The organism is Halorubrum gandharaense (assembly GCF_054654575.1).
On sequence record NZ_BAAIET010000002.1, the window covers coordinates 1055531 to 1111176 of the forward strand.

A 55646-nucleotide genomic window follows, 5' to 3' on the forward strand; every position below is an offset into this window, starting at 1 on the left:
CTCGATGAAGCTCTTCAGGCGACTCTCGGCGGCGTACTCCTCCAGGTAGATGGCGGCGCCGACGCCGAGGAACATCGTGAACACCGCCGTTAACGCGATCAGGATGATCGAGCCGACGAGCGCCGGGTAGATGCCGGCGCCCCGTCCGCCGGGGTAGTAGTTCTCGATGAACCGCGAAGGCGGGTAGGTGAGGAACTCGAGGGTGACCCAGCCCCACGCCTCGTAGATCACGTCGCCAAGCAGCGCCACCAGCGCGACGATGCCGACCATCGTGGAGGCGAGACAGACGCCGACGAAGACGCGACCGAGACGCTGCTTGCGCTCGATGTCGTCGCCCACGTTCGCGAACGGGTCCGCCGGCGTGTCGGCGTCGAACTCGTCGGGGCCGGCGTGGACGCCGGCGTCTGCCGAGGGGTCGGCCACAGAGGTGGGATCGTCGTCGGCCGTCGACTCGTACTCACGGGTCATCGGTACGCCTCCTGATAGCGGCTCTTGATCCACAGGCTCAGCAGGTTCATCGCCAGCGTCATGAGGAACAACAGGAGCCCGACGGCGAACAGGCTCTGGTAGCCGATGGAGCCGACCGACACGTCACTGATCCCGATCTGGACCATGTAGGCGGTCATCGTCTGGATCGGCTCGAACGCGTTCAGCGTGATGTTCGGCTGCATCCCCACCGCCAGCGTGACGGCCATCGTCTCGCCGATGGCCCGCGAGATGGCGAGGATGAACGACGCCATGATCCCGGAGAGCGCGGCGGGGACAACCACGTCGGTCGACACCTCGAACTTGGTCGCGCCGAGTCCGTACGCCGCGTTTCGGAGGTCGTCGGGCACCGCGGACATCGCGTCCTCGGAGAGCGACGACACCATTGGGATGATCATGATGCCGACGACGATGGCGCCGGAGGCGGCGTTGAACGTCCCCACGTCGGGGATCGACGGGTGGAGCGCCGAGAGTCGCTGGAGCTGCGGGGTGATAAACGAGAGCGCGAAGAAGCCGTAGACGATGGTGGGGATGCCGGCGAGCACCTCCAGCGTCGGCTTCACCACCTTTCGCACCCGTCGGTCGGCGTACTCCGAGAGGTAGATGGCGGTCGCCGTCCCCACCGGCAGGGCGATGACGGCGGAGCCCACGACGATGAGCATCGTCCCCCACAGCAGGGGGATCACGCCGTACGAGCGCGGGCGGATGATCGGCGACCAGTCAGTGCCGAAGAGGAAGTCGAACACGCCGACCTGCTGGGCGAGTCCCGCCCGAAGCGCGGTCCACGCCTCGACGGGGCCGCCGGCGAAGAAGCCGGAGAGAACCGCCGACAGCAGGCCGAACAGCGTCTCCTCACGGAAGAAGCCAAGCGCGCCGTCGACGAGAACCAACACGATGCCGAACGTCGTCATGACCGTAATGAGCGCGCACGCGAAGAAGACGGCCCGCACTGCGAGGTTCTTGCCCGCAGGAATGTCCGATCCCGCACGAGTGAGGTCGGCGGGAGCGGCGCCTGAGCCGTCGGTCGAGCCACTCATTCCCACTCACCCGGCGTTTCGCCGACGGATTCGAGTGCGACGTCGAGTCGCTCTCGGCTCTCCGCAACCGTCTCGTCGGGGATCGCGTAGAAGCCGACCATCCGGGCGGCCCACTGGGTCCACGTCAGCGTCTCGCCCTCGTCGACCACCTCGCGGTCGGCGTCGTCGTCGATCTCCTCGAAGAAGAACGACGCGTACGCCCGGAACTCCGGTCGTTGGAGCTCGGGAACTGAAATGTAGACGTACATCGGCCGTGAGAGGGGAGAGTACTCTCCACTCTCGATCGTCTCGCGCGTCGGGATAACGGGGCCGTTGCCGTCGTCGATCCCCACGAGTTTGAGGTCCTCCTCGTTTTCGTAGTAGTAGCCGGCGCCGCCGAACCCGAGAGCGTACTGGTTGCCGCGGACGCCGCGGACGATCACGTTCGTGTCGGCGCTCGCGGAGAAGTCCGACCGAATGTTGCCGTACTCGCCGTTGATCGCCTCGGTGAAGTAGTCGAACGTGCCCGATGCCGAGTCGCGCCCGTACAGGTCGATCTCCTCGTCGCCCCAGGGTTCGTCGGCCCACTCCTCGCGGAGGTCGCCCCACGTCTCGACGTCCGACCCCGACCGCCAGAGGCGGTGGAGCTCCTCGACGGTGAGGTCGTCACACCAGTGGTTGTCCGGGTGGACCCAGATGGCGATACCGTCGAGCGCCGCCTCCAACTCGAGGAAGTCGATGTCGTTGTTCCCACAGAGCGTCTCCTCCTCGGGGAGGATGGCGCGGCTCGCGTTCTGGACGGCGGTGTCGCCGGCGCAGAACCGCTGAAATCCGGCACCGGTTCCCGATCCCCGTACTGGAATACGGACCCGGTTGTTTCGCCACTGGAACTCCTCGGCGACCGCGGCGCCGTGCGGGAGCAGGGTGTTGCTCCCGTCGACGACGATGCGGCCCTCCAGTCCGCGACTATCCTCCCCCCGGACGAGACACCCTGCCAGCGACGCGAGCGTCCCGCCGGCGGCCGCCAGATACGCACGCCTGTCGAGCCCCGAACGGAGCCCGCTGGCCGTGTCGCCTTCCATCGTTCAATGGAGGGGTACTGTCACCTAAATACGCTACTATAATCTCTATTGAGCACTATATATACATACATTCTAGAGTAGATTCTATCGGCAACAAATAGCCAACGGCCCACACAGCACCCGTTTACAAGGGATAGGGCAGATATATCGATCGGCATTCGAGTATATATTTGAATAGATTTATCACTCCTGTGGCACCTGGCTCCGGTATGGAGACGCGGAAGGTGCAAGTCACCGGCGGCTCGACGTACACGGTCTCGATCCCGAAGGAGTGGGCAACCGAGAACGACGTGGGGGCCGGCAGCGAGGTGGAGTTTTACCCTGACGGCGACTCGCTGTTTCTCACGCCGCGTTCCGAGGAGGAGCGCACACGGGGGACGCTCGACGTCGCGAACCTCCACGGTCAGGAGCTCACGCGTGCCGTGACGACGATGTACGTCAGCGGATTCGACGTGATCGAGCTGACCGGCGGGCAGATCACCACCGAGCAGCGCTCGACGATCCGCGAAGCGGTCCAGAGCCTCGTCGGCCTCGAAGTGTTAGAGGAGACCCGCGACCGCGTCGTCGTCCGCGACCTGCTCGACTCCTCGGAGCTGTCGATCCACAACGCCGTCACCCGAATGCGGCTCATCGCGCTGTCGATGCTTGAGGACGCGCTCACGGCGCTCGGTGACCTCGACCACGACCTCGCGCGCGACGTGATCAGTCGGGACGACGACCTCGACCGGCTCTGGATGGTCGTCTCGCGGATCTTCCGGGCGACGCTCCGCACGCCCAAGGCCGCCGAGGAGCTGGGGATCCCCCGCGAGGAGTGTTTCGACTACCACTCCAGCGCCCGGCAGCTGGAGCGCGTCGGCGACCACGCGACGAAGATCGCCCACCTGACGCTCAACATCGAGGAGCCGCTTCCCGACGACGTGCTCGACGCCATCGACGACCTCCACGACGACGCAATCGACGTGATCGACACCGCGATGGACGCGCTGTTCGAGGACGACAGCGACGATGCGAGCCGGCAGGCGAACGACGCCCGCGAGCAGGTGCGCGCCATCGACGAGCGAGTGCGCGCCATCGATGAACTGCTCCGTGACCTCGACCCCGCCCGCGCACAGCTGCTCGGGCTGGTCGTCGACTCCGTGCTCCGCTCCGCCGACTACGGCGGCAACATCGCGGAGACGGCCCTCCAAAAGGCGGCTCCGACGCCGTAATCCGCGGCAGCGAATTATCCCCTCACGGACCGCCGGCGGAGGTGCCTTTTTGAGGGCGGCGGCGAACTCCCAGGTATGCCCGAAGTCACGCTCGGCGTTCCGAAAGGCGTCGTCGAGTCGCTGCCCGAGGAGGACGGCACCGCCGCTCAGGACATGCGCCGCGCCATCGCCGGCGTCCAGTCGCGGATCAACGAGGAGATCGGCGACGCGGAGCCCGCGGAGGCGGCCGCCGTCGTCGCGGACGCGATCGAGCACCTGGAGGAGCAGGCGAGCACCTACCACGAGTTCGTCCCGGAGCTGCGCGCGTGGGGGCAGTCGCCCATCTACGCGATCGCCTGGCGGAACTGCTACGTCGAGCTGATCGGCCAGCTGTACGACCACGACTGGCTCGCCGAGGAGCTCGACCGCGAGCGCAACTTCCGGCTGGTCGAGGACGGCATTCGACTCTCGGACCTCTGACGGGACGGCACTCGACAGCCGCCGCCATCGCCGGCGACGCCCGTTTTTAAGCCCCGCCCGCCCCAAGGTCGACTATGGAACTGGAGCTGCGCTTCTTCGCGACGTTTCGGGAGGCCGTCGGCGGCAAGACCGTCTACCGGGAGGTCGACGACGATGCCACGGTCGGCGACCTCCTTCGGGCGCTGGAGGCCGACTACGACGGGTTGGCCGGCAACCTGATCGTCGACGGCGAGCTCGCGCCCCAAATAAACGTCCTCAAGAACGGTCGGGAGGTGCTCCACCTCGACGGACTCGACACGGAGCTCGCCGACGGTGACCGCGTCTCGGTGTTCCCGCCGGTGGCGGGCGGCCATGTCTGAGGAGGCCGAGCCGCCCGACGACTCATCCGCAGATCTGCCGACTGAGCCCGGCTGGGAGCGCCAAGAGCGGGCGTTTCGCGGGATCTCCCGCCGGCTGGCCGCCCACTATCTGCGGAACCTCGGCGGCACGCTCGTCGGCACCGACGACCCGGCCGAGGCGACTCGGGTGGACGGCGACGGCTGGCGCGCGTCGCTGTCGGCCGGAACGGTGAATCCGGCCGGCGGCATCACCCTCACGGAGGTGACGGTGTCGTTCGTGGGCGACCCGGAAACGCTGGAGGAGCTCCTCCCGAAGTTCAAACAGAAGGCGATGCGTGCGGGGGGATGACCGAGGACGACGCCGACCCCGATTCGGTGGACGACACTGAAACCGCGCCGTCCCCACATCCCATCGAGGGCACCCCCTTCATGAAGGCGGCGGCGCTCGCCAGCGTGACGCCCGACCGGCTCGACACGCTGTTGACCGACGTGCAACGTGACCTCGGCCCGCGAATCGACGACTACCGGCGGCGATACGAGCGGATCGTGGCGACCACCGAGCGTGAGGCGTTTCTCGCCGAACCGGACCACTGGAACGGCGTTGCCGACCGACTGGGTCTGACCGACCGCGAGCGGGACGCCGTCGCTCGCGCACACGCCGCCGCCATCGAGCGGCTCGGAACGGAGTCGGACCGACGCGAGGAGTTCGAGACGGCCCTGGAGATCCGTGCGCCGGTGGTGGTCGGCGTGGCGGCCGCCGATGCCGGATCCGCGGATGACGATCCGCGTTCACCCGACTGAATTCGGCTTGACGGTCGGTTGTTTATAAGCCCTCGGCGCACCGAGACGGGAGTGACGATGTTCGATCTCCTCGTGAGTTTCCTGCTCGGCACGCTCGTTGGCGGGACGGCGCTCGTCGTCGCCGCCCGCTTTGCGGTGTATCGCGACCACGCCGGCGACACGACGCTTCGCCACGGCGTGGTGACCGCACTGCTCGGCGCCCTCGTCTGGGCGCTGTTGGCGTGGGTGCCGCTGGTCGGGACGCTGCTCGCGCTCGCCGGCTGGGTCGCGCTGTTGTACGTTCGCTACCCCGGCGGATGGACGCGGGCCGTCATCACCGGCGTGGGTGCGTGGGCGGTCGCCGTCGTCGTACTCGCCGCGCTCGACCTGCTCGGCCTCGGCGGCTTCTCCGCGGTGGGCGTTCCGGGCACTTAAAGGGGTCGTCGGTTCGGCTACTCCTCGTCGCCGGCGCGATTCGATCTCCGCCACATCACCAGAAACACGACGAGGCCGACCCCGCCCGCGACCCCGACGAGAGTGTCGAGCGGGAGCGACCGGCGCGCGCCGGCGGAGACGTACCGGAGCCCCGACAGCGCCAGTATCGTGTATCCGATGGCGGCGCCGCCGGCGAGCGCGGGCCGCCCCGGCTCACCGCTCGCGCTCGCGGGCGGGTTCGCCGCCGGCGGAGTCGTGGCCCGCGTGCTCCCGGTCTCGCCGTCCCTGACCGTCCCGCCGGTCGCTCGCGTCGAGTCCCGCTTCATGTTCTCGGACCGCCGCGAATCGCTGGGCGGCGTCGGCAATCGAGTCGAGCACGGCCAACACTCTGTAGATCAGGTACGCACCGGCCAACAGCGTGACTGACCAGAGGCCGACCAACAGTTGTCCGATGATCAGCATCGAGTAGACGAGTGTCAACACCGACAGCAGCAGGAGCACGACGCCGAGTGGCGTGCGCATCGCCTCACGGAGGGTAAGCGGGGAGTGAGCCATACGCGGCGCTAGCCGAGCGGGCACCTTAAAAATGGGTGACGAAAGCGACGCTCAGTCGTCCGCGGGCGCGCCGGAGTCGCCGGTGGAGACGCCGGTTCCCGGTCCGACCTCGATGTCGAGCGCGTCGAGCTTCTCGTCGGGGACGACGCCGTCGACCCAGCCGCGGTGGTCGTAGTACTCGGCTTTCATCTGGTCGAGCTCCGCGAGCTCGCCCTCGCTGGCGCCCGTACCGGGGATCGCGTCGGGGTGGCCCTTCACGAACCGGTTCGGGAGCGTGTCGTCGTCGCCGTCGAAGCCGACGAGGTTGTTGTAGTAGCGTTCGAGGTTGTAGATGCGCTCGCCGGCCTCGAACAGCTCATCCTCGGTGACGTCCAGTCCGGTCATCCCGTTGTACTGGAGCACGTACTCCTCGATCCCCTCCGCGAAGGCGTTGAACTTGCAGATGTCGAAGGAGTCCGAGATGGCGTGCAGGTCCTGGAAGGTGGCGGTGAGCTCACCCTTCCCCTCCCACTCGTACGGGTCGACCTTCTCGGGAATGCCGAGGATCTCCGCCGCCGGCGTGTAGCCGCGGAGGTGGCAGGCGCCCCGGTTGGAGGTGGCGAACGCGATCCCCATCCCCTTCATGCAGCGCGGATCGTACGCCGCGATCGACTGCCCCTTCACGGAGAGCTTGTTGCCGTGGGCGTCCTTGCGCTCGGCGACGCGCTCGGGCCCCTCCGCGAGAAGGTCGGCGAGCTCGCCGTCGCGGGTGGCGATCTCGTCGATGAGGTCGATCATGCGCTCGGAGTCGCCCCAGTCGATGCCGACGTCGAGGCTCCCCTCCTCGGTCATCTCCATCGCCATCGCCATCATGTTGCCCGTCTCGATGGTGTCGACCCCCATGTCGTTACACCGTTCCAGCATCAGTGCGATCTCGTCGCGGTCGGTGTGGCCGGAGTTGGGGCCGAGCGCCCACGCGGACTCGTACTCGTACGACTCCACGCGCACGTTCATGTCGTTGCCCTTGTGGTTGAGCTGGACCTCGACCTCCTTCTTGCAGGCGACCGGACAGGAGTGGCAGGTCGGCTCGTCGACGAGGATGTTCTCGCGCACGTTCTCGCCGGAGACGCGCTCGGCGTCCACGTCGGCGCCCTCGGCGTCGGCGAACCCTTCAGTGGACGTGTACTTGGCGTTCTTCGTCGGCAGCCCGTCCATCTCCTCGGTGGCGTTCATCAGGACGTTGGTGCCGTACATCGAGAGCCCGCCCTCGTTGGGTGCGGTCACGTCGGACTCCCGAATCACCTCCATGGCCTGCTGGTAGCCCTCCTGGAACACGTCCGGTTTCGCGGGTTTCGGCATCCGCGTGCCGGCTTTGACGACGACCGCTTTCACCTTCTTCGCCCCCATGACGGCGCCGGTGCCGCCCCGCCCGGAGGCGCGGTCGTCCTCGTTCATCACGCAGGCGTACCGCACCTGGTTCTCTCCGGCCGGGCCGATCGCCATCACGGAGAGGTTGCGGCCGACGGTTCCCTCGACTTCCTCGCCGAGCACGTCGATGGTGTCGTAGACGCCCTTCCCCCAGACGTGGGAGGCGTCGCGAACCTCCACGTCGCCGTCCTCGACGACGAGGTAGACGGGGTCGTCGCTCGCGCCGTCGAGCAGGATCCCGTCGAGCCCCGCCCACTTGAGGCGGGCGCCGGACCAGCCGCCGTGGTGAGAGTCCGTGACGGTGTTCGTCAGCGGCGACTTGGTCACCAGCGCGATTCGCCCGCTCATCACGGTTTGGGTCCCCGTGAGGGGACCGGTCATGAACGCGAGTCGGTTCTCCGGGCCGAGCGGGTCGACGTCCGGCCCCTGCTCGAAGAGGTACTTGACGCCGAGCCCGCGCGCGCCGATGTACTTGCGTGCGTCCTCGTCGTCGATCCCCCGGTAGGATACGTCTCCATCCCCGAGGTCGACCTGTGCGATACGGTCCCTGAAGCCTCCAAGTTCGGTCATGTAAAGATCGTTTATTATATTAGGGCCGAAGCGTGTTAGCTGTTCACGTTGTGGTGAAACTGAAATCAGTTACGTCCGTTCAGCAACCGGGCCGCCGATCGCGCCGCCCTCTCCGGAACCCCGACAGATAACACGTCGGCGACCGCAGTTGCACGCGTGAGCGACCCGCCGGAAGACCGAGGTCCGCGTGGAGACCGTCCGGGTGACGGGAGCCGTGCGGATGGGGACGCCATCCCGGACCGTGTCCCTCGATGGGGGCCGGCGACCGCGTTCGCCGCGCTCGTGCTCGTCGTTTCGCTCGTCCCGATTCCGGGGTCGGGCGGCTCGGGGGGCGTCGGCGGGGGCGCAGGCGGACCCGTCGTCGGGCACCTCCCCAGCTGGGTCGGGCTCACCGACCCGTTCCACTTGGTCGGCTACGCCGTGCTCGGGGCCCTGATAACGCTGGCCGCCGGCACGGACCGGCGCGGGCTCGTGGTCGCCGTGACGCTCGCGACCGGCTTCGGCTTCGGGGTTGAGCTCGCCCAGGCGACCATTCCGTGGCGCACGTTCGCGTGGTCGGACGTGGCCGTTAACGCGGTCGGAGCGGTGGCAGGCGCGAGCGTCGCCAGTCTCCTCGCCCGCCGGCGCGCTTCACGGGAGACGGGCCCGCAGGCGACCGACGACTCGCCACCCTGAGGTCAGCCCGACTTTTATGGTCAACCCGACTCCCCGTCCCCGCCCGCGTGCTCGGCCTCCCGGAGGAGTCGTTCCAGATCGTCGAAAAAGCGGATTGCCACGTGCGCGATCACCGGCGTCACTGCCGTCGGGCCGGCCGCGGCGAGGGCGCCCTCGATCTCAGCCTCTGCGGCCCAGGTGACCTCCGTGCCCGCGTCCGTCTCCGAGAGCTCGACGCCGGCGAGCGCGTCGAAGGAGGCACTCTCATCGGCGGTCTCGCCTTTGCCGTTGACGACGAGCGTGGGGTACCGTGCCTCCTCGACGCGTACCGCCGTCTCGAACGGGGCATCAACGTTCACGTCCGTACCCGTGCCGGGAGCGAGCGACAGCGCCACCGTGAGCGCGTCGCCAGGGTCGAGCGTCCGTTCCTCGACTCCTGACTCGTCGGCCTCGAACAGCGAGACGGCCGGATTGCCGCCGTCAGCCGCCGGTGTCGCCTCGTTGGCTGCAGGGTTATCTCCGTCCGGGAGGGCGGCACGTGCCGTCGCCGCGTCCGTCAGCGCCGCCCACACCGTTTCGGGCGGCGCCTCCAGTTCGTCCGACAGCTGCAGGGACACGCGTTCCGTCATGCACCCGCGTACCCGAGATTCGGTGTTAACGGTTGTTGCCGTGCGGGATGAGTGCGCCCGCAGGGCGACACGGCTTTACGCGCGCGACCGCTTTTCCCGTCAATGAGCGAACCGAGCCCCGACGCCTACGAGCAGGGGCGCGGCATGGACGCGCACAACGAGGTGATGCGCGACATCCGCGCGGAGCGAACGGAGACGTACGACCCGACGGAGCCCACCCGCGTCTGGATCGACGAGGACAACACACCCGACGGCGTGGTGAACTCCCTCACTATCATCCTCAACACCGGCGGCTGCCGGTGGGCCCGCGCCGGCGGCTGCACGATGTGCGGCTACGTCGCGGAGTCCGTCGAGGGTGGTAGCGTCGCCCACGAGGCGCTGATGAACCAGATCGAGGTGTGTCTCGCACACGAACGCGAGAACGCCGACGAGCCCGCCGAGCTGATCAAGATCTACACCTCCGGCTCGTTCCTCGACGAGCGCGAGGTCCCCGAAGAGACCCGGCAGGCGATCGCGGAGACGTTCGCGGACCGCGACCGGATCGTCGTCGAGTCGCTCCCGGACTTCGTCGACCGCGAGAAGGTCGGCGACTTCGCCGAGCACGGCATCGCGACCGACGTGGCCGTCGGACTGGAGACGGCTACCGACCGCGTGCGACACGACTGCGTGAACAAGTACTTCGACTTCGCCGACTTCGAGGCCGCCTGCGATGAGGCCGCCGCCGCGGACGCCACGTTCGACGCCGACGTGGGCGTGAAGGCGTACCTCCTGATGAAGCCGCCGTTCCTCTCGGAGCCGGAGGCCGCCGCCGACATGGTCGACTCCATCCGGCGCTGTGCCGACGTGGATGGCTGTCACACCGTCTCGATGAACCCGACCAACGTCCAGCGCTACACCATGGTCGACGAGCTGTTCTTCGAGGGCGGCTACCGGCCGCCGTGGCTCTGGTCGGTCGCGCACGTGCTCGCGGAGACCGCCGACGTGGACGCCATCGTCGTCTCGGACCCCGTCGGCCACGGCTCCGACCGCGGCGCCCACAACTGCGGCGAGTGTGACGACAGGGTCCAGACCGCCATCAAGGACTTCGACCTCCGACAGGACCCGTCCGTCTTCGAGCAGGTGTCCTGCGAGTGCGAGGCGACCTGGGACGTCGTGATGGACGAGGAGACCAGCTACAACATGCCGTTGGCGCGGTAGCGGAGAGGCCCGACCTGTTGAGGCGCTTCGTCGCTGCCGCCCGACTGCCGGGAGCGACCCCTATTTGTCCGTGCCCGCGCTACGACGCGACATGACTGTCGTAGCTGGCGTCTCGCCGGGACGGGACGAGGAGAAACTGCTGCGGGAAGCCGCACGACTGGCCGACGGCGTGGACGAGGCACTCCACGTCACCCACGTCGTCAGCGAATCGGCCTTCGAGGAGCCGACGGCGGACGCCGACGGCACACCGACCTTCGGTGCGGTCCGCGAGGAGGCCCGGCAGGTCGCCGTCGAGGCGGCCACGGAGGCGCTCGGCGACGACGCCGCCATCTCCCCCGACGGCGAGTCGTTCGAGGCCGTCGGACTCGTCGGTGAGCCGGCCGACGAGCTGATCGAGTACGCCAACCACGTGGACGCGAGCCTTCTCGCGGTGGGCGGACGCGAACGCTCGCCGGTCGGCAAGGCCGTCTTCGGCAGCGTCACACAGACCGTCCTCTTCGAGGCGGGGCGGCCCGTGGTCACCTGTTTCTGCGAGTGAGGGGACGAGCGGGGGCGGAAGAGGAGCGATAAGGTGCCGAACTACTCGGCGACCACGTCGTCGAACGTCCCGCCGATGGACACCTCCTGCCCAACGCGGTCGCCGGCGACCGCGCGCGAGGCTGACAGCGGTGAGAGACTCACCTCTCCTTCGACGGTCGCGCGGCGGTCCGACCCCGGGTCGTCCGGCACGTCGCCACGGAGGAACTCCTGCCAGAACCGGTCGCGAAGCTCCATCCCCATCTCGCCACGCGTCTCCGAGAAGCCGCCTTCAGCCGGCTGGTCGGTGCCGGGGCGGAACTCCATCACGTCGAACCCGCGAGCGGGCTCCGTGATCCGGAACGTCGGATCGGCCGCCGACTCGTCGCTAGCTGTAGGGACGTTGACGTTGAGCACGTCGCCGCCGACCGGCATCTCGCCGTCGCGCTCGAACGCGTCGACCAGGTCCGCTGCTACGCGCTCCGCGAGCCCGAAGTCCGCGCGGGTGGGAGTGGGCGAGATCGGGAGGTTCCCGCGGTCGTACAGCGAAAGCGCGATTCCCGGCGTTCCAAGGAAGGAGGCCTCCATCGCGGCGCCGACGGTCCCGGACTGGCCGAGAATGTGGGCGCCGATGTTCGGTCCGTGATTGCAGCCGGAGACCACGAGATCGGGGTCGAGCTCCAGCGCAACCTCGGCGACGGCGACGCAGTCCGCGGGCGTCCCCTCGACTGCGTAGCCGAAGTCGGTCTCCCGGTAGTCGACGGTGGTGTCCCACCACGAGCGCGCGCCGCCCACGCCCGACTGGTTGGTCGCCGGCGCGACGACGGTCACGTCGTGGTCGTCGGCGAGCGCGCCATACAGCGCCCGCAGCCCGACCGCATCGATGCCGTCGTCGTTCGTGAGGAGGATGTCGCAGGTCACGACGGTGCTACTCGGTCGGGGGCCAAAACGTCGCCGGAACGGCGCGAGCGGGAAAGAGGAACTGTCGCGCTGCGAGTCGGCGCGGGCGATGACGCGCCGCGAATCGAGGCGAACGGCGTCGGTCGGGTGGTACTCCGTGGCGGTGTGGGGGACGCCGAGAACGGGGACGGGGACGGGATAGGGTCTGCTTCGAAGGTCCGGTCGTCGCCGTGGTCAGTCGGCAGTGACCGGCGTCCGGTCGTGTGCGAGGTCGAGCACGTCGTCGAAGAAGCTCAGCGAGTCGTGCGGACCGGGGTTCGCCTCGGGGTGGTACTGGCGGGTGATCACGTCGAGCTCCTCGCTGTCGAGCCCCTCGACGGTGTCGTCGTTGACGTTGATCTGGGTGACCTCCAGCGGACCGGTGTCGTCGACCGTGTAGCCGTGGTTCTGGGTGGTCATCACGACCTTGTCCGTCCGGAGGTCACGCACCGGCTGGTTGACGCCGCGGTGGCCGAACGCCATCTTCTTCGTCGAACCGCCGAGCGCGCTGGCGATGATCTGCTGGCCGAGACAGATCCCCGCGAGGGGGACTTCCCCGGCGAACTCGTCGACGACCGTCTGTGCGGCCTCGAAGTTTTCGGGGTCGCCGGGGCCGTTCGAGACGAACAGCACGTCGGGGTCGATGTCGGCCACCTGCTCGGGGGTCGTGTCGTAGCGCAGGACGTGCACGTCCGCGCCGCGGGCGGTGAGCGCCTCGATGATCGACTTCTTGGCGCCACAGTCGACGAGCGCCACGTCGGCGGCGCCGCCGCCCTCGTGGACGGTCGTCTCGGGGACGGTGACGCCCGCGCCGATGTCGATGTGGTCGCTCATCGGCTTGCACGCCTCCATCTCCTCGATCGCGTCCTCCGGCGTCACGTCTTCGCCGGCGACGATGCCGCAGGCCATCGCCCCCTCCTCGCGGACGGTGGTGACGAGCTCGCGGGTGTCGAGGTGGTCGATGGCGGGGACGCCCTCGGCGGCCAGCCACTCGGCGACGTCCTCCGTCAGCTCGCGGGCGACGGCTGCGCGCGGCTGGACGGAGGCCGACTCGAATCGCTCGGGTCGGACGCCGTAGTTCCCGATGAGCGGGTACGAGAAGGTGAGCACTTGCTCGGCGTAGGAGGGGTCGGTGAGCGACTCCTCGTACCCCGTGTACGCGGTCGTGAACACGAGTTCACCACGAGCGCGGCCCGGTGCGCGGCCGCGTGCTTCCAGCACGCGACCGTCGGCGAGCGCGATGTAGGCGTCCGACATTACGAGAAACGTACGGACCGAGCGTAATAAGTGCGTCGTTCGTAGTGTTTCTACGATATTCGTAACGGGTAAGGTGCCGGGAGTGCAACGCCGTGTATGGACGACCTCGACCGGCGCATTCTTTCGATCCTTCGACGGGACGCCCGGACGCCCTACACGGAGATCGCCGAGCGCGTCGGCACCTCCGAGGGAACGGTGCGGAACCGCGTCGACCGCATGACGGAGGAGGGGACCATCGAACGATTCACCGTCACCACCCGGACGGGCAACGTGAAGGCGATGATCGAGATCTCCGTGGAGATGAACGTCGACACCGCCGCGGTCGGCGAGCGCATGGTCGAGTGGGAGGAGGTCGACTTCGTCTGGCAGGTGTCCGGCGAGGAGGACGTGGTGCTCGTCGTCGACGCCGTCGACACGCGCGCGGTCAACGAGCTCATCTCGCAGGCCCGCGAGATGGACGAGGTCAAATCGACGAAGACGCGGCTGATCCTCGACGAGCGCCTCGGGTAATCGGGAGATCAGGTAATTCCGGATTTGCGGCTCCGTTGAGGGCCTGTTCTTCGGATACGGGTGGCAGCAACAGCCGGTCGATGATTGCGAATGGAGTGTGAAGGGTCGTGGTACCTTGACTCGCGGAAGGGTTATCCCTCACTCGGCCCTCTGTTTGGTTGTAATGGCAAACGGTAAGGTTGACTTCTTCAACGATACGGGCGGCTACGGTTTCATTTCGACTGACGACGGCGACCTCGACGACGACGAGGACGTGTTCTTCCACATGGAGGATGTCGGTGGCGAGGATCTCACGGAGGGTACGGAGCTCGAGTTCGACATCGAGTCCTCGCCCAAGGGCCCCCGCGCAACGAACGTCGTTCGACAGTAATACTGCGACACACCTGTCGCTCACAGCGACAGACACCGATCCCGATTTTTCAGACGATAATCCGTTCGAGCGGCTGCCCTCTGCACACTCTGTGTAGCTCGCTGCCGGATCCGGATTTGGCACCTGCTCAGGGTTCCTCAGACACTGAATTCCCAAAGCGCGCTTCCGCAGGAGATTGTTGATGCAACCGCCCGTTCCAGACACCACTCAGTAGTTGGCCGTCAGAACCGCTGTGGCGCACGTTCTTGACCCGTCTCGCTCACAGCAGAATCGCCAGAGGGCTCTCCATCAACAATGTCTACACAAGCGCGTAGCTCAATTTTATGTACGAACCTCTGCCCCAGTTTTGTGGTGTAGCAACCGGGACGTGGGGTAGTGGTATCCCGCTGCCTTGGGTGGAGTGGCCCCGAGTTCGACTCTTTGCACCCCCGTCCCATCCTGTCGCTACTGTTCCACGTTACAGATAGTTACTACTCCCACAGGACGGACATGTCTTACTCTTGGCGACGACACAGTACATGATGTAGATTAATCCAGGAACAACACCGAAGATTAATAACAGAATGGCAATCAGCCAGTTGATTCTCCCCTCCGGCTCGACCTCTTTTTCACAGTTATCGCAGTAAGCCATATGCTATAGTATACCATGCATACTTAACAGCTTTTTGAATATTCAGTATCGACTACTGGCTAATGACCAGTTGTGAATGTGGACTATATCCTCTGTATCTTACACACCGTTCTGCCCAGAGTCAGATAGATCGTGACTCCCAGCGTTGCATCCTTCGCCTGTATAGACCGAATCCGGATCGGAGCTTGCCACTTTTGAGGACTTCAACAGGGACAAAATTATGGAAATTGCCATCTGTTCCGTTCCCACGTTTGTCATCCCTCAATCACCTGCCGTCTGTCGCGGGCGACGTGTTTTAGTGCGTCCGGCGAGCCGTATGCGTATCATCCATGCCACGCGAACAGTATCAGGAGAAACTGGAGTCGCTGCGCGACGACGTGCTCTACATGAGCGAGGTCGTCGCCGAGCGCCTCCGGCTGGCGCTCGACGCGCTCGAACAGCAGGACGCCGAACTCGGCGAGGAGGTCATCACGGGTGACGCGGAGATCAACGAGATGTATCTCGAACTCGAACAGGAGTGTACCGACCTGATCGCCTTACAGCAGCCGGTCGCCGGCGACCTCCGCTTCATTGCGGCGTCGTTCAAGATCATCACGGACTTGGAGCGGATTGCGGACCTCGCGACCAACCTCGGGCGGTACGCCGGCGACGCCGAAAAGGAGGTGTTCCCGGACGTTGACGTCCAGCGGATCGGCGACGAGACGCTGGAGATGCTGGACACGGCGATGGACGCCTACGCAGAGTCGGACCCCGACACCTGCTACGAGGTGGCGGCGATGGACGACGAGCTCGATGCGCTGTGTGAGGCGGCGAGCGAGCTGGTCGTGCGCGACCTGATCAAACGCGAGCAGCTAGACGAGGAGGACGACGACGTCGAGGAGACGATGCGGGACGTGTCCCGGCTGCTGCTCACGATCCGCGACCTGGAGCGCGTCGGCGACCACGCGGTGAACATCGCCGCGCGCTCGCTGTACATGATCGAGAACAACGACGAGCTGCTGTACTGAGCCGGAAAACGAGAACTCACTCGTCTGCACGGCCCGGGGCGACACCCTTAACTCCGAAACCCGTCGAACGTGGGGTAATGAGTGCCGACGCGCCGAGCGACGCGGAGTCCGCCGGCGACGACGAGTCAGCCGCGTTCGTCGCCACCTGTGAGGAGCTAGCCGCGCGTATCCTCGATGGCGAGGTGGACAGTGACAATCTGGAATCCGCAAAACTCGACGCCTGCTCGGAGTTTTCCTCCCCCAAGGTGCCGAAGAACACGGACATTCTCGATCACGCGCCCGCCGACGGCCGCGAGGACGTGAAGGAGGTCGTCCGCCGGAAGCCCGTGCGGACCGCCTCCGGCGTCTCGCCGGTGGCGATCATGACGTCGCCGAAGATGTGCCCCCACGGGAAGTGTCTCTACTGTCCCGGCGGTCCCGCCTCCGAGTTCTCCTCCGCACAGTCGTACACGGGCCACGAGCCCGCCGCCGCGCGCGGCGAGCAGAACGACTACGACCCCTACGGACAGGTGACGCTTCGGCTCGAACAACTCCGGAAGATCGGCCACCCGGTCGACAAGGTGGAGCTGATCCTGATGGGCGGAACGATGACCGCGCGCTCACACGACTATCAGGAGTGGTTCGTGAAGCGCGCGCTGCAGGCGATGAACGACTACGACCTCGACTCGCACCCCGAGCCCGCCGAGGAGGAGTCGTTCGCGCCCGACCCCGAGGAGGTCGAGTTCGAGTATCTGGAGGACGTGATCGCCGAAAACGAGACGAACGCGATCCGCAACATCGGGACGACGTTCGAGACCAAGCCGGACTGGTGTGACCCAGAGCAGATCGACCGGATGCTCGATCTGGGCGGGACCAAGGTGGAGGTCGGCGTCCAGACCACCTACGAGCGGATCAACCGCGAGATGCACCGCGGCCACGGCAACGAGGCGTCCCGCAACGCCAACCGCCGCCTCCGCGACGCCGCGTTCAAGGTGGGTTTCCACATGATGCCGGGCCAGCCGGGGATGACCGAGGAGATGTGCCTGGAGGACTTCCGGCAGATCTTCGGCAACTCCGACTGGCGACCCGACTACCTGAAGATCTACCCGACGCTCGTCGTGCGTGGCACGCGCGTGTACGACCGCTGGCACAACGACGAGTTCGACCCGCTCACCAACGAGGAGGCCGCCGACCTGATCGCCGAGGTGATGGGCGAGATCCCGAAGTACACCCGGCTCCAGCGGGTCCAGCGCGACATCCCCGCGGACTTCATCGACGGCGGCGTCTGGAAGTCGAACCTCCGCCAGCTCGCGGCCCAGCGCGCCGAGGAGCGCGGCATCGAGATCAACGACATCCGGGCGCGCGAGGTCGGCATGAACGAGGCGGACCCCGACCCGGACGCCGTCGAGCTCGACGTGACCACCTACGAGGCCGGCGGCGGGACGGAACACTTCATCGCCTTCGAGGACCCCGTCCGGGACCTGCTCATCGGCTTCTGTCGGCTCCGGTTCCCGTCGTTCGCTCCCGACCAGCCCGGCGCCACGGGCACGGAGTCGGATGCGGTCCGCCGGGAGCTGGAGGACGCCGCGCTCGTCCGCGAGCTCCACGTGTACGGCAGCGAGGTCGCGCTCGGCGGCGACGGCGACTGGCAGCACAAGGGGTACGGCCGCCGGCTGATCGAGACGGCCGAGGAGCTGGCGCGCGACGCCGGCTATCGCAAGGTCGCGGTGATCTCCGGCATCGGCGCCCGCGAGTACTACCGGAACAAGCTCGGCTACACGCAGGACGGGCCGTACGTCTCGAAGCGACTCTGACCCGGGACTTGTCCGGATTCCTCCTCCACGTCGTCCCGGGCTGTCACTTTTAACACCGACGCCCGAGTAACCACGCCGAACCGTGGTTCCAATCCAGAATGGCCCCTCGTTGTCGCCGATCGACCTCCTGACGACGGAGGCACGGGTCGCGATCACGCTGGCGTTGACGCTGGCAGCGATCCTGCTGGGTGCGTATCTGATCCCGAAGGGGATGAACACCCTCGGCCGGGTGATCAAAACCGAGCTGCTCGGCAGCGAGAAGGTTCCCTACGACCCGAAGCGCGTGAGCTGGTTCGTGCCGCGGACGCTCGCCATCCGGGTGTTACAGGGAGTCGTCGTCATCCACTTCGCGCTGGCACTGCTCACCATCTGGGGCTTCGTCGCCACCGCCCAGTTCCTCTTCGACTGGCTCGTCGAGCTCCTGCCGACGTTCATGCAGGTCGTCGTGACGGTGCTGCTCGTCGCGGTGGTGATGGTGGCGAGCGACGTCATCGAACACAGGATCCACGACTACGCCGAGGAGTCCGAGCGGATCGACGAACACGAGGAGGGCGTCGTCCTCCGGACGCTACAGGCCGGGCTGATCCTCTTTGGGGGCGTCGTCGTGCTCACGCTGTGGAACTTCGACTTTCAGGGGCTGCTCGTCGCCGGCGGGTTCGCCGGCATCGTGCTGGGGATGGCGGCCCAGCACACGCTGGGGAACATGATCGCCGGCTTCGTGCTGATGTTCGCCCGGCCGTTCGAGATCGGCGACTGGGTGCTCGTCGACGGCATGGAGGGAACGGTGACGGACATCACCATCATGCACACGCGCATCCGGACGTTCGACGGCGAGACGGTCGTCTTCCCCAACCAGCTCGTCAACAAACAGCGGGTGAAGAACTACTCCGACCGGAGTCGGCTCCGGCTCACGGTGGCCGTTAGCATCGACTACGACGCGGATCTCGCACACGCCGAGTCGGTCGCCGTCGACCGGATCGAGGCGGTCGAGGACGTGCTTGAGGTGCCGAGCCCGGAGGTCGCCTCGACCGACTTCGGCGACAGCGGGATCACCATCGAGCTCCGCTTCTGGATCGAGAACCCGAGCGCCCGCAAGCGCCGGCGCGTCATCTCGCAGGTCGTCTCGACGATCAAGGCGGGCTTCGAGGCGGAGGGGATCGCGATCCCGTACCCACACCGGACGCTCGACCACCGCGACGGCGGCTTCGATGTCGATCTCGACGGGCGGTCGGACGCGGGCGACGGCTAATGCCGAGGGGGGTCAGCGCTGCCGTGTCGCCGGACCACGACCGCCACCACAACGACACGCCTTTTTCCCGTCCGCTTGTGGGACGCGTATGGAACCGAAGCAGGAGCTGTCGAGTATCGACCTCCGTGCGCTCGTCACCGAGCTCGGGCGGTACACGGGTGCGAAGGTCGACAAGGCGTACCTCTACGACGACGACCTGCTCCGGCTGAAGCTCCGGGACTTCGACCGCGGGCGGGTCGAGCTGCTGATCGAGGTTGGTGACGTAAAACGCGCGCACACCGCGGACCCGTCACACGTCGCGGACGCGCCGGGGCGCCCGCCGAACTTCGCGAAGATGCTGCGAAACCGGCTGTCGGGCGCGGATTTCGCCGGTGTCGAACAGTACGAGTTCGACCGTATCCTCACCTTCGAGTTCGAGCGCGACGACGAGAACACGACGCTCGTTGCCGAGCTGTTCGGCAAGGGGAACATCGCCGCGCTCGACGAGACGGGCGAGGTCGTCGGGTCGCTGTCGACGGTACGGCTCAAGTCGCGGACGGTGGCGCCCGGCGCCCAGTACGAGTACCCCGCCTCGCGGCTCAACCCGCTGACGGTGAGCTTCGACGCGTTCACCCGGCACATGAACGAGTCGGACAGCGACGTGGTGCGGACGCTGGCGACGCAGATCAACCTCGGCGGGCTGTACGCCGAGGAGGTGTGTTCCCGCGCCGGCATCGAAAAGGAAATGCCGATCGAGGAGGCCGGCGAAACGGAGTACCGCGCACTGTACGACGCGATCGCCCGGATCGACGAACGACTTCGCTCGGGCGAGGTCGACCCCCGCGTGTACGAGGAGCTCGCGGAGGACGACGGAAACGACGAGGACGGGGACGAGGACCCCGGAAGCGGCCGGGTGGTGGACGTGACGCCGTTCCCGCTCTCCGAACGGGAGGAGCTTCCGAGCACGGGGTTCGACTCGTTCAACGCGGCCGTCGACGAGTACTTCTACCGGCTGGAGCGCGGCGAGGAGACGGCGGAGGCCACCGGCGCGGAATCCTCCCGCCCCGATTTCGAGGAGGAGATCGCCAAACAGGAGCGGATCATCGAACAGCAGAAAGGGGCAATCGAGGGGTTCGAAGAGCAGGCGGAAAAGGAGCGGGAGCGCGCCGAACTGCTGTACGCCCACTACGACCTCGTCGACGAGGTGCTCTCGACGGTTCAGGAGGCCCGCGAGAACGACGTGCCGTTCGACGAGATAGCCGAGACGCTCGAGGCGGGCGCCGAGCGCGGCATTCCCGCCGCGGAGGCCGTCGTCGACGTGGACGGCGAGAACGGGACCGTCACCGTGGAGCTTGACGGCACCGACATCGAGCTCGACGCGAGCGCGGGCGTCGAGGTGAACGCCGACCGGCTCTACCAGGAGGCGAAGCGGATCGAGGGGAAAAAGGAGGGTGCAAAGCAGGCGATCGAGTCCACGCGGAAGGACCTGGAGGAGGCCAAACGACGGAAGGAGGAGTGGGAGCAACGCGACGAGGAGCCGGAGGAGGACGACGGCGACGACGAGGAGGACCATCCCGACGTCGACTGGCTCTCGCGGTCGTCGATCCCGATCCGGAAGGCCGAGCAGTGGTACGAGCGGTTCCGCTGGTTCCACACCTCGGACGGCTACCTCGTCATCGGCGGGCGGAACGCCGACCAGAACGAGGAGCTGGTGAAGAAGTACATGGGCAACCACGACCGCTTCTTCCACACGCAGGCGCACGGCGGCCCCGTCACCCTGCTGAAGGCGGCCGGCCCGTCGGAGTCCGCCGACCCCGTCGACTGGGACGAGGAGACGCTGCGGGAGGCCGCGCAGTTCGCGGTGTCGTACTCCTCGGACTGGAAGGACGGTCGTGGCGCCGGCGACGCCTACATGGTGGAGCCGGATCAGGTGTCGAAGACGCCCGAGAGCGGCGAGTACATCGAGAAGGGGAGCTTCGTGATCCGCGGCGACCGCACCTACTTCGAGGACGTTCCCTGCCGAGTCGCCGTCGGCGTGCAGTGTGAGCCGCACACCCGCGTGCTCGGCGGGCCGCCGTCCGCGATCATCGACCGCACGGAGACGCACGTGACGCTGGAGCCGGGGATGTACGCCCAGAACGACGCCGCGATGATGGTGTATCGCGAGTTCAAGGAGCGCTTTGTCGACCAGTCGTTCGTCCGGAAGGTGGCAAGCGCCGACCTCGTGCAGGAGTTTATTCCGGCCGGCGGCTCGGATATCGTCGACTGAGCTCGGTCAACGGTCGTCGGCGGAACGGAGTGGTTCGACGACGGCGATCCGGGTTACTCCTGTGCGGCGCCGGCGTCGGTCACGCGCCCGGCGAACAGCACGGCGTCAGTGGGGCGGTCGCGGATGAAGAACAGAAACGGCCTGTCGAGCGTGAGGTCGAACGACTCCGGCGGCGCGCTCTCCAGCATCACCACCGCCGTGGCGGCCGCCGCTTCCGTCCCCTCCTCGTCGACGCTGACGAACGCGTCGTGGAACACCTCGTCGATGCCGGGGCCGCCCGACCCCTCGACCATCTCCGAGAAGTCGGCCCCGGGACCGAAGGCGGCTCCCATGCCGAGTTCCTCCAGCGGCTCCCGGAGCTCGGCGTCGAACTCGTACTCGAAGCGGGGCATTCGGAGGTCGCCGGAGGCGTCGCCGAGCGCCTCGAAGATGCCGAACAGCGTTTCGCCGTCGATGTCGGCCTCGACCGACTCGAACTCGCCCTCGTCGGGCACGACGAGCACCATCGACACCTCTCCGCCGACGTAGGGGAGCTCGATCGCCTGCGCCCGTGGCAAGTCGACGTAGTCGGTGCGGAGGTTCTGTTCCATCATGGGGACCTCGGATGTCGACCCGTCGAGCGCGGTGAACGTCGCGTCCGTGGTGTCGTCGGGGTCGAACTCCTGTTCCCAGCTCGCCATGAAGTAGATGGCGTTCGCGAGCACCATGACGGTCTGTGAGGTGATTCCGCCTTCGGGGATCAGGTCCTCGATGCGGTCCTCCGTCGCGTCGGCCACCCACGCGTTGATCCGCTCGCGCTCGCCCTCGGGGTCGCCCGCGAAGTCGGCCTTCTCGTAGCCGCCTCTATAGTGGTTGTCGACGAGTTCGAGAAAGTCGCCGTCGACCGGGAACCCCTCGTCGCCCCACAGCGCGTTGGCGACGGAGAGCTGGAAGGCGTCGGTTTCGGCGTCCTCGTCGTCGTCCGGCATCGGGTCCTCGGTCGTCTCACGCTCGTCGAGCTCGGCCTGGAGGTCGGAAAAGGCCGGGTGCGTCTCCTCGGCCAGCGAGAAGCTGAGCGTCTCCCGCATCGCGCGCTCGGCGTCAGCTGCCGCGCCGGCGTACGTCATCGCCAGCGCCATCGAGACGCTGTACGGCGAGTAGAACACGTTGCCGGCATCGTCGTCCGCGACGAACTCGTGGTGGAGGTCCATCGCGAAGCCGGCGTTGCCAGCCACGAGTTCACGGAGTCGCGGGTCCTCGGCGCTCGGCTCTCCGGTCGGGAGCGCGTCAGGTTCGTCTCCGTCGCCATCACCGTCGGGCGGCGTCTCGGTCGGCGTGTCAGTTTGGGTGGGTGTCGACTCCTCGCCGGTCGGCGCGTCCACGCAGCCCGCGAGCGCGGCGGCCGCCAGCATGCCGGTCGCGGAGAGGAGGGCTCGTCGGTCCATGGACGACGCTACGCCAGCCACGGGTAAGTGCTTTCCAGAGACACAAAGGAGCGTTTGCGTCATCGTCCGCCGACCGGAGTCGCCGGCGTCCGCGTCCGAAACCCCGGCAACCCCGCCGCGAAGGACAAGAGTGACACTCCCGGCCGGCAACGTCGGAGTATGAGCGACGATGCCGACCACGACGAGCATCCCGAGTACGACGACCTGCACTTCGAGACACGCGCCATTCACGCCGGCCAGGAGCCGGACCCGGAGACCGGCGCGCTGATGACGCCCATCTACGCCAACTCCACGTACAAGCAGTCGGCGCCGGGCGAACACACCGGCTACGAGTACAGCCGCACCGGCAACCCGACACGGACGGACTTAGAGGAGAACCTCGCCTCGCTGGAGTCCGGGAGCCACGCCCGGTGTTTCTCCTCGGGGATGGGCGCCATCAACACCGTGCTCAACACGCTCGAAGCGGGCGACCACGTCGTCGCCGGCGACGACGTGTACGGCGGCACCCACCGCATCCTCACGCAGGTGTACGAGCAGTTCGACCTGGAGACGACGTTCGTGGACACGACGGACCACGACGCCGTGCGGGGCGCGATGCAGGACAACACGGAGCTGCTGTGGGTGGAGACGCCGACCAACCCGCTGATGAACGTCAACGATATCGCCGCACTCGCGGACATCGCCCACGAGCACGACGTGCTGTGTGGGGTCGACAACACGTTCGCCACGCCGTACCTCCAGCGGCCGCTGGAGCTCGGCGCCGACGTGGTCACCCAGTCGCTGACGAAGTACCTCGGCGGCCACTCCGACACCATCGGCGGCGCGCTGATCACGGACGACGCCGAGCTCGACGAGGAGTTCGGCTTCTACCAGAACTCGGTGGGAGCGACGCCCGGTCCCTTCGACGCGTTCCTCGTGCTCCGGGGGACCAAGACGCTCCCCGTGCGGATGGACCGCCACTGTGAGAACGCGCAGGCGCTCGCCGAGTGGCTCCACGACCACGAGGACGTGGCCCGCGTCTACTACCCCGGACTGGAGAGCCACCCACAACACGAGCTGGCGGCCGAGCAGATGGACGACTTCGGCGGGATGCTCTCGTTCGAGTTCGAGGGAACGCTCGAACAGGGGTCGACGGTCGTCTCGGAGACGGACGTGTTCACGCTCGCGGAGTCGCTCGGCGGCGTCGAGAGCCTCATCGAGCAGCCCGCGGCGATGACCCACGCCGCGATTCCGCGAGAGGAGCGGCTCGCCGCCGGGCTCACCGACGGGCTCATTCGCGTCTCCGTCGGCGTCGAGCACGTCGACGACCTGACGGCTGACCTCCAGCAGGCGTTCGACGCCGCACTCGAGTAGTCCCCTTCCGCTCCGCCTACTCGCGGACTTCGAGCAGGTCCGCGTTGTGGACGAGCAGGTCCTTACCGTCGGGACCCTCCAGACACCACGACTGCCCCGGGAGGTCCTCGTCGTTCGCGTCGCTTTCGACGGCGAGCAGCGACGACGGGTCCCGTCTCACCGACTGTGAGTCGACGGGGACGCCGTCGACCTCGCCCGCGGCGGTCCACTTGCCCGCACCGTTTCCGTCCGCGGGAGCCGTTCCCCCGTCCGGTGACATGGCTTGTGGCGTCGGAGGGCCGGGCGCCGTCGCCGGACGACGACGGAACGTCGCAAGGTGTACAAACATGACGAAACCTACGGAGAGGTGACGGATAACGTCTCGTGCCAACAACGAGCGGTGTTCCGTCGAATGATCTGTTTTGTTCCGTGAAATAAATCGTCCCCTCGCCCTTCCCCTTCCCCTCCCTCACTCCCGAGATCCTCGGGGTCAAACCTCGTCGCGGTCGGTGAATGTGTACCGGCGGGCGATGACGCCGCCGTCGAACTCGTGGAAGTCCGCGAAGCCAAAGCTGACGCGGTCGCCGTCCTGGATGCCCGAAAAGGTGCCGCGAACGGCGACCGTGGGGCCGGCGGGCGCCGTGGCGTTCGTGTGGTCGTCGCCGGACTCGTCGCTTCCGTCCCCATCGTCGCTCGCCGTCTCGTTCGGCGGGTTCACCACCACGGAGTGCACCTCGTGTGTGCCATCCTCCAGCGGACGACCGGTCTCGTAGAACTCGCGAAACGCCGCCTTCCCCTCGATGGGGGGCTGTCCGGGTCGCTCGTACACCACGTCGTCGTCGAACAGGTCGAACAGCTCCTCGTACGCCTCCGCGTCGACCACCTCGTAGTAGCGCCGGACGAGGCGCGCGGCGTCGGCAGGGGTCGTGCCGGGATCGCCGTTCGTGTCTCCCATACATCACGTCCGCGGGCAGGGGCGATAAGCGCTCCGCACCCGGGAGGCCGCCGATCGCGGCGCTGCGCTCGGCGGCCCCCTTACCGCACCCACCGCTCGGGCATGGACGCTTTTGTACCGACGCGCCGTGGGATCGCCCATGTCCGATCCCGACATCGTCGTGTTGCGACAGACGATCCACGGCACCGGCGGCCCCGAGCTCGCCGCCGAGATCCGCGAGCGACTCCCCGACCAGCGGGTCGCGCTGGCTCGCACGCCGGCGGAGGAGCGCGAGCTGTTGAAGACGGCGCGAATCGCCGTGGGCTTCGACATCGACGAGGAACACCTTGCCGCCGCCGAGAACCTGGAGCTGTTCGCCTGTGTGTACGCCGGCACCGGCCACCTGCCGCGGGCGGCGTTCGCGGAGCACGGCGTCGCGCTCACGAACGCCTCGGGCGTGCACGGGCCGAACATCGCGGAGTACGTCGTCGGCGCGATGATCGGTCACGCCCGGGAGTTCCACCGCGCGCGCGACCAGCAGGAGCGTCGGGAGTGGCGCAGCTACCCCTCGACGGAAGTGTACGGCTCCCGCGTGGCGGTCGTCGGGCTCGGCGCCATCGGCGAGACGGTCGTCGACCGGCTCGCGGCCTTCGACTGTGAGACGGTCGGGGTCCGCTACACCCCTGAAAAGGGCGGCCCGATGGACGAGGTGTACGGCTTCGACGAGTTCCACGAGGCGGTTGCCGACGCGGAGTACGTCGTGCTCGCCTGTCCGCTGACGGGGACGACGGAGGGGCTCGTTGACGCCGACGTTTTCCGCACCCTGCGGCCCGACGCCGTGCTCGTCAACGTCGCTCGCGGGAAGGTGGTCGACACCGACGCGCTGGTGGGAGCCCTCCGGAGCAACGAGATCCGGAGCGCGGCGCTCGACGTGACGGACCCCGAGCCGCTCCCCGAGGACCACCCGCTGTGGGGGCTTCGGAACGTGACGATCACCCCGCACAACGCCGGCCACACGCCCGTCTACTTCGAGCGCGTCGCCGACATCCTCGCGGCAAACGTCCGCGCGCTGGAGGACGCCGCCGAGAAGGGCGCGACCCCCGGGGACGCCGACCTCCGGAATCGGGTGGAGTGAGCCGGCGGCGGCGTGGGCGTTCACCCCGCTTATAAGTGGCACTTCGGGTGCCGAGTAGCAGCGACTTTGTGAGGCTGTGGCGCGCGCGAGAAACGCGCGCGAGGGAGGCGGGAGCGCGCCGGCGAGCGGTGCGGTTTCGCCGGCGTGCTCTCCGCCGAGGCTGGGGAGGCGTGAGGTGCGGGTGCGGTGCTGGACGGGACTCAAAGGGGCAGCCGTTCCCGCCGCAGGCGGGAAACAGCGAGTCGGTCCTTCGGACCGTCTCGCCCGTGGTCCGGGACGACGGAAGTCGCAGCCGGCGAGCGCAGCGAGCCGGACCGTCTTCCGGAACCCTCGACCGGAGCCGGCTGGGGCTTTGGAGCTGTTTACTGTCGCACTCTCCGTGCCGACAAGTTAAGAGGAGCCGGCTGGGGCTTTGGCGGTGTTCGTCGCCGTGTTCACCGCAGCAACCACTTAAGAGGCGCTGACTGGCACGTAAAAGGCGTTCGCCGTCGAACTCCACGCTTCAACCACCCCACATTCCACGTATCCCACTTATAAGCGGTCCGTGGAGCCCGCCGAGCCCGGCGACGCTTTCCCCTCGGTCCGGCCGCCGAGCGTCTCGAACTCGAAGTTTTCGAACTGCTCCGGGGTCTGCCCCTCGACGGCGTAGACGTACAGCGCGGTCTTGGCGATCCCCCAGATCGTCTGGCTCACGAGGTAGGTGGTGACGACCACGCCCCCCAACAGGAGGACCATCAGGACGATCCCCGGACCGGGGAACACGGCGGCGACCGGCACGGAGACGAGGAGGGCGCCGAGCGCGAGCACGACGCCGAACAGGGCGACGACCAGCGTGATCCCGAAGCCGGCGCCCAGCGTCTCACCCCACGTGTCCCGGAAGGCGCTCGCGCTCCGGGTGAACATCGACTTCACCGACACGTCCTCGAAGACGATCACCGGGACGATGAAGAACGTCATGATCGCCCAGCCGACGGCGAAGAGGCTGCGGAGGATGGCCGCGATCGGGTTGTCGGAGTTCTCCATCGACTTGAGGATCACGCTCACGGTCGCCGAGATCACCGACCAGACGAGGATGGGACCGAGACGGTCGGCGACCGCCGCCGTGCTCGCGCGCACGCTCGGCTCGCGGCCGTGGAACGCCTCGTTGGCGGCGTGGACGAGCGCGCACGCGAAGTAGGTGCTCACGAACGTCGTCAGGAAGTAGAGGACGAACAGGACGACGTACTCCAGCCCGCTCCCGATCATGTTCGCGACGAGAACCGGGACGAACAAGAGGACGAAGAAGGCGGCCGACGCGATGCTCGCCAACAGCGGAAACACGAGCAGTTTCGGGTGATCGCGGATCACGCCGGCGCTGTCCTTCGTCAGCGTCCAGCCCGTCTTGAGCCGGTCGAGAAAGCCGAGGCGGCCGGCGCCGCTCGCGCCGCCCGAACCGCCGCCGCTCGACCCGGCGTTGGGATTGAATCCAGTGGACATATCGGAGACGTTGGGCAATATCCCTCTTAAGAGCTTGCACGCTGCCGTCACTCACGCGGGAGAACTCGAAAACGTCAGCGTTCGCCGCCAGTCACCCCGGCGCCCGCCGGCTCACTTGCGGTCGACGCGGTCGCGCAGCTCGTCGAGCTCCGCCTGAAGCTTGTCGATCGCCTCGGTGGTCTCCTTGCGGACCTCGTCGCCTTTCTTGTCGACCTGCGCGCGGAGGGTGTCAAGTCGCTCTTCTAGGTCATCGATGGCCTCGTTGGCCTCCGTGCGGGCGCTCTCGCTGGCCTGCTTCGAGCCGTCGACGAGCTCGTCGAGCTCGTCCTTCGTTCGCTCTCGAAGCGTGTCGAGTCGCTCGCCGAGCGCGTCGAGCTTCTCGCCGGCCTCGTCGCGGAACGTGTCGCCGAGCTCCTGGGACTCGTCGACGGTCTCGTTGATCTCCTCACGGACGCGTTCGATGCCGCGGTCGATGCGCTGGAACCGGTCTTTCTTTTCAGTCATGCTGTGTTCGTACATCTCCGGGCGGACACTTAAAAGCAGGCGCCGACGCCCTCCCGAAATCCCCGTCCAGCACCCGGATTACCGGCGACGGCGGACGCCGTCGAGCGCACGCACGACGGAGCAACCGAACGGCCGGCCGACCCCGCCGCCGAACGGCCGACCGCCTCCGCACCGCGCCGCGGCGTCAAGCCTTTTGAGGGAGGCCGACGCACCGTGGGTATGACGTTCTCCATCGTCGCACGTGATCCCGACACGGACGCCGTCGGCATCGCCGTTCAATCCAAGTTCATCAGCGTCGGCTCGGTCGTGCCGTTCGCGGCCGCGGACGCCGGCGCGATCGCCACGCAGAGTTTCGCCAACGTCGCGTACGGCCCCGACGGACTCGACCACCTCCGAAAGGGGCTCACCGCCGAAGAGACGGTCGAGAAACTCGTCGAGAACGACGACGAGGCCGCCTCGCGACAGGTCGGCGTCGTCGGTCAGGACGGCTCGGTCGCCGCCTTCACGGGCGACGAGTGTCTCGACGTGGCCGGCGACATCCAGGGCGACGACTACACCGTCCAGGGGAACATCCTCGAGAACGAGGAGACGCTGTCGGCGATGGCCGGCGCGTTCGAGTCGACCGAGGGCGGCCTCCCCGAGCGACTGCTCGCCGCGCTGTACGCCGGCGAGGACGCCGGCGGCGACTCCCGGGGCAAGCAGTCGGCCGCACTGTACGTCGCCAAGCCGGAGGGCGGCTACGACGGGAAGAACGACCGCTGGGTCGACGTGCGCGTCGACGATCACGAGACGCCCATCGCGGAGCTGGAACGCGTGTTCAAGCTGTACGACGTGACGCTGCTCTCGCGGGCCGAGCCCGACGACCTGCAGACGCTCTCGGGTGCCACGGCCAAGGAGGTCACCAGCGCGCTCGTCGACCTCGGCTTCCATCCCGGCGAGCCGGAGCCCGTCTTCGACGCGCCGGAGCGTGACGCCTTAGAGGAGTTCCGCGGCGTCAACAACTTCGAGAACCACTCGCTCGACGTGCTGGAGGACGCCATCGCGCGCGGCTGGGCGGAGACGGATCCCGAGATCGACGACGAGGCGCGGCTGGTCGACGCCATCTGGCACGGCCTCAAGCGGCTGCCGCGGGAGTAGCGCCGCTTCTCCGGCCACTCACACCCACCATCCACGCCGGCCACCCACACCGGCAGCCCCGACCCGTTGAGCGGGGTTTATCCGTCTCAAACGGCTACGCTCGGACGACTCGATGGTCTCCCCGTTCGACGTGCTCGGTCTCGACCCCGACGCCGACGACGAGGACGTCAAACGGGCCTACCGCGAGCGCGTCAAGGACGCCCATCCCGACCAGGGTGGGAGCATGGAGGAGTTTCAGCTCGTCAGGCGTGCCTACCGGGAACTTTCCGAGCGCGACCTGAACGGCGACGCCGACAGCGACGGCGCGACGGCGGCCGCGGACGTGGACCTCACCGACGAGGGGGAGGACGCCGCCGGACTCGCCGCCGCGCGCGTCACCTACCTCGACTACGAGGTGGTCGACGACTACGGCTGGTCACTCGACGATGAGGACCTGTTCACGAAGGCGTCCGGTGCCTCCCTCGCGCCCGAGGACCACGGGCGGCTGCTGGTGAACCCCGAGGAGACGCTGCTTGAGGCCGCGGAGAATCGCGGGTTCGCGTGGCCGTTCTCCTGTCGTGGCGGCGCCTGCGCGAACTGTGCAGTGTTTCTCGCCGAGGGGGAGCTCTCCCAGCCGGCCAACCACATCCTCCCCGAGGAGCTCACCGAGCGCGGCTTCCGGCTCTCGTGTAACGGCTACCCCGCCACTGACGAGCTGAAAGTCGTCTTCAACGTCAAACACCTCCCGGAGCTCGACGACCTGATACTCCCGCCCGGACCGTTCACGAAAGTCCGGAAGTGAGCGTAGGGGGTAGGATACTCCCGCCAGTCAGAGGTTCGCTTGGATGTAGTCGGCGATCTCGGTCACCAGCTCCTCGCGGTACGTCCAGAATCCGACCCACTCGTTCGGGCCGTCCTCCAGCGCGAGCAGCGCGACGTGGCCCTCCTCTCCCGCCGACGGCGTGTACACCACGAACCAGGAATCGAGGAAGTCCTCGCTGTATCCCGTATGCGCGACGATGGAGGAGTCCGGCGCCGGCTCCCATCCCGGCGCGCCGTACACGTGCACGTCCACGTCCGTGTCGTCGAGCCGCTGGTACACCTTTCGGGTGCCGATCTCGTCGTCGATCCGCGCGAGATGCTGAAACGACGCGCGGAGGGTGCCCTCCTCACGGAGCCACGCGCGGCGCTCAATGTACCTGGAGATCAGAATCAGCAGCATCTTCTCCGAGTTCGACTCCGGATAGCCTCGGAAGCGAAACGGCGTCTCGTCGAGGTTCTCGAGGATCGACAGCGGCTCTATCTCCTCCAGTCCTCGCGTCCCCGTGATGAAGAGGTCGGAGTTGACGAGCAGGATCTCGTTGGCTATCTCGTCGAGGGTACAGCTTTCGACCACGACACCGTCCTCGACAAGGAGGACGGTGTCGTCGGTGCCGTCCGGCAGATGCTCCTCGCTCACGGAGACCGTCTGGCCATCGAACAGCCGCACCAGCATCCGCTGGAGCGGGTCGGGCGCCTTTCGGTTCACGACGACGACCGAGCGCTCCGGGCGTTCGGCGGCATCCAGAAACTGCCAGAGGCTCATCGACAAGCGCTACGCCCGCGCCACACTTATAAGGTGGCGCAGGGGCGGGAGCGACCTTAGAACTGGTCGGCGACGGCGGCGACGACGGCGTCCTCGACGGCGTCGCGCTCGCCCGAGAGGAACTCGATCTTCCCCTCGCGCACGCCGGCGGTGTCGATGTCCGCGCGGGGGGCGGTCTCGGCCGCCTGCGCGGCGACCTCGCGGATCGAGAGGTCGGCGCTCGTCCGGACGTACAGCTCGTCGGTGCCGATGCCGATCGTCGCGAACGGCGAGCCGTTCGCCTCGCGGCGGTGGAGGTCGTCGAGCAGCAGCGGCGTCGGCGGGAAGTCGTACCGGTGGGTGTACTTGTCCGTGTCGAGCAGCGCGAACTCCACGCCGCCGACCTGCTCGGTCGCGACGTTGGCGGTCGCCGTCTCGATTTCGGTCTCCAGCTTCTCGCGGAACTGCTCGGAGACGTGGGCGGCGAGGTCGCCGCCGTCATCGAACAGCAGGTCGGTGACGAGCTCGCGTTTGTCCTGGTACGACTGGTAGTAGGCCTCCAGCGCGACGGCCTCGCGAAGCTCCGCGACGCGCTCGGCGTCGTAGCCGGCGTCGCGCGCAAGCTCGACGTAGCGGTCGGGGGCCTCCTCCCAGTAGCTCACGGCGGGCAGGTGGGTGAGGTCCGCGCGGATCTCGTCGTTGATCGCGGACGCGAGCGAGGCGACGAGGGCGCCGGTCGAGAGATCCCCCTCAACGTCGTCCAGCTCCGGCGAGACGAGCGTGTCGACCTGCTCGCGGGCCTCGGGATCGGCGACGGCGGCGTCGACGACGACCGCGTCGGCGTCGTAGACGGAGAGGAGGCCGAGTCCGTCCTCGGACTCCGTCGTGGAGCCGGTTCCAACGAGGAGGAACAGCGGGATCTTCTCGTCGTGGCGGTCGCGATCCTGGAGCATGCGGGTCGCGTCCTTGGTGGCCGCGTCCATGTCGTAGACGGGGTCCTCCAGCGGGCGACGGGTGAAGTAGTGGTACTCCGCGTCGCTTTTGGCGTGCTCCTCGCGGATCAGCGGGAGCGCGGCGCGCTCGACGGCGGCGCCGGCGACGTAGCCGTCGGCCGTCGCGGGGTGGCGGACGACGATGGGACGCGATTCGAGAACGGCGCGACGGATGGCCTCCGCGGCGTCGAGCAGCCCCTCGCCGAGCTCGGCGACGGCCTCGTCGCCGGCCAGCGGGGAGAGCCCCTCGGGGCGGGCCTTGTCGGTCAGCGCGTCGGCGAGCCGGCGGGAGACGGTCGCGGCCTCGTCGCCCTCCAGAACCGCGAGCGCCTCGGTTTCGACCTGGATCTCGCCGCGGCGGCTTTCGACTTCGCCGTCGATGCGGACCACGTCGCCGACCTCCACGTCGGGGTACGCGCGAACGCCGGCCTCGACGAAGGCGGCAACGTCGACGACGCCCGTCTCGTCGCGAACCTCGAAGACGGTCGGACCGCCGGTCTGTCGGGCGCTGACGACTTCGCCCTCGAGGCGCACGTCGGCGCCGACGGCGTCGGAGAGCGACTCGACCAGGACGCGCTCGCGCTCGTCCTCGGGCGCGGATTCGGCGCTCCGGTCGACCTCCTCGGCTTCCTCGACTTCCTCGACTTCCTCGGCCTCCGCCGTCTCGGCGGCTTCCTCGGCTTCTTCGGTCTCGGCAGGCTCCTCGGCCTCGACGGGCTCTTCCACTTCCTCGGCTTCCTCGACTTCCTCGGTCTCGGTCGTCTCGGGTTCCGGCTCTTCGGTCGTCTCGGGTTCCGGTTCCTCGGTCGTCTCCTCCTCCCGCTGGCGTTCCGTCTCGCCCTCCTGGACGAGCACGCCGCGGAACTCGCGTTCGGACTGGCGGATCGACCACGCGAGGTCGACGTTGCCGTTGTCACGGACGCCTTTCACCTGGACGAACACGTCGTCGCCGGGCTCCCAGTCGAGACTGTCGAGGCGCCGGTCGAGCTCCGAGCGGTGGAGCAGTCCGGTGACGTTCGGGGCGAGGTCGACGAAGACGCCGAATTCGGCGTAGCCGTCCACGGTGCCTCTGTAAAATCGGTCCGATACGAGCTGGTGGGGTGAGTCCCCGCGGAACTCGAACGCGACGTCCTCCTGGTGTGAGTCACAGACGTGACCCTCGACGGAGGCGCCACAGATGATGCAAGATCCCATTTGAGTACACGGAGTGGCCCCCGCCTAAAACGGTTGTCGAAAGTCCTCCGGGCGTGCGTGGGCGGCCGCGAGCGTCGCCGGAGCGCCGCCCGTGTCAGCCCGGACCGCAGGAGGGCTCGGCGGTCGCCGGACTCAAAAGAGGTAGGTGCCTGCCAGGGGACAGGGTCCCCGCCTTTATCCTCCAAACAGCGTCCGGGCCGCGCCGACGCTCCGGTACGCGACCCAGTAGCCCAGCATCGCCGGCGGAACGCCGGCGACGAGCGTTCGGAGTGGCGTGGTGCGGTGGACCGTGTGGAAGCCCACCAGCAGGAGGGTGGTGGCGTACCCCGCACAGACGACGCGAAGCCCGGCGACCGGCGGGCCGGCAAGCGCCATCGGCGCGCTGGCGTATGCGACGACCTGCACCGTCTCGCTGACGCCAGCACGATCGCGCAGCGAGAACCCTCCGCGGACCTCCACGCAGGCCACCAGCAACGAGAGGGTGGCGACCGCTGCCGTCAGGTGGAGCCCGACGGGTGCGGCGAGCGTCACGACGGCCAACAGCACGACAACGGCCGTGAGCAGGTCGGAGTCGGCGATCGGCGGCAGCGCGTCCGGGTCCGACAGTACGCCCGGATCGGCGAGCAGCCATCCGAGCGTGAACGCGAACGCCACGACGACGGCGAACGTCAACCCGGGTGCCTGGTCTCCCGGTCCGACCCCGTTCCGGAAGAAGCGACGCGGGCGGACCAGCACCTCGACCCACGCCCGGAGAAGGTGTCGAACCCCCCTGTCGCGTCCGCCCTCCGGGTTCTCGATCCACGTGCTCACAACGATCTCACGGTTACCTTTTTGAGAGGGGAGGATAACGGGATTGCGGTTCCGGGTGGGCGATCACCGTCGTCGTGGCGGGCGCTGCCGCACCCCCGCCGAACCGACCCAGTCTCCGCTCCGGATTATCATTTCCGATACTCAGAGCGAAACCTCTTAAGATGGGTGCAACGAACCAGTCCACGAATGCGAGGAATCCGAGACGACGACCGGGCGTTCACGCCGATGGCGGGCACCGGCCTGCTCGTGGGCGTCGTCGTGCTGCTGCTCGCGGTGGTTGGCGCCGCCGTCTTCGGGTTCATCGACGCCGTCGAGCCGCCGGAAGCGGAGTTCGACGTGAGCGAGGACGACGATGGGATCGTCATCGTCTATCTGCAGGGCGACCCGATCGCCGCGGAGGAGCTGGTCGTCCGGGGTGACGACCCCGACGGCGAGGTGCAGTTCGGCGGGTGGCCAGCCGACGGAGTGGTGGAGCCCGGCGATCGCGTCGTGATCGAGGAGGCAACCGGCAACGAGGAGGTGCGGATCGTCTGGGAGTCCGCCGCGTTCACCAGTTCCGAAGAGCTTGCGGAGTACGACGGAGAGGAGGAGGGCCGTCCCGACTGGGCGGACGACGACGGATTCGACACGGACCCGCTCTCGTAGGTCGGCAATTCACAAAGACCCGGCAGTCCACGCCGCCCCCGTCCCTTTTAAGCCCACAGCTAGCGAGTCGACGTGCATGGACCACGAGCGGATCGTCATTCTTGCACACGAGAAGTTCCCGGGCCGCGCGAAGACCGCGCTCGGCGTCATGCGGTACGGCAACCAGGACGTGCGAGCCGTGCTCGACCGCGACCGCGCCGGCGATCGAGTCACCGACCACGTCCCGGACATCGACGACGCGCCGATCGTCGAGTCGTTCGCGGACGCCCATGAGGCGGCCGACGGCGAGGTCGACGCCCTCTACATCGGCATCGCCCCCATCGGCGGCGGCTTCGACGAGTCGTGGCGCGACGACGTGCGCGACGCCATCGAGGCCGGCTGTGACGTGGTGAGCGGGCTCCACTACTTCCTCAACGACGACGAGGAGTTCTCCCGGCTCGCCGCCGAACACGGCGTCTCCCTGACGGACGTGCGCGAGCCTCACGAGGGACTTACCGTGGCTGAGGGCGTCTCCGGCGACGTGGACGCCGACGTGGTGCTCACCGTCGGCACCGACTGCTCCGTCGGGAAGATGACGGCCTCGCTGGAGATCGTCGCCGCCGCGCGCGAGCGGGGCATCGACGCCGCGTTCATCCCGACCGGCCAGACGGGGATCATGATCGCCGGCTGGGGGAACCCGATCGACCGCGTCGTCTCCGATTTCACCGCCGGCGCCGTCGAGGAGATGCTCGTAGAGAAGGGTGATGAACACGACCTGCTGGTCGTCGAGGGACAGGGGAGCATCGTCCACCCGGCGTACTCCGCGGTCACCTGCGGCATTCTCCACGGCTCGATGGCCGACGGGCTCGTGCTCTGTCACGCCGAAGGCCGTGAGGTGATCCACGGCTACGAGTCGTTCGACCTCCCCTCGATTCCGACGTACGTCGACCTGTACGAGGACCTCGCGAACCCGGTTCACGAGACCGCGATCGTCGCGGGCGCGCTCAACACGAAGGACGTCGAGAGCGACGAGGCAGCCGCCGAGGCGGTCGACGCCTACGCGGAGGCCGCCGGCGTCCCCGCCGCCGATCCCGTCCGCGACGGGGCCGACGCCATCGCGGCCGCGATCGAGGCGGAGGTCCTGAGCGAATGAGCCTCGACACCTCGTTCGAGCGGGTGGCGATGGAGCTCGACGAGCCGTTCACCATCTCCCGGGGCACCCAGACGGAAGCCGAGAACGTCGTCGTCCGGATCACGGACGAGAACGGCACCACCGGCGTGGGTGCCGCCGCGCCCGCGGGCCACTACGGTGAGACGGCCGACACCGTCGAGGCCGTCCTCCCCGACCTGCTCGCCGTCGTCGAGGAGGTGGGTGATCCGCACGCACTCCACCGGATCGAGTCGCGCATGAAGACGGTCGTCCACGATAATCCCGCCGCGCGGTGTGCGGTCTCCATCGCGCTCCACGACCTCGCCGCCAAGCGGCTCGGCGTCCCCCTCTACCGCATGTGGGGACTCGACCCCGACGAGACGCCGGCGACCTCGTTCACCCTCGGACTCGACACGACCGACCGGATGCGCGAGAAGGCGGCCGACGCCGTCGACGCCGGCTATCCGGTGCTCAAGATCAAGCTCGGCACCGACCGCGACCGCGAGCTGGTCGACGCCGTCCGCGACGCGGCGCCCGACGCGACCCTCCGCGTGGACGCCAACGAGGCGTGGACGCCCAAGGAGACCGTCCGCAACAGCGAGTGGCTCGCGGAGTACGACGTGGAGTTCATCGAACAGCCCGTCCCGGCCGAGAATCCGGAAGGGCTGAAGTTCGCCTACGAGCGCTCGGCGCTCCCCATCGCCGCCGACGAGTCCTGTATCACGCTAGCGGACATCCCCGCCATCGCCGACCGGTGTGACATCGCGAACCTGAAGCTGATGAAGACGGGCGGACTGCTTGAGGCCCGCCGGATGGTCGCCGCCGCCCGCGCCCACGGCTTGGAGGTGATGCTCGGCTGCATGGTCGAGACGAACGCCGCCATCGCCGCCGGCGCGCAGCTCGCCCCGCTGCTCGACTACGCCGATCTCGACGGCTCGCTGCTGCTCGCCGAGGACCCCTACGACGGCGTCGACCTCACCGAGGGGCAGATTCGACTGGCCGAGCAGTCCGGTGCCGGCACCGGCGCCCGGCCGGCCGACGAGTAGCCGCAGTAGCCGCGTTCGACAGCGCTCGCCGGCGGACGGAGGGTGGAGCCGCGCTGCTGATTCCGTTCGACCGTTCAAAAAAAGCGAAGACCGTTTGAGCGTCCGAGTCGGCGTAGTCGCCCGGATCTCGGGGGATTGTGACGCCGTCAGCTCCGCGGTTCGTCGGCGTCCGCCTCGGACTCCTCGAGTTCCACGTCGACCTCCGTGTCGAGGTCGTCGTCGAGCTCCGCCTCCAGGTCGTCGGTCGCGATCTCCTCCTCGATGTCGCCGAGCTCCGCCTCCACGTCCTCCTCCGCGAGCTCCTCGTCGCCGCCGCCGTCGGCGGTCTCCTTGCCGAGTTCGCCTTTTAAGGTCTCCAGCTCGGCGTCGACCTCGCTGCCGGTCGAGAGGCTTTCGAGCTCGCGGTCGAGCTCGTCTTTGTCCGAGAGCGCGTCGTCGAAGGCACCGGAGTCCTGCAGTTCGTCCATCGCCTCGGAGCGCGCCTCCATCTCCTCGGTGCGCTCCTCGGCGCGCTCGATGGAGCGCGACACGTCCTCCATCTCGTCGCCGACGCCCGTCATCGCCTCGCTCACGCGCGAAGAGGCCTCGGCGGCCTCGTACCGGGCCTTCATCGTCTCCTTTTTCGTGCGGAACTCCTCGATGCGGTTCTGGAGCTCGTTTTTCTTGTCGACCAGCTGGTCCTGTGTGTTCTCCAGCTCCGCGATCTGGCCTTCCAGCTCCTCGATCTGGCTCATCTTCGACTTCTTCTTTTCGAGGGCCTTCCGCGCGAGGTCGTCGCGGTCCTGCTGGACCGCCTCGCGAGCCTGCCGATTGTGCTTCTCGACGTTCTCTTCGAGCTTTCGTTTCTGTATCTCCAGGCGCTTTTTCTGGGTCGTGAGGTCGGCAATTCCCTGTTTCACGTCCTGGAGTTCGTCACGCATCTGTTCGTACGAGTAGTCCAGCGTCTCCGTCGGGTCCTCCGCTCGGTTGAGGAGGGCGTTCACCTTCGAGCGGATGACGTAGGAGGCGCGCGAGAGGATTCCCATACCCGTCGTACACGCTCCATCCGTTAAAACCTCATGTGGTTCCGCGCGCGTGTCACGGTCGCCGGCGCTGACGGTCGTCCACCGAGGTTGATGGCGAGGTCGATGGTAGGGTGGGGTTGCTGGTGGGGCCGGGTTGATGGTGGGGCCGACCCGCCGAGACGCACGCCGAGAGCCAGTGCGAAACGTACTTGCCCCGATCGCTGAAAGGGCGCGTATGGTCCCGTTCGAGTCGGTCCCTCTCCTCGTCGATGTCGGTAGCGCGCTCGCGGACGCCGGCGGCATCGTCCAGTACCTCCTCGTGTTCCTGTTCGCGGCGTTTCCGTGGGTCGAGATCCTGGCCGTCATTCCGATCACGATCGGACTCGGGCTCAGTCCCGTGCTGGTTGGGACGGTCGCTTTCGCCGGAAACGTCGGTTCCGTCTACGTCCTCCTGGTGTTTCACCGCCGGATCGCCCGCTGGCGAGCCCGCCGGCGCAGCGACGACGACGCACCCGCCGACGGCGCGCCCGACGACGCGTCCGCCGACGCTCCCGATGAGTCTCCAGCCGGCGAATCGAGAGGGTCGGAGAAGCGACGGTACCGGTGGGCACACGACGTGTGGGACCGATACGGGCTGCCCGGACTCACGCTCGCCGCGCCCGTGTTGACGGGCGTCCACATCGCGGCGCTGATCGCCCTCGCCGCCGGGAGCACCCGCCGTGCCGTCGCCGTCTGGATGACCGTCAGCATCGCGCTCTGGTCGGTCGCTCTCGTCGCCGGCTCCGCATACGGCGTCTCGCTGCTCGGCCTGGGGTGAGGCCGTCACTCTCGGTCACCCATCGGCACTCACCATCACATCTTCCTGAAGGTTTATTCGGTGTGTAGTACAACGCCCACGCATGGACATCGGTGTGTTAACTGTACCCTTGGGTGGAGAGTCGCTGGACGAAGCGCTGGCGTACCTCGACGATATCGGCGTCGACGCCGTCGAGCTCGCCGTCGGCGGGTGGCCCGGCGAGGACCACCTCCCGCGCGGCGACTATCTCGACGACGAGCGCGCACAGGCGGAGCTCGACGAGCTCCTGAACGAACACGGGATGCGGGTTTCCGCGCTCGCGACGCACAACAACCCGCTCCACCCGGACGAGGAGCGCTCGGCGGAGGCCGACCGCGAGCTCCGTGAGGCGATCGAGCTGGCCGACCAGCTCGATGTCGGGACCGTCACCTGTTTTTCGGGATTGCCGGCGGGCGCGCCCGGCGACTCGACGCCGAACTGGGTGACGGCGCCGTGGCCCACGGAGCACGCCGAGGCGCTCGACTACCAGTGGGACGAGGTGGCGATCCCCTACTGGGAGGACCTCGCGAAACACGCCGAGCACCACGGCGTCGACGTGGCGATCGAGATGCATCCGAACATGCTCGTCTACGAGCCGACCGGGATGGTTGCGCTCCGGGAGGCGACGAACGAGCGGATCGGCGCCAACTTCGACCCCTCACACCTCTACTGGCAGGGGATCGACGTGACGGAGGCGGTCCGCTTCCTCGGCGAGCACGACGCCATCCACCACGTCCACGCGAAGGACACGAAGGTGTACGAGGCGAACAGCCGGGTGAAGGGCGTGCTCGACACCGCGCCGTACACCGACGAGCCCAACCGCTCGTGGCTGTTCCGGTCGATCGGCTACGGCCACGACGAGGGCCACTGGAAGGACCTCGTCTCCACGCTGCGGATGGTGGGGTACGAGGGCGCACTCTCGATCGAACACGAGGACTCGCTCACCTCCTCGCGGGAGGGACTGGAGAAGGCCGTCGACGTGCTCGACCGCGCCGTCTTCGAAACGCAGCCCGGCGACGCCTACTGGGCGGAGTGAGAGAGCCGACGATGACAACTCGGACCACTGAGGACCAACGATGACACAGGAACCACTCAAGATCGGCGTACTGGGGTACCGCTTCATGGGCAAGGCGCACGCGAACGCGCTGGCGAGACTGCCGATGTTCTTCCCGGACGCGCCCGCCGTCGAGCGCCACACGCTCGTCGGGCGCGACGAGGAGGCGCTCGCGGACGCCGCCGAGCGGTTCGGATTCGCCAACACCGAGACGGACTGGGAAGCGGCCATCGAGGAGGTGGACGTCTTCTACAACCTCGGCCCGAACCACGTCCACGCGGAGCCGTCCATCGCTGCGCTGGAGGCGGGCGTCCCCGTGCTGTGTGAGAAGCCGCTGGCACCCTCCTTGGAGGAGGCCGGCGCGATGCGCGACGCCGCCGCGGCCGCGGACGTGCCTGCGGGCTGTGCGTTCAACTACCGGTTCGTCCCCGCGATCCGGCACGCGCGGAACCTGATCGCTGACGGCGATATCGGCGAGATCCGGCAGGTCCGCGGGCGGTATCTCCAAGACTGGCTGGTCGATCCGGAGGCGCCGTGGGCGTGGCGGATGGACGCCGACATGGCCGGCTCCGGCGCGCTCGGCGACCTCGGTGCACACACGATAGACCTCGCGAACTTCCTCGTCGGAGACGAGGTTGGCGGCGTCGACCGCGTGTCGGGCCACCTGCAGACGTTCGTCGATGAGCGCCCCGTCTACGACGATGCGGGCGAGGTCGAGGAGTACCGCGACGTGACCGTCGACGACGCCTACACGGCGCAGGTCGCCTACGAGTCGGGCGCGATGGGGAGCTTCGAGGCCTCGAGGTTCGCGACGGGCCACAAGAACGACCACACGATCGAGGTGCACGGCTCGAAGGGCAGCCTCAAGTTCTCGCTGGAGCGGCTCAACGAGCTGGAGGTGCTCCGCGAGGGGAACCGCGGCTACGAGACGGTGCTCGTCACCGACGAGGACGACCCCTACGTCGGCAACTGGTGGCCGCCGGGCCACGTAATCGGCTGGGAGCACACGTTCGTCCACGAGAACTACGAGTTCCTCACCGCGGTCGCGGAGGGCGGCGACTTCTCGCCGTCGTTCGCGGAGGGGTACGCGGTCCAGGAAGTGCTCGACGCCGTCGAGCGCGCCGACGCGCGCGGCGAGTGGGTGGACCTCTAGGCCGTCCCCGACACCCCTTTATCAGCCCAAACGCACGGGGCGTGTATGCAGATCCCATACGGCGAGGGCGAACTCGACATCGACCTCTCGGCGTACGACGTGACTGTCGCGGAGCCGCCGGGCGGCGAGGCCGTCGACGTGCCGGCGGCCGCCGAGGCCGCACTCGACGACCCTCACGGGCCGGCGCTGGAGACGCTCGCGAGCCCCGACAACGAGGTGGCCGTCGTCGTCACCGACGTGACGCGGGACACGCCCGATGACGTGCTGCTCGCGGAGCTGCTCGACCGACTCCCGGTCCCCCGTGAGAACGTCTCGGTGACCCTCGGGCTCGGGCTCCACCGCCCGATGACCGACGAGGAGATCCGCGACGGGCTCGGCGAGAACGCGGACCTCGCCGTGAATCACGACCCCGACTCCGTGGTCCAAGTCGGCGAGCTCGACCGCGTCAATGGCGAGGGGACCGTGCCCGTGGAGGTGAACCGCATCGTCGACGACGCCGATCTCGTGGTCGCGACGGGCATGGTCGAACCCCACCAGTACGCCGGCTTCTCCGGCGGCGCCAAGACCGTCGTGATCGGCGCGGGTTCGGAGTCGATGATCCGGTACACGCACGGGCCGGAGATGCTCGGGGAGCCCGGCGTTCGACTCGGGCGCGTCGACGACAACCCCTTCCGCGAGGCGCTGGACAAGGCCGGCGACCTCGCCGGCCCCGACTTCTGTGTCAACGTCACGCAGGGTCCCTCGGGCATCCTCGGCGTGAGCGCCGGGCGGCCCCGCGACGTGGTCCACGAACTGGCGAGCGTCGGGCTCGACGCCCTCTCCGTCGATATGGCCGGCGAGTACGACGCCGCCATTACCGGGGTTCCCGCCCCGAAGGACGCCAACCTCTATCAGGCGAGCCGGGCGGCGACGTACCTCTGTCTGGGGCCGCACAATCCCGTCCGGGAGGGTGGCCGCGTCGTCGTCCCCGCGCGGATCCCGGAGGGCGCCGGCGAGGGAACCGGCGAACAGCGCTTCTACGAGCGGTTTAAAAACGCGTCGAGCGCGGAGGCGCTGTACGACGAGATGCGCGAGGGGTACGAGCCCGGCGCCCAGCGGGCGTTCGTGGTCGCCCGCGCGCTCCGGCGCAACCCGGTTCACATCACGAACTGCGACCGCCCGGACGTGGTCCGGGAGTGCCTGATGACGCCGCATGAGACCGTGACGGAGGCGCTAACCCCCGGCGACCGCGTGTTGGTCGTCCCCGACTCGCTGCACACGCTGGTGACGGCGCCGTAGGCTGGAGAGAGTGGGGCGGGACGGGGGTCACCCGGTGTGAGAACTACCCGCAGACACTCGCCGGACCGCGTCGCCTATAAGGGGGCCCGCCCTCGCCCGTGGCATGCCCGACTCGCCGCCACAGCGCCTCTCGAACGTCGGTACGGGGCGGCTGGTCGCGTACGGCGCGCTCGTCGGCGGTGCCGCCTACCTGCTGGCGGTAGTGTACGGCCCCGGCGGGACGGCGGAGCGGCTCGCGGTCGCCGCGCTCGTCGGCGCGACCTACGTCGCCGTCGTCCACGCTATCGGCGTGTTGCGAGCACGACGCCCGGTTGAGTGAAGCGCCTTATAAGCGGTTTGTGAGCAGGGTGTGCAGGAGGGCGTTTCCAAAGCCCTAGCCGGTACCTTATAAGCGAGTTGAGCCGTTTAAGCGGTGAACACGACGGCAAACACCTCCAAAGCCCCAGCCGGCTCCGGTCGAGGGTTCCGGAAGACGTTCCGGCTCGCTGCGCTCGCGGGCTGCGACTTCCGTCGTCCCGGACCACGGGCGAGACGGTCGGGGCCGTCTCGCTGTTTCCCGCCTGCGGCGGGAACGGCTGCCCCTTTGAGTCCCACCCGTCCGCACCGCAACCGCACCTCACGCCTCCCCAGCCTCGGCAGACGGCCGCCGGCGGGAAACCGCTCCGCCGGCGACCGCTGCCTCCCTCGCGCTCCCCTCGCGCCTTATCAGGCGCTCGGGGGCGCGCCACCGCACTTATGTCCCCCGTCTCTCGCCTCACTCCTCCTCTATCGCCTCGGTGACGCGGGCGTGGAACTCCTGGAGGACGGCGGACTCGTCGTCGGCGAGCACCACGTCGGAGTCCACGAGCGTCGCGAGTCCGAACGAGAGCGGGGACGGGGAGTCGACGGTGTGGTCGTGGACGGCGATGTCGCCGTCGCGCACGCCGGCGAGCACGTCAGCGATGGCGGCCACGTCGAGTTTGTCCTCCAGCAGTTCGCGGTACGTCTCCTCCATCACGGCGAACTCCTCGAGGTCGTCGGCGAGCCCGAGTAGGGTCTCGGCGGACACCTGCTGTTGGGCCGCGGTCTTCGTCGTCCCCTTGTAGTTCTTCAGGATCATCAGCGACCGGGTGGCGTCGATCCGGAAGTAGCGCTTCAGCAGGTCCGTGCCCTCCAGCGCGTCCCGCATGGTCTCACGGACGGTTTCGGGGTCGATCTCACGGAGGATCTCCGCCACCTCCACCTTCCGGTTGAGCGGGATCGCGAGCGAGAAGCCGTTGTCGGCGACCGCGACCGCCACGTTGGCGTCGGTTCGGTTCGCACATTCGGCGGCGACCAGCCGCGAGAGCCCGTCGTTGAACCGCCGGCCGTAGGCGGTGTGGACGTAGAACCGCCGGCGGTACGCCTCCCGGTCGAGCTCCCGCTCGACGACGATCCGGTCCGGCGTGGGGACGGACTCCGGACCGGCGTACGCCACCTGCTCGTCGTACATCCGGACGAGGGCGCGGACGGCATTCTCGCCGAGGGGCAGATCACGGAGCCACGCGCGGGCCGCGGGTGGACCGCCGTCTTCCAGCCGATCGAGCAACTCGGCGCGGAAGCGAAGGGTCTCGCGTGCGAGGTCGTACGACAGCGGCAGCCGCTCGGCGTACCAGGAGGGGACGGTCGGCCGGCGGCCCGTCCGGTCGACACGCACTTTCGACCCGCGGCGGTACCGGAACGCGAAGCGCTCGCCGCCGAGCGCGAACACGTCGCCGGGTTCGAGGGTGTCGAGGTACGCCTCGTCGAGCGTCCCGACCCACTCGTCGTCGCGGGTGTACACCGCACAGCTGAACGAGTCCGGGATGGTGCCGACGTTGGTCATGTAGATGACCCGGGCGAGCCGGCCGCGCTTCCCGACGAGCGTCTCGCCGACGGGGAACTCCTCGTGGTGGTGCTCGCCGCCGGGCTCGTCGTTGGCGTCGCGCCACACCTTCGCGTACACGTTTCGCTCCTCAAGTCCCTCGTAGTCGGCGGTGAGGTAGCGCATGAGCCGCTCATAATCGTCCTCGTCGTAGTCCCTGTAGGGGTGCGCCCGCCGGAGCACCTCGCGGACTTCACGGTCAGGGCGGATCCGGTTGATCGCCATCCCGTACACGTGCTGGGCGGCCACGTCGTGGGCGCCCGCCGGCAGGAACACGCGGTCGACGAATCCCGCCTCCGCCCGTTCGAGCATCGTCGCACACTCCACCAGCTCGTCCCGATCCAGCGCAAACACCCGCCCCTCGACGGTCTCACCCGGGCTGTGGCCGGCGCGTCCCACCCGCTGAAGGAGGGCGGCGACCGACTTCGGCGAGCCCACCTGCACCACCAGGTCGAGGTGGGGCATGTCGATGCCGAGCTCCAGACTCGTCGAGGTGGTGACCACGTCCAGCGAGCCGTCCTTGAGTCCCTCCTCGACGCGAGTCCGCTGGTCTTCCGAGAGGCTCCCGTGGTGACAGCCGGAGTTGGACTCGTCGTAGCCGTCGCGCTCGCGGAGGTCACGGAGCACGCGCTCGGCGCCCGACCGGGAGTTGGTGAACACCAGCGTGTTGTCGTGGGATCGTATCAGCTCGTCCAAGCTATCATAAAAGCGTTCGCGGACGACGGACCGGGGCGTGTGGACGAGGTCGGCCGCCGGCGTCCGGAGTTCGAGGTCGAACTCCCTGACGAAACGGGTGTCGACCACCTCATATGGCCGAGGTTCGAGCCCGTTAGGGTCGCCGATCTCCCCCGCCGTTCGCTCGCGCCCGACGAGGAACTCCGCCACTTCGTCAAGTGGTTCGACGGTGGCCGAGCAGCCGATCCGCGTGGGTGAGTCGTCGGCGAGCTCCTCCAGTCGCTCCAGCGAGACGGCGAGGTGGGTCCCGCGCTTGCTCGCCGCCAGCGAGTGGATCTCGTCGACGACGACGTACGCCACCGACCGGAGCTTCTCGCGGAACTTCGGCGAGTTGAGCAGGATGGCGAGGGTCTCCGGCGTGGTGTTGAGCACGTGGGGCGTCTCCGACAGCATCGTCTGTCGGTCGTATGAGCTCGTGTCGCCGTGTCGGATCGCCTGCCGCACGTCCGTCTCGTGGCCGTCGGCGGCGAGCTCGTCGGCGATGCCCGACAGCGGCGCTTCGAGGTTCCGGGCGATGTCGTTTGCCAACGATTTCAGCGGCGAGACGTACAGACAGTACACCGCGTTCTCGAGCTCGCCCGCGCGCTCACGACGGAACAGGTCGTCGAGTACCGCGGTGAACGCCGAGAGCGTCTTGCCGCTGCCCGTTGGCGAGGCCACGAGGCTGTTGACGTCGTCCGCGACGTTGGGGATCGCCTTACGCTGTGGCGGCGTGAAGAACCCGCCGTTCTCGCCGACGTACGTCCCGAACTCGTCGGCCCACCAGCGCTGCACGGCCGGGGACAGCCGGTCGAGCACGGCGGCGTCGGCGAGGGGGACCGTTTCGGGATCGAAGTCGACGGCGTCGGGGTCGACGCGCTCCACGAGGAGGTCGCGGGCGCGTGCCGTGGCTGCGGTCTCGTCCGAATCAGCCTCCGTCGTGGGGTGTTTGCCGTCGCGCTCGGGGGCGTCGCTCACTGACGGAGAGTGGGCCGGGACGCGGAAAGCGGTTGCGTCGGTGCGTCGGAAGTCGGGAGTGCGATGCGCACAGACCCGTACACATTTTCTCGGTGCTCTCTGCCGAGAGGGGCCGGCAACCGAGTGCTCCCCGCCCTGACAGCCGTTCTGCATGACGGCTCTCGGTCGACGTGCACCATCGGTGACCGTGTGTTTGGCGTGGACCGGCGCCCGGTCTTCGCGCCGGTGGCGGGATTCCGATCGTAACCGGCATTCCGTCCAAGCGTTTCCACCGCACTCGGGTTTGGAAGTCGTTCGGGACGGACCGTTCATCACGTCCGTCAAAACCCTCCCGTTTAACTCGTCGGCTGCCGACCACGAACGCGTATGCCCGCCGCCCCGGACACCACGGAGCGTCGTATCGAACGCAACCTGTTTATCACCGTCTCCGGCCCGCCGGGCTGTGGCGCGACGACGCTCACCGAGGGGATCGCCGACGCGCTCGACTGCGGCTACGTCTCCGGCGGCGAGCTGTTCCGCGAGATCGCCGCCGAGCGCGACATGAGCCTCTCCCAGCTGATCGCCAAGACGGGCGAGACGGAGGAGATCGACCGCGCGCTCGACCGGCGTCTCCGACGCATCGCGGAGAAATGGGGCGCCGCCAACAAGCCGTTCGTGCTCGAATCCCGGCTTGCCGGGTGGATCGCCGGCAACCGTGCCGACGTGCGGATCTGGCTCGACGCGCCCGAGGACGTGCGCGCCGACCGGACCGCCGGCCGGGAGGAGATGACCTCCGAGATGCAGGTGCGTGAGGTGATAGAGCAGGAGCGGTACGAGTCGTACTACGGCATCGACCTCGCGGACCGCTCCATCTACGACCTCGCGATCAACACCGGCCGCTGGTCGGCCGACGCCACGCTGGCGCTCGCGCTCACCGGCATCCAGGAGTACGATGTCGAACACGACGAGGGGTCGTTCGAGACCCCCGAGTTCGAGGTCTAAGTTCGTCTCAGTCGGCCACCGCCGCGATTACGCCGAGTCGTCGGCGATCTCGCCGAACACGTCGGCGGCGGTCGCCGGCGTGTCGAAGTCGTGGTAGTGGTCGCCCTTCTCCTTCGTGAGCACGTCGAGCGCGGCGGCCGCGCCGTCGCCCGCCGCGATGACGGCCTGCCACTCCTCCTTGCGGGCCATCGCGCCCGTGGCGTAGGCGTTTGCGACGCTGGTCTCCGTGTCGAGTCCGACGCTCACGGTGCCGTCGTCGTCGAACTCACAGCCGAGCGCCTCGGCGAGGTCACGGTTCGCGCCCGTCGCGAGAATCAGGTAGTCCGCGTCGTACTCGCCCTCGGCCGTGGTGACGGTGAAGCCGTCCTCGTTAGCCGCGACCGCGGTGGCCTCCTCACCCTGTTTGCGGTCGACGCCGAAGTCGTCGACCTGCTGGCGGGCGGTCGCCACGAACTCGCTCCCGCCGACGGAGCCGACCCCCGGGTAGTTGAACAGGTGTGCTTTGTGCATCCAGGTGTCGTCGCCGTCGAACAGGACCGTCTCCAGCCCGTTTTTCGCCGCGAACAGTCCAGCGCTCAGTCCGGCCGGTCCGCCGCCGACGATAGCTACGGTTGCCATACCAACAGTTCAGCCGCCACATAGTAAGGTGTGGCGACGGCGGTATTCCACGTCGGAGACCTGCGGAGGTCCTCGTCAACTGTTGGTCGGTGTCCACGTGGGAATCTATTTGCCCGACCCACTCTACCGCCCCGTATGAACGGTCAGACGCGCCGAGGTCGTGCCGGCGGCCGGCGGCGGTCGGTCGTGGCGGTCGCGGTCGTCGTACTCCTCCTCGCCGGGTTCGGCGCGGCCCTCGTGGGCGCTGTTCCGGTCGGTGCGGCGGTGGACACGGCGAACGACCCAGACGCCGCAAACGCCGCGGACGCCTACGACGACCCGCTGGCGAACGAGTCGGGACCCGTCGAGGTGATCGTCCGATTCGACCCGCTTCCCGATCCCGAATCGGCGGCCGAACCGGTTGCGGAGCTTCAGGAACACGCCGACGATGAGCAGGCTAGCTTCGAGTCCTTCGCTGGCGATCACGCCGACATCACCGTCGAGACCGAGTTCTGGCTGGCGAACGCGATGTTGGTGACCGTCGATGCGGACGAAGTCGACACTGACGATCTCCTCGCGGTCGAGAACGTCACCGCGGTCCACGAGAACGTGAGAGTCGAGACGCTCGACACGTCCGGAACCGCCGCTGTGAACGACAACGGCTCCGCCGGCGCCGTCGAGAGGACGCCGACGCAGTCACGGACCACCGACGGGCTGGACATGGTCGGCGCGCCCGCGGTGTGGGACGCCCACGACGCGCGCGGCGAGGGCGCGACCGTCGCCGTCATCGACACGGGTGTCGACCCGTCCCATCAGGACATCGAGCTGTCCGGGTGGGTCGCCTTCAACGATGACGGCAACGTCACGAGCACCGACGTAGCGGACGCGACCGACCCCGACGGCCACGGCACCCACGTGGCGGGCACCGTCGCCGGCGGGGACGCCTCCGGGACGCACATCGGCGTCGCTCCCGGGGCGACCCTGTACGGCATCGACACCTTCGGCGAGGACGGCGCCGCGACGTTCGCCGCGGTCGTCGCCGGCATGGAGCACGCCACCGCCGACGAGGAGGTCGACGCGCTCCAGATGAGCCTCGGCGCGAACGGAACGTTCTCCGGGTTCATCCGCCCGGTTCGTAACGCACGAGCCGCCGACAAGCTCGTCGTCGCCGCGGCCGGCAACGACGGCCACGAAACCTCCTCCTCGCCGGCGAACGTGTACGACTCGCTTGCGGTCGGTGCGGTTCGGGCCGAGCGCACCGTCGCCGGCTTCTCCGGCGGCCAGTCGATCAACCGAACCGCCGCCTTCCCCACCGCGCCGGCGGAGTGGCCGGAACACTACGTCGTTCCCGACGTGACCGCCCCCGGCGTCGCGATCCCGAGCGCGGAGGCGGGAACGACTGACGGCTACGTCGAGTTGCAGGGGACGAGCATGGCGGCACCACACGTCGCCGGCGTCGCCGCGCTCGCCATCTCCGCCACCGACGGCAGAATCACCATGGACGAACTCCACGAGATCCTGATCGACGAGGCGGTTCATCCGCAGGGCGCGAGTCAGCCCGACGACCGATACGGTCACGGAATCGTCGACGGCGAGGCCGTCGTCGAGGCGGCGCTGGAAGCCGCGCCACCCACCGAGACGCCGACGGAGACGCCAACCGCGATCGACCCCTCCGACAGCGCCGACGATGCACCCGGATTCGGCGTGGTTCCGGCTCTCGCTGCGCTCGCCGTCGCGCTCGTCGCGCTGTCGGCCCGGCGACGGCGAGAGTAACCGGAGGAAGGCGACGGCTCGGGTGGTGGGTCCCGCTCCGACGACCCTCGATAAACATCATTCCACGATATACAATCTCTCGGTGGGCCACGACACTCCAGCGCGTCGCGCCGCTCGGCGCACTTCGGCGGCGCATTTCGCTGGCGCAGCCCGCCGGCGCGTTCCACGGTGGTTTCAAGGGCTGGAGCGTCGACCACCGCGCATGGACGGACACGAACCCGCTGCCGACCAGCCGCCGACCGTGGGCGAGGCGGTCGTCGACCGCCTGCTCGCGGGCGGCGTCGACACCGTCTTCGGGATCCCCGGCAAGCAGACGCTCCCGCTCAACCGTGCGCTCGCCGACCGCGACGCCCGATTCGTCGTCGCGCGCCACGAGACTGCCGTCACCCACCAGGCGTGGGGATACGCGGAGTCGTCCTCGCCCGGTACGATGGCGGCGACCGTCGTCGTCCCCGGCCCGGGAGACATGAACGCGATGAACGGGCTGAAGAACGCCCTGAACGATAACGTCCCGATGGTCCACATCGCCGTCGAGACGGAACGTGACGTGCGCGGCGGCGACGGCATCCACGAAACGCCGCCGGACACCTACGACAACGTCGTCAAGGAGAACGTGCTCGTGGAGTCGGCGGCCGGCGCGGTACCGGCCGCCGCCGAGGCGATGCGCACCGCGCGCGAACATCCGCAGGGTCCGGTCCGGGTGGGGATTCCCAAGGACTTCCTCGCAAGCCGCACACCGCAGGCGGCGGTCGGCGACCGCGAGGTCGCGCCGCCGCCGCCGGCTCCGGAGTCTGCGGTATCCGACGCCGCCGACCTGCTCACGTCGGCTGATTCGCCCGTGGTCCTCGCCGGCGGCGGCGTCCGACGATCGGGGGCGAGCGACGCGCTCCGGGAGGTGGCCGAGTTGCTCGACGCGCCAGTGGTGACGACGTACAAGGGTAAGGGGACGCTCCCAGAGACCCACCCGCTGTCGGCGGGGGTGCTCTGTGGCGGGGCCAGCACCGAACTCCGCGACCTGCTCTCGTCGGCGGACGCCGGACTCGTCGTTGGCTCCGATCTCGACGCGGTGGCGACCGCGAACTGGTCGGTCGAGCTCCCGGACACGCTGGTCCACGCGACGCTGTCGGGCGACGACGTGGGGTTCGGCTACGACACCGACCTCGGCATCGTCGCCGACGCGGACCACTTCCTTCACGCGCTCGCGAAATCGCTTCCCGAACAGCCGGCGCGCGGCGAGGGTGGTGAGGGAAGTGGCGACGGGAGCGGTCCGGCCCGAGCGGCCGCCGTCCGAGAGGCCGACAGCGAGCGGTTCGCGGCGCTCGCGGAGGAGCGGGACGCTGACGAGCCCCTCCGATCCGTGGAGGTGCTTGCGGAGGTGCGCGACGTGCTCCCCGCGGAGACGATCGTGACGGCTGACGCAGGGGGATTCCGCCTGTGGACGCTCGTCTCGTTCGCGGCGATGGGGCCCTCATCGTACGTCAACCCCGGGTCGTGGGCGACGATGGGGACCGGGCTCCCCTCGGCGATCGGCGCGAAACTCGCGAATCCGGACCGCGACGTGGTCGCGCTCACCGGCGACGGCGGGCTGATGATGTGCGTCCACGAGCTCCACACGCTCGCGGCGGAGGGAATCGACGTGACGGTGGTGGCGCTCAACAACGACGACTACGCGATCATCAGCGAGGAGGCCGAGCGCTCCTACGGCTTCGAGCCAAGCACGTACGGCTGGGCCGACGCCGGCCTCGACCTGACGACCATCGCGGAGGGAATGGGTGTTGCCGCCGATCGCGTGACCGACAGAGAAGAAGTTGCGCCCGCCGTCGACGCCGCACGCCGCAACGAGGGACCATCGCTCGTCGAAGTCGTCACCGACCCCGCGGAGCCACAGGCCAGCGAATGGATGCGCCGAGAGCGGTAGTCGCCGGGCTCCTTGGCGTGCGGTGATCGGCGGGCTCCTTGGCGTGCGGTGATCGGCGGGCTCCTTGGCGTGCGGTGATCGGCGGGCTCCTTGGCGTGCGGTGATCGGCGGGCGGTTTCACGATGAGATCTGCGGAAACTGTCAGCTACCAGCTGATCCGAACCTGCCCGTCGCAAAACGTGCGTTTTGACCGATGTCGGGAGTACGTGTATCAGGTGAGGGGATGTGGGGTTTATCAGTGGGGCGGCGGTGGTGTTGTGAGTCGTTTATAGTGACTATTTGAGTGAGTACGGCGACAAACACCTCCAAAGCCCCAGGCGGCTCCGGTCGAGGGGCTCGCTGCGCGCGTTGCAGGGCGTCTCTCCGCACAGCCCGACGCCCTGCACGTGCTTACGTCGCCCGTCGTCCCGGACCACGGGCGAGACGGTCCGGGGGACCGTCTCGCTGTTTCCCGCCTGCGGCGGGAACGGCTGCCCCTTTGAGTCCCGCCCCGCACCCACAGCCTCAGCCCTCCCCAGCCTCGGCGGGCGGGCCGCCGCGGGACCGCTCCGCGGCGGCCCGCCGCCTCCCTCGCGCGCGTTTATCGCGCGCGCCGACCGCAGCCGGTGTTTAAAAGGAGAGCAGCGGAATCGTTGATGGTCATTTACAAGTAGTCACCGATGACGCTGAGTGAAATACTCACTCCCGACATCAATCGTGGTGGCCTTTTGAATCGGAACGACCGCGAGCCTAACACCCTGCAGGGCTCAAACTGTAGAAATTTCACAAATTCTAAAATGTGTAAATTTTCTAAACAGCTCGAACATCCCACCGATCGCACCCGTCTCACGAATCTTCAAGTGTACCGACCGTGTGGAACTCCACGATGCGGACACAGACAGACCGACGGCGGGCGGCCGATTCGAGCCGCTCGGAGGTGTCGTAGCGTGGGCCGGGCAGTGAGCGTCTCGCTCCAGAAGGGCGGCGTCGGGAAGACGACGCTCGCCATCAACCTCGCGGACGCGCTCGCCGCGCGCGGCAACGAGGTGGCGCTCGTCGACCTCGACCAGCAGGGCAACGCCACGGAGGGCGTCGGCCTGAAGGACGCCTACGAGGGCGCGGAGCCCAACATCGGAGACGTGCTGAAAGAGGACGACCCGATCGAGGTAGGCGAGGTCGTTCACGAGCGGGAGTCGTTCGACGTGGTGCCGGCACACGTCGACCTCGACGAGACCGAAGAGCGGATCCGCAACGCCACGTTCGGCATGCTGTGGGTGCGCCGTCGGGTCGTCGAGCCGCTGCGTGAGGAGTACGACTACGTCGTGATCGACTCGCCGCCGAGTCTCGGGCCGCTCTCGGACGCGTCGCTCATCGGCGCGGGCAACGTCGTCGTCCCGCTGTTGATGAGCGAGCCGAGCGTGAGCGGCTTCGAGCGCATGTGGGAACACCAGTTCCAGCCGATCAGCCAGGAGGTCGACCTCGAACTCCTTGCCATCGTCCCGAACGACCTGTCGGGCAACAACGAGGAAAAGCGGATCATCGAGGACCTCGAGGAGTCGCCGTTCGCGGACCGGCTCCCGTCGTTCGCGCGCTCCACGGAGTTCGACGACGCCGACTCGCCCGGTCCCGGAATTCGCCACCGGATCGCGTTCAGTCGGGCGTGGCGCGAGGGGCAGACGCTCCGGGAGTACGACCCGGACAGCGATATGGTCGACCGGCTGGACGAACTGGCCGCGGTCGTCGAACAGGGGGGCGTCGATGCCTGACGAGAACCGCTTTAGCGGGATCGGCAGCGCTATGGACGCCGAGGATTCTGACGAGGGCGCCGCCAATGAGGCTGCCGCCGAAAGGTCGTCATCCGCGACGGAGTCGCCGCCAGCTGACGACGCCGATCGGAACTCCAAAAACGACGACGAGCAGTCCGCCGGCGGGCCCGCGGACGGCGAGGCGGCGAGCTCGACCCCGCTCGACACGCCGGCGTTCGCGTTCGAGCAAACGGGTGCAAAGAGCCTCTACCTCCGGTCGTCGACGGTCGACGTGCTCGACGATACGGAGTTCGAGGTGGAGGCGGTGCTCAGACGCGAGCACGACGTGCGCAACCTGACCGGGCGCGAGTTCCACGACGCCGCGGTTCGCGTGCTGGCGGACCACGCCGACGAGATCGCTGAGCGCGTGGTCGACGCGCGCGAGGAGTAGGGAGTCGACTGGCGTCGTACCGGACTCGCTGCTCGCCGGCGATCGTCGGTTGTCCGTCGCGGACACACGCACGCCGCCCTTTTAACCGCGCAAGGAGCGAATCGGGAGACAGATGACGAAAGCAGCCATCATCGTGTATGCCGGCACCGAACAGGCGTCCGACCTCGGCCGTGTCGTGAACGCCATGGAAGCCGTTCGCGAGTTCGACGAGGCGGACGACGACGTCGAGCTCCTGTTTGACGGCGCCGGCGTCCAGTGGGTCGGGGAGCTCGAAGACGCGGACCACGACTACCACGACCTCTACACGTCGGTCCGCCAGCATGCGGCGGTGTGTGACTACTGTGCGAGCGCGTACGGCGTCGACGAGCCGGTCAACGCCTCCGGGCTTGAGCGCGCCGACGACTTCGACGGCCACCCGAGCATCCGCGATCTGGTTGCGGACGGCTACGAGATCATCACGTTCTAACGCCGCAAACGGCGTTACCGCTTTCCTGCGCTTTTGAGGAACGTTGCCTACTCGCGAGTCGCGACCACGACTGCCGAGCCGTCGTGCTCGACTATCAGCCGATCGGCGGCTCCATCTTCTTCGCCCTCGGCAAACCGGAGTTCAAACCCGTCGAGGACCGCGACTTCGCCCGCAGCGGGCACCGGCACTTCACCGACCGGCTCCTCGCCGTCACCCTCGAACGCTCGAACCAGGAACCCGTCCTCCCCGGGGGCGACCGCGAACTCGTGTCCTGCGAGTCGAGCGTCGGCGCGCTCGGGGTCACCCACGTAGGACCGAACGGTTTCCTCGTCGTGGGTCAGGTCGACCGCGTACGCGGTGTCAGCGCCCGGTACCGTCCACCCGACACGCTCGGCCTCGACGGTCTCGCGCCAGCCGACGCCGCCGACCACGACCGTGGCGTTTCCGTCGTGTTCGAGAGCGGACGGGCGTTCGGCAACGGTCCACACTTCGCGGTCGTCGCTTGCCACGACCACGCCGTCACTCGTGGCGTTAAACAGGTCTAGGCCGCCGTCGTCGACCGCGAGCGACTGGCCGGCGGGTTCATCGGCAACGTACGCAACGGTGTAGTCGCCCACCTCGACCGCCTCGGATTCCTCGATGGTCGGGTCGTCGACGACGACCAACCCGTACGCCGCCATCGGGAGTGAGAGCAGCAGGGTGAACGCCACAAGCGCCAGCACGGCGGCGTCCCGACGGGTCGTCGGGCCACCGTCTCCACGACGTGAGAGCAGCGTCGGAACGACCGGCAGTGCGAGGACGATCGCGATCGCGCCCGCGAGGATCGCCGTGAGCACGACCGCTTCCTCCATTGCAGCGGCGGCGGCCACCGTCGCAAGGGTCCCGATGAGGACGATCGCGAGCCACGCGGTGAGGAGCGCGTCCGCGATCCCCTCGACCCGCCGTTCGGTCTCCTCGTCGTCGGTCCGCACCAGACTCGTCCAGAGCGGACGGTCACTCCCGCCGGCGGCCACCGCCACGGCGAGCGTGAGCCAGACCAACATCGTCACGCCCGCGCCCCGGTACATGACGAACTCCTCGCCGCCCCCGCCGGCGACCAGCCACACCGACTGGACCAGTCCGACGAGGAAGACGGCGGCCGCTACGTGAACCGGGTTCGGGCTCCGGCGACGCGCTCGGAGCAGTCCGATCGCGAGCAGCACCCCCACCAGAAAGCCGAGGAGGTGCGCCTGAAAGCCGACGCCGGCCCACGAGGGCGGCGCGGGCGCGCCGCTTTCGAGCGTCTCGCGGACGACGGGATTCGTCAGCGCCGAGAACAGCGTCGAGACGCCGGCGGTGACCAACACGCCGAGCGCCGCCCAGAGGGGCTTGGCGACGACCGCAAATCCGATGATCCCGTACAGCGCGCCCGAAAAGCCGATCCCCGGCCCGAGCGCGAACGCGGACGTGAACAGCGCGAGAGCGAACAGGACGCTGGGGAAGATGACGAGTGCCCGGACGAGGGGGCGGTCGCGAAGGCGTGTCGACGGCTCGGGCCAGAGTTCGGGGTCGATCTCGTCGTCTCCCGGCCCGGCGTGGCCTCCACCCCCTGCCCGGCGTTCAAACGCCGAGCGACCGCCGGGATAGTGGCTCCAGACGTACTCGGCGATGGGAGCGAGCACCAGCGTCCCCGTCATGTTCGAGACGATGTGGCCGGCGCCGCCGTGGCCGATTCCCGCGGTCAGGGTGCCGAGCGGGTAGAAGTACGACCACGAGACGAACGCGTACACCACGGGCGCGTCCGGATGCCGCAGACCACTCTGGGCGAACAGGTAGAAGGCGACGACGACGGCGACCGTCGCCAGCGTCCCGAGCGGAACGCCGGCGACGAACCGCTCCCGGAGGCGCTTTTTGAGGGTACCGCGGTCGACGTGCGCGAGTGCGAAGACGGCGAGCGCGAGGAGACTCGCCGCGAGGGCAATCTGTGTTGGGGAAACCGGCATCGTGGTGTGGTTCGAACCGGGCACCCAAAGGCGTGACCGTTCGGCCGATTGGTGGTCGAGAGTGGGACGGATACCCTGATTCTGTATCGCGCGTTGTGGTTTATCAGGGGCCGGTCGCCGTCGTCACATCGGAGCTCCGACTATCGGGCACGAAAGCCCGGTGCGACGCCCGCAATGCGGCAAACGGTGGTCACTCCCGCGGGGGGCAGCAGATGGTGA

At 68.1% G+C, this 55646-nt stretch carries 54 protein-coding genes (1 of these 54 cut by a window edge); 33 read left to right on the forward strand and 21 right to left on the reverse strand.

The features are described 5' to 3' along the window. The 3 genes in view from pstA to ACYQ07_RS14365 are tightly spaced (each overlapping or abutting the next) and all read right to left on the reverse strand, a layout consistent with a single transcriptional unit that may run on beyond the window. Positions 1–468: the start of a phosphate ABC transporter permease PstA gene (gene pstA, locus ACYQ07_RS14355; protein ID WP_459882775.1), read on the reverse strand. The gene continues 564 nt to the left of window position 1, outside the view; only the first 468 of its 1032 coding nucleotides appear in the window; its start codon is at positions 466–468; its stop codon lies beyond the left edge, outside the window. Further along, on the reverse strand, positions 465–1523 hold the full coding sequence (pstC, locus tag ACYQ07_RS14360; protein WP_459882777.1) for a phosphate ABC transporter permease subunit PstC: 1059 nt from the start codon (positions 1521–1523) through the stop codon (positions 465–467). Before pstC ends, pstA begins: the two co-directional genes overlap by 4 nt. Further along, a complete protein-coding gene (locus ACYQ07_RS14365) occupies positions 1520–2584 on the reverse strand; it encodes a PstS family phosphate ABC transporter substrate-binding protein (RefSeq protein ID WP_459882778.1) in 1065 nt (354 codons plus the stop codon). Before ACYQ07_RS14365 ends, pstC begins: the two co-directional genes overlap by 4 nt. Positions 2585–2793: 209 nt before the next feature. Here ACYQ07_RS14365 and ACYQ07_RS14370 point away from each other — a divergent pair, with 209 nt between their 5' ends. From ACYQ07_RS14370 to ACYQ07_RS14395, 6 genes are all read left to right on the forward strand, one after another. Next, positions 2794–3792, forward strand: coding sequence for a PhoU domain-containing protein (locus tag ACYQ07_RS14370; RefSeq protein WP_459882779.1), 999 nt, complete (start codon positions 2794–2796; stop codon positions 3790–3792). A 75-nt stretch (positions 3793–3867) separates the two neighbouring features. Further along, the gene (locus tag ACYQ07_RS14375) at positions 3868–4251 is read left to right on the forward strand and encodes a DUF7971 family protein (protein WP_459882781.1); all 384 of its coding nucleotides are present in this window, start codon (positions 3868–3870) and stop codon (positions 4249–4251) included. Positions 4252–4325: 74 nt separating this feature from the next. Beyond that, positions 4326–4610 (forward strand): ubiquitin-like small modifier protein 1, encoded by a 285-nt coding sequence (locus tag ACYQ07_RS14380; protein WP_459882782.1) that lies wholly within the window; start codon positions 4326–4328, stop codon positions 4608–4610. Continuing rightward, on the forward strand, positions 4603–4938 hold the full coding sequence (locus ACYQ07_RS14385) for a MoaD-like domain-containing protein (protein ID WP_459882784.1): 336 nt from the start codon (positions 4603–4605) through the stop codon (positions 4936–4938). The genes ACYQ07_RS14380 and ACYQ07_RS14385 overlap by 8 nt, the downstream gene beginning before the upstream one ends. Beyond that, entirely contained in the window at positions 4935–5390 is a 456-nt protein-coding gene (locus ACYQ07_RS14390) for a DUF8048 family protein (protein WP_459882785.1), read from the forward strand. Before ACYQ07_RS14385 ends, ACYQ07_RS14390 begins: the two co-directional genes overlap by 4 nt. A gap of 57 nt (positions 5391–5447) precedes the next feature. After that, complete coding sequence (locus ACYQ07_RS14395) at positions 5448–5804, forward strand: hypothetical protein (RefSeq protein ID WP_459883065.1); 357 nt, start codon at positions 5448–5450, stop codon at positions 5802–5804. A gap of 17 nt (positions 5805–5821) precedes the next feature. Here the strand turns inward: ACYQ07_RS14395 and ACYQ07_RS14400 are convergent, their stop codons facing one another. The 3 genes from ACYQ07_RS14400 to ACYQ07_RS14410 are packed head-to-tail and all read right to left on the reverse strand — an operon-like array spanning position 5822 to position 8336. Then, positions 5822–6130, reverse strand: coding sequence for a hypothetical protein (locus ACYQ07_RS14400; protein WP_459883074.1), 309 nt, complete (start codon positions 6128–6130; stop codon positions 5822–5824). Further along, entirely contained in the window at positions 6018–6359 is a 342-nt protein-coding gene (locus ACYQ07_RS14405; RefSeq protein ID WP_459882787.1) for a DUF8066 domain-containing protein, read from the reverse strand. Before ACYQ07_RS14405 ends, ACYQ07_RS14400 begins: the two co-directional genes overlap by 113 nt. A gap of 51 nt (positions 6360–6410) precedes the next feature. Next, positions 6411–8336 (reverse strand): aldehyde ferredoxin oxidoreductase family protein, encoded by a 1926-nt coding sequence (locus ACYQ07_RS14410; protein ID WP_459882789.1) that lies wholly within the window; start codon positions 8334–8336, stop codon positions 6411–6413. Positions 8337–8492: 156 nt separating this feature from the next. Between ACYQ07_RS14410 and ACYQ07_RS14415 the strand changes: the two genes are divergently transcribed. After that, positions 8493–9011, forward strand: coding sequence for a VanZ family protein (locus ACYQ07_RS14415; RefSeq protein ID WP_459882791.1), 519 nt, complete (start codon positions 8493–8495; stop codon positions 9009–9011). Positions 9012–9031: 20 nt separating this feature from the next. Here the strand turns inward: ACYQ07_RS14415 and ACYQ07_RS14420 are convergent, their stop codons facing one another. Then, positions 9032–9619, reverse strand: coding sequence for an SRPBCC family protein (locus tag ACYQ07_RS14420; RefSeq protein ID WP_459882792.1), 588 nt, complete (start codon positions 9617–9619; stop codon positions 9032–9034). A gap of 102 nt (positions 9620–9721) precedes the next feature. Between ACYQ07_RS14420 and ACYQ07_RS14425 the strand changes: the two genes are divergently transcribed. Both ACYQ07_RS14425 and ACYQ07_RS14430 read left to right on the forward strand, forming a co-directional pair. After that, positions 9722–10816: an archaeosine biosynthesis radical SAM protein RaSEA gene (locus ACYQ07_RS14425; RefSeq protein WP_459882793.1), complete on the forward strand. Its 1095-nt coding sequence runs from the start codon at positions 9722–9724 to the stop codon at positions 10814–10816. A gap of 91 nt (positions 10817–10907) precedes the next feature. After that, positions 10908–11354 (forward strand): universal stress protein, encoded by a 447-nt coding sequence (locus tag ACYQ07_RS14430; protein ID WP_459882794.1) that lies wholly within the window; start codon positions 10908–10910, stop codon positions 11352–11354. Between the two features lie 41 nt (positions 11355–11395). Here ACYQ07_RS14430 and surE read toward each other — a convergent pair whose 3' ends face one another. Next, the gene (gene surE, locus ACYQ07_RS14435; protein ID WP_459882795.1) at positions 11396–12253 is read right to left on the reverse strand and encodes a 5'/3'-nucleotidase SurE; all 858 of its coding nucleotides are present in this window, start codon (positions 12251–12253) and stop codon (positions 11396–11398) included. A 213-nt stretch (positions 12254–12466) separates the two neighbouring features. Continuing rightward, entirely contained in the window at positions 12467–13528 is a 1062-nt protein-coding gene (gene carA / locus ACYQ07_RS14440; RefSeq protein WP_459882796.1) for a glutamine-hydrolyzing carbamoyl-phosphate synthase small subunit, read from the reverse strand. Between the two features lie 96 nt (positions 13529–13624). Between carA and ACYQ07_RS14445 the strand changes: the two genes are divergently transcribed. The 6 genes from ACYQ07_RS14445 to rqcH all read left to right on the forward strand — a co-directional run bounded on the left by ACYQ07_RS14445 (position 13625) and on the right by rqcH (position 21336). Beyond that, positions 13625–14038 (forward strand): Lrp/AsnC family transcriptional regulator, encoded by a 414-nt coding sequence (locus tag ACYQ07_RS14445; RefSeq protein ID WP_459882797.1) that lies wholly within the window; start codon positions 13625–13627, stop codon positions 14036–14038. A 163-nt stretch (positions 14039–14201) separates the two neighbouring features. Further along, complete coding sequence (locus ACYQ07_RS14450) at positions 14202–14408, forward strand: cold-shock protein (protein ID WP_459882799.1); 207 nt, start codon at positions 14202–14204, stop codon at positions 14406–14408. Between the two features lie 960 nt (positions 14409–15368). Continuing rightward, positions 15369–16046, forward strand: a complete 678-nt coding sequence (phoU, locus tag ACYQ07_RS14455) for a phosphate signaling complex protein PhoU (protein ID WP_459882801.1) — start codon at positions 15369–15371, stop codon at positions 16044–16046. Between the two features lie 77 nt (positions 16047–16123). Continuing rightward, on the forward strand, positions 16124–17839 hold the full coding sequence (locus ACYQ07_RS14460) for a tRNA uridine(34) 5-carboxymethylaminomethyl modification radical SAM/GNAT enzyme Elp3 (RefSeq protein WP_459882802.1): 1716 nt from the start codon (positions 16124–16126) through the stop codon (positions 17837–17839). Between the two features lie 82 nt (positions 17840–17921). Further along, complete coding sequence (locus ACYQ07_RS14465; RefSeq protein WP_459882803.1) at positions 17922–19088, forward strand: mechanosensitive ion channel family protein; 1167 nt, start codon at positions 17922–17924, stop codon at positions 19086–19088. 88 nt (positions 19089–19176) lie between these two features. Beyond that, entirely contained in the window at positions 19177–21336 is a 2160-nt protein-coding gene (gene rqcH, locus ACYQ07_RS14470; RefSeq protein WP_459882805.1) for a ribosome rescue protein RqcH, read from the forward strand. 53 nt (positions 21337–21389) lie between these two features. Here the strand turns inward: rqcH and ACYQ07_RS14475 are convergent, their stop codons facing one another. Further along, entirely contained in the window at positions 21390–22760 is a 1371-nt protein-coding gene (locus tag ACYQ07_RS14475; protein ID WP_459882807.1) for a serpin family protein, read from the reverse strand. A 159-nt stretch (positions 22761–22919) separates the two neighbouring features. Here ACYQ07_RS14475 and ACYQ07_RS14480 point away from each other — a divergent pair, with 159 nt between their 5' ends. Next, complete coding sequence (locus ACYQ07_RS14480) at positions 22920–24113, forward strand: cystathionine gamma-synthase (protein ID WP_459882808.1); 1194 nt, start codon at positions 22920–22922, stop codon at positions 24111–24113. A 16-nt stretch (positions 24114–24129) separates the two neighbouring features. Here the strand turns inward: ACYQ07_RS14480 and ACYQ07_RS14485 are convergent, their stop codons facing one another. Both ACYQ07_RS14485 and ACYQ07_RS14490 read right to left on the reverse strand, forming a co-directional pair. Further along, positions 24130–24372, reverse strand: coding sequence for a hypothetical protein (locus ACYQ07_RS14485; RefSeq protein WP_459882810.1), 243 nt, complete (start codon positions 24370–24372; stop codon positions 24130–24132). Between the two features lie 210 nt (positions 24373–24582). Continuing rightward, the gene (locus ACYQ07_RS14490) at positions 24583–25047 is read right to left on the reverse strand and encodes a nuclear transport factor 2 family protein (protein ID WP_459882811.1); all 465 of its coding nucleotides are present in this window, start codon (positions 25045–25047) and stop codon (positions 24583–24585) included. Between the two features lie 139 nt (positions 25048–25186). Here ACYQ07_RS14490 and ACYQ07_RS14495 point away from each other — a divergent pair, with 139 nt between their 5' ends. Further along, positions 25187–26161, forward strand: coding sequence for a D-2-hydroxyacid dehydrogenase (locus ACYQ07_RS14495; protein WP_459882812.1), 975 nt, complete (start codon positions 25187–25189; stop codon positions 26159–26161). Positions 26162–26692: 531 nt separating this feature from the next. Here ACYQ07_RS14495 and ACYQ07_RS14500 read toward each other — a convergent pair. Further along, the gene (locus tag ACYQ07_RS14500) at positions 26693–27637 is read right to left on the reverse strand and encodes a DUF6159 family protein (RefSeq protein ID WP_459882814.1); all 945 of its coding nucleotides are present in this window, start codon (positions 27635–27637) and stop codon (positions 26693–26695) included. Between the two features lie 111 nt (positions 27638–27748). Continuing rightward, entirely contained in the window at positions 27749–28141 is a 393-nt protein-coding gene (locus tag ACYQ07_RS14505; RefSeq protein WP_459882815.1) for a hypothetical protein, read from the reverse strand. Between the two features lie 219 nt (positions 28142–28360). Here ACYQ07_RS14505 and ACYQ07_RS14510 point away from each other — a divergent pair, with 219 nt between their 5' ends. Together ACYQ07_RS14510 and fer are read left to right on the forward strand one after the other, a co-directional pair. Further along, positions 28361–29278, forward strand: coding sequence for a DUF1028 domain-containing protein (locus ACYQ07_RS14510; protein ID WP_459882817.1), 918 nt, complete (start codon positions 28361–28363; stop codon positions 29276–29278). A gap of 112 nt (positions 29279–29390) precedes the next feature. Beyond that, entirely contained in the window at positions 29391–30059 is a 669-nt protein-coding gene (gene fer / locus ACYQ07_RS14515) for a ferredoxin Fer (RefSeq protein WP_459882819.1), read from the forward strand. A gap of 27 nt (positions 30060–30086) precedes the next feature. Here the strand turns inward: fer and ACYQ07_RS14520 are convergent, their stop codons facing one another. The 3 genes from ACYQ07_RS14520 to ACYQ07_RS14530 all read right to left on the reverse strand — a co-directional run bounded on the left by ACYQ07_RS14520 (position 30087) and on the right by ACYQ07_RS14530 (position 33817). Continuing rightward, positions 30087–30842 carry a DICT sensory domain-containing protein gene (locus tag ACYQ07_RS14520; protein WP_459882821.1) on the reverse strand — a complete coding sequence of 252 codons (756 nt, stop codon included), beginning with the start codon at positions 30840–30842 and terminating at the stop codon, positions 30087–30089. Positions 30843–30898: 56 nt separating this feature from the next. Continuing rightward, entirely contained in the window at positions 30899–33007 is a 2109-nt protein-coding gene (locus ACYQ07_RS14525; protein WP_459882822.1) for a DHH family phosphoesterase, read from the reverse strand. Between the two features lie 174 nt (positions 33008–33181). Next, positions 33182–33817, reverse strand: a complete 636-nt coding sequence (locus ACYQ07_RS14530; protein WP_459882823.1) for a YIP1 family protein — start codon at positions 33815–33817, stop codon at positions 33182–33184. A gap of 186 nt (positions 33818–34003) precedes the next feature. Between ACYQ07_RS14530 and ACYQ07_RS14535 the strand changes: the two genes are divergently transcribed. The 3 genes from ACYQ07_RS14535 to ACYQ07_RS14545 all read left to right on the forward strand — a co-directional run bounded on the left by ACYQ07_RS14535 (position 34004) and on the right by ACYQ07_RS14545 (position 36637). Then, positions 34004–34462: a type IV pilin domain-containing protein gene (locus ACYQ07_RS14535; protein WP_459882825.1), complete on the forward strand. Its 459-nt coding sequence runs from the start codon at positions 34004–34006 to the stop codon at positions 34460–34462. Positions 34463–34538: 76 nt separating this feature from the next. Further along, on the forward strand, positions 34539–35594 hold the full coding sequence (locus ACYQ07_RS14540) for an N-acetyltransferase DgcN family protein (RefSeq protein WP_459882827.1): 1056 nt from the start codon (positions 34539–34541) through the stop codon (positions 35592–35594). Beyond that, positions 35591–36637 (forward strand): dipeptide epimerase, encoded by a 1047-nt coding sequence (locus ACYQ07_RS14545; RefSeq protein WP_459882828.1) that lies wholly within the window; start codon positions 35591–35593, stop codon positions 36635–36637. Before ACYQ07_RS14540 ends, ACYQ07_RS14545 begins: the two co-directional genes overlap by 4 nt. Positions 36638–36783: 146 nt before the next feature. On the opposite strand, the gene ACYQ07_RS14550 is transcribed toward ACYQ07_RS14545, so the two are convergent. Continuing rightward, entirely contained in the window at positions 36784–37662 is an 879-nt protein-coding gene (locus ACYQ07_RS14550; protein WP_459882830.1) for a PspA/IM30 family protein, read from the reverse strand. Between the two features lie 214 nt (positions 37663–37876). Here ACYQ07_RS14550 and ACYQ07_RS14555 point away from each other — a divergent pair, with 214 nt between their 5' ends. The 5 genes from ACYQ07_RS14555 (at position 37877) to ACYQ07_RS14575 (ending at position 42280) form a co-directional block, all read left to right on the forward strand. After that, positions 37877–38458, forward strand: coding sequence for a small multi-drug export protein (locus tag ACYQ07_RS14555; RefSeq protein WP_459882831.1), 582 nt, complete (start codon positions 37877–37879; stop codon positions 38456–38458). Between the two features lie 82 nt (positions 38459–38540). Next, on the forward strand, positions 38541–39512 hold the full coding sequence (locus ACYQ07_RS14560) for a sugar phosphate isomerase/epimerase family protein (protein WP_459882833.1): 972 nt from the start codon (positions 38541–38543) through the stop codon (positions 39510–39512). Positions 39513–39552: 40 nt separating this feature from the next. Next, complete coding sequence (locus ACYQ07_RS14565) at positions 39553–40683, forward strand: Gfo/Idh/MocA family protein (protein WP_459882835.1); 1131 nt, start codon at positions 39553–39555, stop codon at positions 40681–40683. Between the two features lie 45 nt (positions 40684–40728). After that, complete coding sequence (locus tag ACYQ07_RS14570; RefSeq protein WP_459882836.1) at positions 40729–41961, forward strand: lactate racemase domain-containing protein; 1233 nt, start codon at positions 40729–40731, stop codon at positions 41959–41961. A 103-nt stretch (positions 41962–42064) separates the two neighbouring features. Next, positions 42065–42280 (forward strand): hypothetical protein, encoded by a 216-nt coding sequence (locus tag ACYQ07_RS14575; RefSeq protein ID WP_459882838.1) that lies wholly within the window; start codon positions 42065–42067, stop codon positions 42278–42280. A 435-nt stretch (positions 42281–42715) separates the two neighbouring features. On the opposite strand, the gene ACYQ07_RS14580 is transcribed toward ACYQ07_RS14575, so the two are convergent. Beyond that, a complete protein-coding gene (locus tag ACYQ07_RS14580; protein WP_459882839.1) occupies positions 42716–45535 on the reverse strand; it encodes an ATP-dependent helicase in 2820 nt (939 codons plus the stop codon). A 366-nt stretch (positions 45536–45901) separates the two neighbouring features. Between ACYQ07_RS14580 and cmk the strand changes: the two genes are divergently transcribed. Further along, on the forward strand, positions 45902–46516 hold the full coding sequence (gene cmk, locus ACYQ07_RS14585; RefSeq protein WP_459882840.1) for a (d)CMP kinase: 615 nt from the start codon (positions 45902–45904) through the stop codon (positions 46514–46516). Positions 46517–46543: 27 nt separating this feature from the next. Here cmk and ACYQ07_RS14590 read toward each other — a convergent pair whose 3' ends face one another. Then, a complete protein-coding gene (locus ACYQ07_RS14590) occupies positions 46544–47134 on the reverse strand; it encodes an NAD(P)/FAD-dependent oxidoreductase (protein ID WP_459882842.1) in 591 nt (196 codons plus the stop codon). Positions 47135–47269: 135 nt separating this feature from the next. Here ACYQ07_RS14590 and ACYQ07_RS14595 point away from each other — a divergent pair, with 135 nt between their 5' ends. The 5 genes from ACYQ07_RS14595 to ACYQ07_RS14615 all read left to right on the forward strand — a co-directional run bounded on the left by ACYQ07_RS14595 (position 47270) and on the right by ACYQ07_RS14615 (position 53445). Next, positions 47270–48886 carry a S8 family serine peptidase gene (locus ACYQ07_RS14595; RefSeq protein ID WP_459882843.1) on the forward strand — a complete coding sequence of 539 codons (1617 nt, stop codon included), beginning with the start codon at positions 47270–47272 and terminating at the stop codon, positions 48884–48886. Between the two features lie 202 nt (positions 48887–49088). Next, on the forward strand, positions 49089–50804 hold the full coding sequence (locus ACYQ07_RS14600; protein WP_459882844.1) for a thiamine pyrophosphate-binding protein: 1716 nt from the start codon (positions 49089–49091) through the stop codon (positions 50802–50804). Between the two features lie 926 nt (positions 50805–51730). Further along, positions 51731–52549, forward strand: coding sequence for a ParA family protein (locus ACYQ07_RS14605; RefSeq protein WP_459882845.1), 819 nt, complete (start codon positions 51731–51733; stop codon positions 52547–52549). After that, complete coding sequence (locus tag ACYQ07_RS14610) at positions 52542–52979, forward strand: DUF7970 domain-containing protein (protein WP_459882847.1); 438 nt, start codon at positions 52542–52544, stop codon at positions 52977–52979. Before ACYQ07_RS14605 ends, ACYQ07_RS14610 begins: the two co-directional genes overlap by 8 nt. Before the next feature lie 112 nt (positions 52980–53091). Next, positions 53092–53445, forward strand: coding sequence for a DsrE family protein (locus tag ACYQ07_RS14615; RefSeq protein WP_459882848.1), 354 nt, complete (start codon positions 53092–53094; stop codon positions 53443–53445). Between the two features lie 47 nt (positions 53446–53492). Here the strand turns inward: ACYQ07_RS14615 and ACYQ07_RS14620 are convergent, their stop codons facing one another. Continuing rightward, positions 53493–55427: a rhomboid family intramembrane serine protease gene (locus ACYQ07_RS14620; RefSeq protein ID WP_459882849.1), complete on the reverse strand. Its 1935-nt coding sequence runs from the start codon at positions 55425–55427 to the stop codon at positions 53493–53495. Positions 55428–55646 lie beyond the last annotated feature (219 nt).

Bases quoted from the DNA above. Each gene is read 5' to 3' on its own strand.
- ACYQ07_RS14540 (WP_459882827.1), top strand. From the start codon at position 34,539: ATGGACCACGAGCGGATCGTCATTCTTGCACACGAGAAGTTCCCGGGC.
- ACYQ07_RS14475 (WP_459882807.1), bottom strand. From the start codon at position 22,760: ATGGACCGACGAGCCCTCCTCTCCGCGACCGGCATGCTGGCGGCCGCC.
- ACYQ07_RS14505 (WP_459882815.1), bottom strand. From the start codon at position 28,141: ATGACTGAAAAGAAAGACCGGTTCCAGCGCATCGACCGCGGCATCGAA.
- ACYQ07_RS14500 (WP_459882814.1), bottom strand. From the start codon at position 27,637: ATGTCCACTGGATTCAATCCCAACGCCGGGTCGAGCGGCGGCGGTTCG.
- ACYQ07_RS14495 (WP_459882812.1), top strand. From the start codon at position 25,187: ATGTCCGATCCCGACATCGTCGTGTTGCGACAGACGATCCACGGCACC.
- ACYQ07_RS14450 (WP_459882799.1), top strand. From the start codon at position 14,202: ATGGCAAACGGTAAGGTTGACTTCTTCAACGATACGGGCGGCTACGGT.
- phoU (WP_459882801.1), top strand. From the start codon at position 15,369: ATGCCACGCGAACAGTATCAGGAGAAACTGGAGTCGCTGCGCGACGAC.
- carA (WP_459882796.1), bottom strand. From the start codon at position 13,528: ATGTCGGACGCCTACATCGCGCTCGCCGACGGTCGCGTGCTGGAAGCA.
- ACYQ07_RS14555 (WP_459882831.1), top strand. From the start codon at position 37,877: ATGGTCCCGTTCGAGTCGGTCCCTCTCCTCGTCGATGTCGGTAGCGCG.
- ACYQ07_RS14525 (WP_459882822.1), bottom strand. From the start codon at position 33,007: ATGGGATCTTGCATCATCTGTGGCGCCTCCGTCGAGGGTCACGTCTGT.
- ACYQ07_RS14535 (WP_459882825.1), top strand. From the start codon at position 34,004: ATGCGAGGAATCCGAGACGACGACCGGGCGTTCACGCCGATGGCGGGC.
- ACYQ07_RS14590 (WP_459882842.1), bottom strand. From the start codon at position 47,134: ATGGCAACCGTAGCTATCGTCGGCGGCGGACCGGCCGGACTGAGCGCT.
- ACYQ07_RS14520 (WP_459882821.1), bottom strand. From the start codon at position 30,842: ATGAGCCTCTGGCAGTTTCTGGATGCCGCCGAACGCCCGGAGCGCTCG.
- ACYQ07_RS14375 (WP_459882781.1), top strand. From the start codon at position 3,868: ATGCCCGAAGTCACGCTCGGCGTTCCGAAAGGCGTCGTCGAGTCGCTG.
- ACYQ07_RS14610 (WP_459882847.1), top strand. From the start codon at position 52,542: ATGCCTGACGAGAACCGCTTTAGCGGGATCGGCAGCGCTATGGACGCC.
- ACYQ07_RS14510 (WP_459882817.1), top strand. From the start codon at position 28,361: ATGACGTTCTCCATCGTCGCACGTGATCCCGACACGGACGCCGTCGGC.
- ACYQ07_RS14560 (WP_459882833.1), top strand. From the start codon at position 38,541: ATGGACATCGGTGTGTTAACTGTACCCTTGGGTGGAGAGTCGCTGGAC.
- ACYQ07_RS14485 (WP_459882810.1), bottom strand. From the start codon at position 24,372: ATGTCACCGGACGGGGGAACGGCTCCCGCGGACGGAAACGGTGCGGGC.
- ACYQ07_RS14490 (WP_459882811.1), bottom strand. From the start codon at position 25,047: ATGGGAGACACGAACGGCGATCCCGGCACGACCCCTGCCGACGCCGCG.
- ACYQ07_RS14620 (WP_459882849.1), bottom strand. From the start codon at position 55,427: ATGCCGGTTTCCCCAACACAGATTGCCCTCGCGGCGAGTCTCCTCGCG.
- ACYQ07_RS14395 (WP_459883065.1), top strand. From the start codon at position 5,448: ATGTTCGATCTCCTCGTGAGTTTCCTGCTCGGCACGCTCGTTGGCGGG.
- ACYQ07_RS14445 (WP_459882797.1), top strand. From the start codon at position 13,625: ATGGACGACCTCGACCGGCGCATTCTTTCGATCCTTCGACGGGACGCC.
- ACYQ07_RS14460 (WP_459882802.1), top strand. From the start codon at position 16,124: ATGAGTGCCGACGCGCCGAGCGACGCGGAGTCCGCCGGCGACGACGAG.
- pstC (WP_459882777.1), bottom strand. From the start codon at position 1,523: ATGAGTGGCTCGACCGACGGCTCAGGCGCCGCTCCCGCCGACCTCACT.
- ACYQ07_RS14405 (WP_459882787.1), bottom strand. From the start codon at position 6,359: ATGGCTCACTCCCCGCTTACCCTCCGTGAGGCGATGCGCACGCCACTC.
- ACYQ07_RS14545 (WP_459882828.1), top strand. From the start codon at position 35,591: ATGAGCCTCGACACCTCGTTCGAGCGGGTGGCGATGGAGCTCGACGAG.
- ACYQ07_RS14400 (WP_459883074.1), bottom strand. From the start codon at position 6,130: ATGAAGCGGGACTCGACGCGAGCGACCGGCGGGACGGTCAGGGACGGC.
- ACYQ07_RS14600 (WP_459882844.1), top strand. From the start codon at position 49,089: ATGGACGGACACGAACCCGCTGCCGACCAGCCGCCGACCGTGGGCGAG.
- ACYQ07_RS14420 (WP_459882792.1), bottom strand. From the start codon at position 9,619: ATGACGGAACGCGTGTCCCTGCAGCTGTCGGACGAACTGGAGGCGCCG.
- ACYQ07_RS14615 (WP_459882848.1), top strand. From the start codon at position 53,092: ATGACGAAAGCAGCCATCATCGTGTATGCCGGCACCGAACAGGCGTCC.
- ACYQ07_RS14365 (WP_459882778.1), bottom strand. From the start codon at position 2,584: ATGGAAGGCGACACGGCCAGCGGGCTCCGTTCGGGGCTCGACAGGCGT.
- ACYQ07_RS14550 (WP_459882830.1), bottom strand. From the start codon at position 37,662: ATGGGAATCCTCTCGCGCGCCTCCTACGTCATCCGCTCGAAGGTGAAC.
- ACYQ07_RS14425 (WP_459882793.1), top strand. From the start codon at position 9,722: ATGAGCGAACCGAGCCCCGACGCCTACGAGCAGGGGCGCGGCATGGAC.
- ACYQ07_RS14410 (WP_459882789.1), bottom strand. From the start codon at position 8,336: ATGACCGAACTTGGAGGCTTCAGGGACCGTATCGCACAGGTCGACCTC.
- ACYQ07_RS14370 (WP_459882779.1), top strand. From the start codon at position 2,794: ATGGAGACGCGGAAGGTGCAAGTCACCGGCGGCTCGACGTACACGGTC.
- rqcH (WP_459882805.1), top strand. From the start codon at position 19,177: ATGGAACCGAAGCAGGAGCTGTCGAGTATCGACCTCCGTGCGCTCGTC.
- ACYQ07_RS14385 (WP_459882784.1), top strand. From the start codon at position 4,603: ATGTCTGAGGAGGCCGAGCCGCCCGACGACTCATCCGCAGATCTGCCG.
- ACYQ07_RS14480 (WP_459882808.1), top strand. From the start codon at position 22,920: ATGAGCGACGATGCCGACCACGACGAGCATCCCGAGTACGACGACCTG.
- fer (WP_459882819.1), top strand. From the start codon at position 29,391: ATGGTCTCCCCGTTCGACGTGCTCGGTCTCGACCCCGACGCCGACGAC.
- cmk (WP_459882840.1), top strand. From the start codon at position 45,902: ATGCCCGCCGCCCCGGACACCACGGAGCGTCGTATCGAACGCAACCTG.
- ACYQ07_RS14595 (WP_459882843.1), top strand. From the start codon at position 47,270: ATGAACGGTCAGACGCGCCGAGGTCGTGCCGGCGGCCGGCGGCGGTCG.
- ACYQ07_RS14575 (WP_459882838.1), top strand. From the start codon at position 42,065: ATGCCCGACTCGCCGCCACAGCGCCTCTCGAACGTCGGTACGGGGCGG.
- ACYQ07_RS14430 (WP_459882794.1), top strand. From the start codon at position 10,908: ATGACTGTCGTAGCTGGCGTCTCGCCGGGACGGGACGAGGAGAAACTG.
- ACYQ07_RS14570 (WP_459882836.1), top strand. From the start codon at position 40,729: ATGCAGATCCCATACGGCGAGGGCGAACTCGACATCGACCTCTCGGCG.
- ACYQ07_RS14390 (WP_459882785.1), top strand. From the start codon at position 4,935: ATGACCGAGGACGACGCCGACCCCGATTCGGTGGACGACACTGAAACC.
- ACYQ07_RS14380 (WP_459882782.1), top strand. From the start codon at position 4,326: ATGGAACTGGAGCTGCGCTTCTTCGCGACGTTTCGGGAGGCCGTCGGC.
- ACYQ07_RS14565 (WP_459882835.1), top strand. From the start codon at position 39,553: ATGACACAGGAACCACTCAAGATCGGCGTACTGGGGTACCGCTTCATG.